This is a genomic window from Francisella sp. 19X1-34 (assembly GCF_041102755.1).
Taxonomy (GTDB): domain Bacteria; phylum Pseudomonadota; class Gammaproteobacteria; order Francisellales; family Francisellaceae; genus Francisella.
The window spans coordinates 1-43740 of the sequence record NZ_JBGCTX010000011.1; the positions used below are offsets into that span (position 1 = coordinate 1).

Genomic DNA, 43740 nt, shown 5'->3' on the forward strand with positions numbered 1-43740 from the left:
AGACATAGATCTGTAAACAATGCTTTTACTCATCTTATGGCTGCTCTAGCTCAGTTTATTATTTCTCCAATTAAAATCAATAATTATAAATATTTAGACATGAAGTAATTATCGAACTGAGGTTATTAATATTGGTTTAAGCATAAAATTCTCTTTGGTATATTTAATCGTTGTTTTTAAAGCTAGTCTTTATTGTTAATATTACGCATGTTTTTTATTTTTGATCTATTTCTCCATAAATATAGTTTTACATGAATAAACCCTTTAGCACATTCAAATAGTATAAAATGAAGGTATATGAGAACTGAGATGGTAAAAATTTTCTCAAAAGGTCCTACCGTATGTAAAAGCATATTTGTGAAGTGAAGATAAATAACAATCATAATTAAGAATAAGGTTATAAGAAGATTTAATATATTTGGTATACCTTTATCTATATATTTATTTTTAGAAATATTGTAAATAATCTGATTCTTTATTCTATCTTTGTATTCAATACCATAAATTAAGAGTATATCTTCTTTTTCTACATTGTTTCTTTTTAGTTTATGCTTGTTTACATCTATAGCATTCTTCTCAAAAATAATTTTGATTGATTCATTGTTTGCTTTAGTTTCTATGACTTTTTTTAGTAGTATTTTGTATCTTCGCCATTTCATTTCTATATTAGCCCCTTTAGTGTCTCTAAAATTTATTTTATCTCTTGTACAAAAAATTAGCATTAAAAAATGCATAATTTGTTATTTTTTTATATATATGGTTATTAATTTTTGATAACATGAGTAGTGAGGGATACTGATTTTATCAACTGATGAGGATGTTTAAAATGTTTGAAAAGCTACTAAATAAAAATTTTAAGCCTTTAGATGAAAGCTCGATTGAGCAAGAAAAGTTTATAGTAAATGATGCACGTACTTATGTTGATGCTACAAATACTATACCAATAGATGACGCTCCTGAGTTAAACTTTTGGCAAGAAAACTTTCAACAGAAGCCTTTAAGAGAATTTAATAAAAATGATTTCAGTGGTAAAAATTCTATTTTATCAAAAATTGCATTTAGAGAACCTAATAGTGATATTCGACAGTTTTCAGAAAAGGTGAAAGCTCCTAACAATTATTCAGAAGCCAATAAGTATTTACCTACTGTAGAAAAAAAAGTGCATGATCTTAGGAATGTTAAAAATGTTAATATGCGAAACTACGGTGTTGAACTAGTAAAGTTAGAAAAGCCTATGGTCTTAAATCTAGGGGGAGATGTTTATGAAAATATTAAGCCTTATTTAAGTAATATTTTTGATGGTGTTAATAGTGTATTCCCTAAAGCAGAAAAAATAATACTAAGATCTGCATTGGTTCGAAATATTGTCAAAGATTCCAATGATAAAGGTATTGGTTCAGCACATTCTGATTTTACTTGCTCATCTGGGGCTCAATGTCGAAATTCTTTAATAGAAAAAGGGCTATTAAAAGAAGGGCAGAAGTATATATTCATAAATGCGTGGATGCATGTTAATCAAAAATCTCAAACTTCAACATTAGCCTTTATGCCTGGTAAATATGCCAAAGCAGCAGATATGGGAGTTATAGAGGTTAAATCACAAGAGTTTAAAAACTCAAGCTATAGGTTGAAAAATAGTTCCAATCATTTTTGGGGGTATTTCCATAATCTTGATATTGATGAGCTAGTTGTCTTTAAGCAGTTTGATAGCGAGAAGGCAGAAGTATATCAAAATCATAATGATGTGACTTATCACTCAGCCGTTAGACTATCAGAAGGAGCTGATATCAGAAGTAGTATGGAGCTTCGCTTTATTATAACTTTTGATTAAGATTAGATTTTATTTATCAAAAACTTTTAATGCCTCTAAAAAAGTATCAACATTAGCACCTTTCTTGGTAGCGTTCTCACTTAGGTATCTACGATAAACTCTGGCATTTGGTAAACCATTAAATAGGTTTAGAGTATGTTTTGTTATATTGTTGAGTTTAATAAAAGAGTCTTTTTGCATTTGCTGAGTGATGTACTCGGCCATTTTATATCCAACTTCAAGAGGAGTTATTCGTGATTGCTCTTTGTTATAGAACTCATGATCAAAATCCTTAAATATCATAGGGTTATGATATGCTTCGCGACCAATCATTACGCTATCAACATGCTCTAAATGTGTGTGAGTATCTTCAACTGTTGTGATGCCACCATTGATGCCAAGCTCTAAGTTCGGAAAATCTTTCTTAATATTATATACAACATCATACTTAAGTTCTGGAATTGTACGGTTTTCTTTTGGTGAAAGACCACTTAGCCAACCTTTGCGCGCATGGATGCATAGGAAGTCAACACCAGCTTGAACTTGTTTATCGGCAAAGTTATACAATTCCTCATAACTATCATTATGGTCATAACCAATACGACATTTAACAGATACTGGGATATTGAGATTATCTTTCATCGCCTTGACACAATCAGCAACTAGATCTGGCTCTGCCATTAAAGATAGACCAAAGTTACCTTTTTTAACTCTCTCGCTGGGGCAACCGACATTTATATTAATTTCATCATAGCCTAGTTTCTCAGCTAATTTACCACATGTTATAAAGTCTTCAGGTACACAACCACCTAACTGAAGGGTGACTGGATTCTCTTCAGGATTATATTTTAGTAGAAAATCTTTATTGCCATGAAGTATAGCATTTAGAGTTACCATTTCTGTATATAGCATAGTTTCTTTGGTTATCAAACGCATCATATAGCGGTAGTGTCTATCTGTCCAATCAAGCATTGGAGCAATACATATTTTTCTACTATTGAGATTCATTTTTAATTTATAGAATTAATTAGTTAATTATAATGGATCGTTATTATAACTTAAACGATGGATGATTTTATCAATTGGTGTACGATATTTTTCAGTATTTTTTGAATATCTAGCATAACGAGGGTCTGATCTGTCATATAGCCAGTTTGCCAAATCCCAACCATAAGTAGTTTGGAAACAAAGTTTACCAAACTCTGTTAGGTCAAATTCTGCTTGAGTCTGTAAGCATCCTGTCATAAAAACATCGGCATAAGTTTGTAGTATTGGGTATTTCTTCGTTGGGAATTCAGCATCTTTAAAATCTTTTACATACATCCAAAAATCTCCTTTAGGTAAGCTTTTTACACCTAAAGGAACAATATCTTTACGAGGAACTTTAACTCTACAATAAGATGCTTCTCTTAAGTCTGTAGCCGAGATATCACTAGCAGAAGCTTTATAATATATAGCGTTCATAGCATAGCCTTGGTTAGGTACAGCAAGTAGGAACGTTGCATGTGATTTTTCCCCACGTGATGCCCAAAGTCTTTCAAATCCGCTAACTAGTATTGGTGCTGCATAAGTTGCATCAGGCACAGTTATTTGTCTTGATGCTTTATTCATAAGACTTCCATAACCAATGACATAATTCTTTTTTTTAGAGCTGACATTTGGACGACAATTTGTGGTATCTTCGGGAGTCTGAGATAGTTTACTTTGCTCTAGTATTTGTAGTTCGCTTTCATGTATTGAAGTAGCTCTATTAAAGCCTGTTCTTTTGCCTATAACAAAACTAACAGCTATCACAACAACAATTATAATAGCTACTAATATATTTTTCTTTTTTAACATTCAAAGAATATAGTTTTTTAAAGCTTATTTACACTATATCATTTCTATAATGAATTGGGAACCTAGCAGTAAACTCTGGTTTTTTAAATATTTTTATAGCAAATACTATGATTCTTTTAGCATAAAAGAGCTAAGAGGGATGTTATAGTCTACTTGATTTATAGAATCAGCTCTTTCTGATTGAAGCATATTTTGGCCGAAGACATATGCAGCTATTGTCAATATTAGAGCTAATATCATTATTGCTATTAATAGTCTTTTATAAGGTGTCTTTTTCAAAATATTAAATAAATAAGTTTTTAAACTTGCATATTATAGCTATGTTTTTATTAAATGGAAGTATTAGTTTTTAAAAAATTATTCTTAATATTTAGATGTTTTGAGTTGATATAAAAATAGATTAAGGCGAGTTTAAATTTATATATTTTTTACTAAGTTTTATATTAAAATATTACTATTTGATTTTGTTAGTATTTTGCTTATTTTAAGATATTTAATTGATAAATAAAATATATAGTTTGGGGGTTAATCTGTAAAGTTAGTCCTATATTTAGATTTGTTTGTCTTAATAAATAATTTATTTTTCTCTAGCATATTTTTTGTTATGTGATAGAATACGACTGTAATTAAATTCAAACTCTAGACTTTAATTACGGAGATCGATAATGTTAAGAATTACTCAAGAAGCAATCACTTTTGATGATGTATTGCTTTCACCTAGATATTCAAATGTTTTGCCACACCAGGTTGATTTGAAAACAAATATTACTAGAGATATTCAGTTAAATATTCCTTTAGTATCAGCAGCGATGGATACAGTTACAGAGTCACGCTTAGCTATTTCGATAGCTCAAGAAGGCGGTATAGGTATTATCCACAAGAATATGTCTATTGAAGCACAAGCTCAGGAAGTTAAAAAGGTAAAAAGATTTGAAAATGGTATGGTAATAGATCCTATTACAGTAAAGCCAGAAAGCTCAATCAAAGAGATAATGCAACTAGCAAGAGAGCATAATTTCTCTGGATTTCCTGTTGTAGATCAAAATAATCATATTGTAGGTATTGTTACAAGGCGTGACTTTAGATTTGCTAAAGATTTAGAAGAGCCAGTTAGCTCTATAATGACTACCAAAGAGAAGCTTGTTACGGTTGCAGAAGATGCGTCTCAAGGATCTATCAAGAAAAGCTTACATGAACATAAAATAGAAAAGCTTTTAGTTGTAGATAGTAAGGGTGAACTTATTGGCTTGATTACAACAAAAGATATTGAAAGATCACAAAATAAGCCTAATGCTTGTAAGGACTCATTAGGTCGTTTAAGGGTTGGAGCTGCTGTAGGAACAGCTGAAAATACAAAAGAGCGTGTTACTGCGTTAGCAGCTGAAGGCGTTGATATTATAGTTGTAGATACTGCTCATGGTCATTCACAAGGTGTGCTTGATATGGTTAAGTGGGTAAAAGATACTTACCCTAAGATTCAAGTTATCGGTGGGAATATTGCTACAGCTGAAGCTGCTTGTGATTTAGCAAAAGCTGGAGCTGATGCTGTTAAAGTTGGTATAGGCCCTGGTTCTATCTGTACTACAAGAATTGTTGCTGGTGTTGGTGTACCACAAATCTCTGCAATATCTAATGTTGCAGAAGCCCTAGAAGATACAGGAGTTCCTGTTATTGCTGATGGTGGAATTAGATTTTCAGGAGATATAGCAAAAGCAATTGTTGCTGGAGCATCTGTAGTTATGATTGGAGGGCTTTTTGCTGGTACAGAAGAATCTCCAGGTGAAGTAGAGCTTTTCCAAGGTCGTTCATATAAATCTTATCGTGGTATGGGGTCTCTTGGTGCTATGGAGCAAGGATCTTCAGATAGATATTTCCAAAGTAATACAGAATCTAAGAAATTTGTCCCAGAAGGTGTTGAGGGAAGAGTACCTTATAAAGGTTTACTTTCTGCAGTTATTCACCAACTAATTGGTGGGTTAAAATCTAGTATGGGTTATACTGGATCAAAAGATATTCAAACAATGCGTACACAGCCGACATTTGTACAGATTACAGGAGCTGGATTTAATGAGTCTCATGTTCATAATGTCACAATTACAAAAGAGCCACCAAATTACCAATCTTAAAGCATATTTTTTAACTCGTATTTCAAAAAAAATTAATATACTTAACCTTCAGTTCATAACTTATCTTTAATTATCATTTCACTATAAGATTATTTGTAGTTTCTTTAGTTAATCTGACAAAAAATACCTATAACTAATTATTCAGATACAGTAAAATAAGTAACAATACACATAATATAAAAATAAATTTCTATGAAAAATGAAAAACCTAATTTTGAAGATGTTGCAGAGGCTCTAAAGGTAATGCAGGCTCTAAGCTCAGCTTCGGAAGCTCATGGCTTACTTTGTGCATTATTTAGTTTCGGTGCAGAAGTTAAGTTCACTGCATGGTCAGATTCTTTGATGACTAAAACTATTGAGGAAGGGGATTTAGTTGCAGCTTCGGCTTTAAAGACTATGAAAAAACTGTATGACTATACTAAGTCTCAGTTTGATGAGAAAGGTTTGAGCTTTGATTTATTTATACCTGACGATAGTGAGCCATTAAGTTATAGGGCAGAAGCACTTACTTATTGGATAAAAGGTTTCTTATCTGGAGTTGGTTTATTTGGTTTAGACTTTGAAAACTCAAAAGATAAAGAGATCAAAGAAGCAATCCATGATTTAATGCAAATATCGTATATGGATTATGATTCTTTAGGACAAGACGAGAGCAATGAAGATGATTTTATGGAATTATTAGAGTATACGAAAGTCGCAGTACTACTTATTGATAGTGAAAAAATTTGAGATTAAAAATGAGTAATAAATATGATGTGGCGATTGTTGGAGGTGGTATAGTTGGCCTATTAACTTCTCTAGCGCTTGCAAAGACTGGCTGTAAAATTATTCATATTGAAAAAGATCAGCTACAAGTCAAAAATGATAATAGGAGTATTGCTGTATCTTACTCATCAATAGCATTCTTAAACACTCTTGGCTTATGGGATAAAGTTGCAAGTACAACTCAAGTTATTAAGAAAGTTCATATTTCTGATAAAGGTAGATATGGAAGAGCAGAAATCTTTGCTAAGGATGAAAATTTACCATTTTTAGGCGCTATAGCACCAATGCGAGAGCTTTTGGTTGTTGCTTTACAAAGTGTTGCTGAAAATACAAACATCATCAAGTCTTTTGAAACTAATGTTATAGCTCTTGAGAAAAAAGCTAATGAGTATTCTTTAGTAGTTGAAAAGCAGGGGCAAAAAAGTACTATACCAGCAGGATTAGTAATTGCTTGTGATGGTGCAAATTCAAGTATGCGTAAAATGCTAGATGTTGATGCGCAAACTACTGATTATAAACAAGATGCTGTGGTCTTTGATATTCACACAGATCTAGATAATCAAAATACTGCATATGAGAGGTTTATGACAGATGGGGTGCTTGCAATGCTTCCTAAGTCAAGAACTACTATGGGATGTGTTTGGACTGTTGATCGACAAGATTCAAAAGCAAAACTAAGTTTAGATAAAAATGCATTTGAAGAGCTGCTTCAAGATCGTTTTGGCTATAGATTAGGTGAAGTTAAGATTGCTACAAAACCAGCAGTTTTTCCTTTATATTTGGTTCAGTCAAATGAAGTATATAAGGATAATGTACTATTTTTTGGTAATGCATTACATTTTTTGCACCCTGTATCTGGCCAAGGTATGAATCTCAGTATTCGTGATATTGGCTTCTTATATGATTTACTAGCTGAAAATGATTTTTCACAGAATTCTATAGCTAGTGTCTTAGCAGAGTTTGAGAAAGTTAGAAAGCCTGACCATGATAGAACAATTAATATAACCCATGGTTTTGTAAAATGGTTTGTCTCAAATGATCGTAAATTGGTTGCAAGTAGAAATGCAGGTTTACACTTATTACAGAGAAGTAGATTAGCTAAGAAAGTTTTATCACGAGTGATGATGGGTAAGCTTACAAAAGGCTCAACCTTAATGAGAAAGGTAGTTGAAGATGAGCACTAGAAATATTCAAAAAGATGTTGTGATTGTTGGTGGTGGTATGGTTGGGCTTAGCTTAGCTTTAGCACTGCATAAAAATGGTTTGCAAGTTGCTATTGTCGAAGCTAGAGATGTCAGGCAAAAAGCTTTAGATTCTAATAGAGTAGAGACTAGAGTTAGTGCAATTAATCATACCTCAAAGAGATTGCTACAAGAGCTAGGCGTTTGGAACAAGATTAAAAGTAAACGTATATCACCATATTATCAAATGCGAGTATGGGATGATATTGTTAGTGAGAGCATTAATATTACAGCTGAAGAAATATCAGAGCATAGCCTGGGATGTATAGTTGAAAATGATGTAATAACTCAAGCATTAGTTGAAAAAATTAATAATACTAGTATTGAAATTTTTGCTAATCAAAAAATACAGAAGATTCAAAGAAATGGAAATACGGAAAAGATTATTTTAGTTGATAAGGTTATTGAAACTAGCTTAATAGTTGGAGCTGATGGAGCTAACTCTTTTATTCGTGATTATTTTAACTTTGAGACTAAAGTTAAATCATATAAGCATACTGCTATAGTAGCTACACTTGAGCTTGAAAAAGAGCATCAATTAACAGCATATCAGCGCTTCTATGATAAGGGTGTATTAGCATTTTTACCCTTAGAAAACTCTAATAAAGCATCAATAGTCTGGTCTGTAAAAACTGATTATGCAGATTTTCTAATGAGCTTAGCTGATGATAAATTTGAATTAGAGTTAGCAAAAATAATTAATAATACTCTTGGTGATGTAAAACTTTTATCAAAAAGATTTAGTTTTGAGCTAATCCAGCGTCATGCAAATTCTTATATTCAAGATAATGTTGTGCTAGTTGGTGATGCTGCTCATACTATTCATCCTTTAGCTGGACAAGGTGTGAATATTGGTTTTAAAGATGTGATTGCTCTTACTAAAGTTTTGAGTCAAGCTTTTGCTAAAGGTAGATTGATTGGTCATATTTCAACTCTTGATAAGTACCAGCGCGAGAGAAGACTTGATAATAAAAAAATGGTGAGCTTAATGAAAGCCTTTAAAGAAGTTTTTGGCAGCGAAAATGATTATATTAAAAAAGCTAGGCGAACTGGATTTGAGTTTGTTGATAAAAATAGTATGCTTAAAAGCCTAGTAGTAAAGCAGGCTTTGTAAACAATTCAAGAATTATTTAAAGAGATAAATAAAAATGAAAACAGATGATTTTGATTATAAATTACCAGAGGAGTTAATTGCTAGTTATCCTTTAGAAAATCGTGATGCTAGTAGATTGTTAAAGTTAAGTAAGCAAACAGGTGAGATAATAGATCATAAATTTACTGATTTTATAGATTTTATAAATCAAGAAGACTTACTTATTTTTAACAATAGTAAAGTAATGTTAGCACGCTTATATGGTGAAAAAACTACGGGAGCGAAGCTTGAGTATCTTATAGAAAGGGTGCATTCGTCAAAAGTTTTTGAAACTCATATAAAGGCAAATCGATCACCTGCTATTGGTAGTGAGATCTTTGTCCAAGATACTTTAGCAAAGGTCCTAGAAAAAGATGGTGGTATGTATTTGCTTGAGTTACAAGGTAATAAAGATATTTACCAAATTATGCAAGAGTTTGGACATGTTCCTTTACCTCCATATATGAAGCGAGATGATGAAGAGTTTGATGCAGATAGATACCAAACAGTTTATGCCAAAGATTTAGGTTCTGTTGCTGCTCCTACAGCAGGATTACACTTTAGTGAAGAGTTGATGCAACAAATTAAAGACAAAGGTGTTGATATAGCTTATATAACTTTGCATGTAGGCTCAGGAACATTTAAACCTGTCCAAGTTGATGATGTAAATAATCATAAAATGCATGCTGAAGTTATTTCTGTACCAGAAGATGTTTGCCAAAAAATTCGTCAGACAAAGGCAAATGGTGGTAGAATAATAGCTATTGGCACGACTTCTGTACGCTCACTTGAGACAGCAGGGCAAAGTGGTCAAATTGAGCCTTATCAAGGTGAAACTGATATCTTCTTGTATCCAGGTAAAAAGTTTAATGTAGTTGATGCAATGATTACTAATTTTCATTTGCCAAAATCCACACTTATTATGTTGGTCAGTGCATTTGCAGATAAAGAAAAAATTATAAAAGCATATGAGCATGCAATAGCTGAAAAATATAGATTTTTTAGCTATGGTGACGCGATGTTTATTTATTAGGTTTTTAAATTTGATGTCATTTTTGTACTTGATATGCAGATACTTTAATTATTGTGATAATTAAAAAAATGTATTTAGTATTAAATGGTTATTATTGAGGAGTATAATGAAAAATAAAGCATTCTTTTTTGATATTGATGGAACTTTAGTTCACGAAAAAAAAGGTAAACTTTTTGTTTCTGATAAAAATATTCAAGCTATAAAGGATTTAAGAAAGCAAGGTTATAAAACTTTTATAGCAACAGGACGTACTCAAGGCTTTATCCCAGAAGCTGTGCTAGATTTACCGATGGATGGTTTTATTACAGCAAATGGTTCAGTTGTTAGAGTTGGTGAGAAGCTAATTTATGAGAAACTTTTTCCTCAAAGTGCTATAGATAATGTTTTAAAGTTTTGTGAAAAGCATAATCATGATTGGCTTTTTGAAGGTGAATATGCATATGTAAGTAATCTAGAGTCTGACGATCTTAATTATTTTTATAATAGTGTGATTGTCAATGAGGATAAGATTATTACAACTCATAATTTATATAATGTCACTATCTATAATGCTTTAGTTTTAGGTAGAAAGGTTGATTGCGTAGCATTGCAAAATACCTTGGGTGATAATTACGTTATTGCACCTCATGATGAAAATGGTTATGTTGATTGCTATCTAGCAGGTCATACAAAAGCAGATGGTATTGATAAAGTCGTTGAGAACCTTAGTTTAGAAGATTATGAGACATATGCATTTGGTGATGGTAATAATGATTTAGAAATGTTTGATAGAGTTGATGTCGCGATAGCTATGGAGAATGCTTCTGATAGGTTGAAAGATAAAGCTAGTTTTATAACTAAAGCAAACTATCATGATGGTGTCTACCATGGTCTCGTAAAACTCGGGCTAATCTAACTATTTAGTCAAATTTGGAATATATTAAATATGATTTCTGTTATTTTTTGTTTTGTTGTTATAGGTATTATAGTAGGGACATTAGCCGCACTATTTGGTTTTGGTGGAGGAGTTATAGTTGTGCCAGCTATTGCAATGTATATATCTATTTATGAGCCAACATTTACGTCTAATTCAATGCATATAGCTGTTGCAACATCTTTGCTTGTTATGTTGTTTACATCTTTAAAAACAACCTATGCTCACCATAAGGCTAACAATATAATTTGGAGTGTTGCGCTAAAATTAAAATTAGGACTAATTATAGGTACTATTGTTGGTGCTGCTGTTGCTAGTTATCTGTCGAGTATATTATTAAAGATTTTATTTATTATATTTTTGATATACACAATTGCTAAATTGATATTAAAAATGATAAGTAATGCAAAATCTACTAAGGTTAATCAAGCTAGTCATAGTATAAATAAGCCATCATCTAAATTACTATATACTTATGGCCTTATAACAGGTTTTGTTTCGGTTGTTTTAGGTATTGGTGGAAGTATAATTATCGTTCCTTTCTTAAGAGGTCGCAACTATAAACTTACATCAGCAGCTGCAATTTCATCATCTATAATACCTTTTTTGGCACTTTTTGGAGCTATTTCATATACAATAATAGGTTTCGGAGATCCAAATTTACCTAATTATTGTTTAGGATATGTTTATTTGCCAGTAGCTGTTAGCATAATAGTAGGCTCTTTTGTCGGTGTATCAATAGGTGTTAAACTATCACGTGTAGTTCCTCATAAAATACAAGATTGGGTTTATCTAGCATGTATTATTATAATTTTGATGCTTATGATTCTTTAGGTTTTGTGAAAGCTAAAATATAGAATAAAGGAGCATTAATAAAAGCTATTATATATTTGATAACTAGTGTTGAAATTATTATCTCAAAAGCACTATCTATAGGTAAAATACCAGCTAAAGCAAATCCATAAGTTATAAGGCTTGTATCAAGTATTTGCGATATTAAAGTAGATCCAGTATTTCTAAACCATAACCATTTTATATCAGAATTAAAACTTCTAAGTTTTGAGTAGATAAGTACATCAAATAGTTGTGATATCAAATAAACACAGTTACCAATTATTACAGCTTTTAGAGCGCCACCATTAATTGAGAAAAATAAGTCAAAAGCTTGATTTGTTTGTTTATAAAAAGAATCATTTATAGAGTTAAATAATGTTGCCATAAACATTAAAAGCACAAATGATAAGCCAAAAAATATTGATTTAAGTACAGCTTTTCTAGCTTCTTGTCGACCATACTTTTCATTAAGTAGGTCATTAGCTGTGAATATACCGCCAAACATAACATTGCCTAAAGTAGCAATTACATGAAATCCAGCTATATCGTAGCTTACACCTTTATTAACTTGGATGTTTGCAGCTATAACACTAATAACAATAAATACATGTAAGCCTTTTTTACCAAAAAGCTTAAAAGCTAGAAATAATATAAAGAAGTCTATAAATGTAAATAGAATTAAAATATCAAAGTTACTCATTTTTTACCTTTAGTTTTGTTTACCCTGGATAGTTACGAACAGGAGATTTAAAATCTGCTATAATATATCAAAAGTCTCTATTAATAACAAATATTATATCTTTAGGAGGTAGCATGCGCTTTGCTCATGTGATGTTAAGAGTTAATAATTTAGATAAATCTATAGATTTTTATACTAATATCTTAGGAATGACGGTTCAGAAGAAAATGGACAATCCTGAATATAAATATACTTTAGTTTTTTTAGGGTATGGAGATATCTCTAATCATACAGTTCTTGAGTTAACATATAACTGGGGTGATCATGAATATAGCCATGGTAATGCGTTTGGACATCTATGCATGCAAGTAGAAGATGTCTATAACGCTTGTGATGCTGTAAAAGCAAAAGGAGGAGTTGTAACTCGAGAAGCAGGTTCTTTGAAAGGAGGTTCGCAAATTATAGCATTTATAAAAGATCCTGACGGTTATCAAATAGAACTTATTGAAAAAGCTTGATGAATAAAAAAGATATTTTAAATATTATAATAATAAGAGGTTACTTTAGTAAGGGAGACTCAGTTGTACATACTGTTATTGATGGCATAAAAGTCAAAATAACTACGGTAGCTTTAGGTCGACCAGTATTTGTAAAAAGGAAGCTCAAACGTATTATAGATAAGTATAAGATTAGTAGAGAAAACTATGATTTAATCTATGCAATCTCTATGTCTGCAGGTATATCGTCATTAATAGATGAAGAGTTATATCAAAAATTACACTTAATCACGCCTTTTTTTATTCATCATAAAACAATGCGAGTACTTAGAAAAGTTAGAATTAGAAAAATGCTTGGAGCATATTTTTTACTACTTATGAATGGCAAACTCGGTAAATTTAATGAGAATATTAAAGTTACTCTTACGGAGAATGATACTATCGTTGATAATAAGTTTTTTGAAAGTACTTGGGGTGAAGTTAATCTAATAAAAGATCTAGATCATACTTTAAATGATGAAGTAATTGATGAAATTATTAAAAGAGATATTCAGTTAATTTCAAATTAGCGATAGTTATTAAGTTTAATAACTTGTAGTTGCATAAATATTCATGAAAGTATAAAATTACAGTTCTTTTGGTATGTTTCGTGAGTTATGGTCAGGGATAATAAAGGTTTTTCTCTTGTTGAACTAATGGTTGTGATAGCTATAATTGCTATATTAGCAGCTGCAGTTGTAGTATCTTATTCAAATCATATAACTAAAGTTAGGCTTCAAGATGAAATCGATAAAATGGATAATTATCGTAAAGCGGTTGCTGTTTATATTCAAGAGCAAGGTATAAGTAGTGATGAACAATTTCAATCAGGAATAGCTGATATCAAAGATAATTATTTTGGAGATGATAACGTTGCTATTATGAGTGAGTTTAGAGAAAATAATGGTAGGCTGATTAGTCATCCTGTAGTCCAAGGTACAGCTTATCAAATAGCAATAACCCCAAGAATAAATAATAATGGAGCTTTAATTAATTGGGAATGCAATATTGGCTATGATAATCGGACTGACTCAACAGGTAGTATCTTTCATGCGACAGAAGCAGACGGTCCTCCAAGTGGTATTTTACCTAATGGGTGTAATTCATCAAGCACAGATTTAAATGATGATATCGAATCTTATGTTAATGCATATAATGATCTTTCATTATCTACATACTCAGAGTATGAGGATGCTTTTGATGCTTGGATGACAAGAAAAGCAGATACTATGGATGCTGATTCAGAGTATCAAGGATATATTACAGCTAGAGATAATGCATTGGATGATTACAATAATTATCAAAATGATATAGCAACAATAAATGATGAAATAGCTACTAGAAATGATTTGATAGATCAAAAGGATACTGCTGCTACTCAATATGAAACAGAAGCAGCGGCTCACAGAGCTAATCAAGCTACTGCTGAAGCAAATGGAGATACTGAACTAGCAGCAACCTATGAAGCAAGTGCTCAGACAGCAGAAGGGAATGCTACAACATTAAGAAACGAAATTTCTAATTTAGAAGATGAAGTAACATTATTAGAGAGTAATCAAACAACAGCTCAAACTAATAGTATTAATTCTTATAATGACTATACGACACAAGCTTCTAATGCACAAGCACGAGAGGATACTATAGAAGCTAATACCAAAAATGTTACGATACCTGATGGCACAGCCCCAGAAGATGTTAAAAACTATAGTTATTCACAGGCAGTAATTGATGCTAACCAAAGACATAATGAGTCATTAGCAGATCTAAATTCTGATCCTGAGTATGGATATATTGATGAAAATTTGGCTAGTGATAGAGATGAAAACTATGTTGCTAGTGCTTTTCCTGATGTATAAAGACAACTATATAGTAGCCTTTCTAAGTCTAAATACATTATCATTGGATTTTATAGGTATTTATTATAAAGAGGCAATCTAGTAAGAAGATTATTAATTTTATCCAGTAAATTAAAGATGCTTATTAATTATTCATAGAACCAAGTAGGCCATATTTATTATTATCTAATGGACCTGCAGGATTATTATTAAAGAATTCATCATTTATAGTTAGATGATAAGAGTTAAATTTCTGTGTAGGAATTGTGAATCTAATATAAAGATGAGTATCTTTAGAGTTTGGTGGAGATACTGCGAAGTATTTAGCTACAGTAAACTGTCTATTAATACTATTGTATGCACCATTATAATGACTAGCAGAAAGTCTAGTTAAATCACCTAGTTGAACTTGTTTAGGCATATTGGCAAGCCATTTTTTTAGAGTATTTGTTCTATCTGTTATATCTGTTATAGATTCTTGGTTTTGCTTATCAATACTTTTCAGATGATAGTAATTAGTATTCCAAACATAGCCATTATCTGTAACTTTGTATCCGTATTTTCCTCTATATCCTTCTTCAAAGCTAGCAACCTGTTTATGGTCACTTATTGTATATAAAGCTGGATCATTTTTGCTAAATATTTTTGATTTATTTTTTTCAATTTCTGCAACTGTTGAATAATTCTTTAGTAGATTTTGAACAGTTATTGTTTCAATTTGGTCTACGTTTTTAGCAGCAGGAGTATGGCTAGCAGGATCATTGACTAAGACTGTCAGTCCTTTTGAGTTTGTTCCTCCAGCGATATATGGATATCCTTCAACTGTACTATCTGTATTATATGTTAAGGCTAAAAAGTCATTGCCTTGTTTAAATTTAAATATTTCTAAGCGTTCTTTACCAGTTATTTCAGCATCTCTATTTTTAAAAATTAAAGTTCCTCCTCCTTTAACAGTATTTCCAGCAAATCCCACCGTTGTGCATGCAAAACTTGATATATATGCTAGGCTCATAACTGATGCGATAATAATTTTATATTTATTTTTCATAGGACTTCCTTTTTGAGATTAGTAATTTTATCTTAGGCATAAATTTAAAGGCTTGTTTAGTTTTTTATAGCAACTCCTCTAAGTCTTACATAGTCAGCATACCAGTTATTGTTTTTGAAAAGGCTTTTATATGCAAGTGATTCAGCATCGTTAAGAAATTCATCAACATTATCAATTTGATCTAGTAAGTTTACACGGAATGTTCTTACCCAATCTTTAAAACCATCCTTTCCTTTAAGTAAGCTTGGTCTTTCAAATAGAATCATATACTTGACAGTAAAGCCATTTTCTTCAAGAAGGGAGCTATACTCTGAAATGCTAGGATAGAAGTTACATATATCAAAGTCTTTTATATTGTATTTCTTGGCAGTTGTATCTAAGCTAAATAGTACTTCTTTAATATTACCTTTACCACCCATTTCAAAGACAAATCTACCATCTTTTTTCAAAATATTATTTATGTTTTTTATAACAGCAACAGGGTTAGTCATCCAATGTAATGCTGCATTTGAAAAAACAGCATCAAAGCTTCCTTTATCAAAATTTAGACTTTGTTGGGCATCCATTTGCTTAAATTCAATATCTGGATAGTTTTGTTTTGCTTTTTCTAACATATTTTCTGAAATATCCACACCTGTAGTTTGGACACCTTTATTTTTTATTTCATTTGTAAGTTCGCCTGTACCACAGCCTAAATCCAGAATATTTTCTCCTTTAGATGGATTTAAAAGCTTAACAACATCGTTACCATACTCTGTAACAAATTTTCCTGTTGAATTATATGATTTTGGTTGCCATAAATTGTTCTTACTCATTAAAAATTCCTTATTTTATCCCTTTGAGATAGTAGAATGATGAAATAACCAGTATATCAATAATCCCCATATACCAAATACTATACCTACCAAAATCCAGATATTTTTGGGTAGTAAAATAGTAGTCAACCTTTTATCTAAAACTTTAGGAATATCTTTTGCAATTCCTAAACCACAAAAAATGTGAATTAAAACATTAAAGGCGACTATTATTGGTAAGGAATTATGTATTAAAGTTGAAGAGATAGTATTAATATCCATATAAAATAAGCCTTAAAATACTATGTGAGCATGCTCTTTTGAGTGATATGAGTTTTGGTAATATTCACGGATAATCTCAACTGTCTCATCTATAGTATCAACAAGATGAAGAATTTTTAGATCATTCTCATCAACGACACCACTTTCTAACATAGTTGTCTTTATCCAATCAACTAAACCTCCCCAAAAATCTTTGCCAAATAAAATGACTGGCATATATGTTTTTTTCTCAGTTTGAATTAATGTAGCTATATCGAATAGCTCATCCATAGTACCAAAACCTCCTGGCATCACGATGTAGGCCATAGAGTGTTTAATAAACATAGCTTTTCGGGTGAAAAAATATCTATAACTAAGACTGATATCTTGATATGGATTGGGCTTTTGTTCATGAGGAAGCGTTATATTTAAACCAACACTTGATGAAGATCCATCTAGTGCTCCCTTATTGCCTGCTTCCATAATGCCAGGCCCGCCACCTGTAATTATTGTAAATCCATGGTTAGATAGTTTTTTTGCTATTTCTGTAGTTTTTAAATAATATTTATTATCCTTATTTAATCTTGCTGAACCAAATATACTAATGGCAGGGGTAAGTTTATCTAAACGTTCAAAACCTTCTACAAGCTCAGATGTTATTTTTAGTATATTCCATGTTTCTTTAGCGCGATCAAATGTGACTTCACCATCATGTGTTGGAACTATTTTTTTATTATTACGATTCATAGAATATCTCTCTTTATAATATTAGGCTAGTGTTTTATTTTTCTATTAATTATAATTATATATATAAGTTTGTAGTATTTGTACATATAATCAATAGGGTTATTATACAAGAAGTTAGCGTTTAAATAAAAAATTCACAAAGGAGAATTTAAATGGGTTTTCTAGCAGGAAAGAAAATTGTAGTTACAGGACTTTTAAGTAATAAGTCAATTGCTTATGGTATTGCAAAGGCTTTACATAGAGAAGGTGCAGAGCTTGCATTTACATATGTTGGTCAATTTAAAGAAAGAGTTGAAAAACTAAGTGCTGAGTTTAATCCAGCAGCAGTTCTTCCTTGTGATGTTACATCAGATCAAGAAATTAAGGATTTATTTGTAGAGCTTGGTAAAGTTTGGGATGGCCTTGATGGTATTATTCATTCAATTGCATTTGCACCACGTGATCAACTAGGTGGTGATTTTGTCGATACTGTGACTCGTGAAGGTTTCTCAATTGCTCATGATATAAGTGCTTACTCTTTTGCTGCTTTAGCTAGAGAAGGGCGTGCTATGATGAAAGGTAGAAATGGCTCAATTGTTGGTCTTACTTATATTGGTGCAGAAAAAGCTATGCCAAGCTATAATACTATGGGTGTTGCAAAAGCGTCTCTTGAGGCTACTATGAGATATACGGCTCTTGCTTTAGGTGAAGATGGAATCAATGTCAATTGTGTATCGGCAGGACCTATTAAGACTCTTGCAGCTTCTGGTATTTCAAACTTCAAGAAGATGTTAGACTATAATGCATCAGTATCTCCACTTAAAAAGAATGTTGATATTATGGAAGTTGGTAATACAGTTGCATTTTTATGTTCAGATATGGCTTCTGGTATTACAGGTGAAAATATTCACGTAGATGCTGGTTATCACAGTGTATTAATGGGTAACGTTCTTTAATAGATTCTTTCTTATCATAATCTTATATAATTTTATCTTTTTATTAAATAATACTTGCAAAGTACTATAGATTAAGTGATTATCAAATTAACTGTGTTTCTAATTTATGACTTTAAAAAGATTAATCTAGGAGAAATAACTATGAAAAAGAAAGTACCTTTAACAATCGTTTTAACAGCTTCAATGTCTTTTGGTGTAGCTTTAGCTGATCAGGCAAAAGCTCCAACTACACAGAGTTCTTCAGCTATAAGTAGTCAAACTGCTTCAAGTGATGCTAGCTATGCAAATAAGTGTGCTAGTGGAAAATGTGGTTCTCATACTAAATCTAATAAAGCGCAGACAGTAAGTCAAAAATCAGTTAAGGTTCAAGATAGTAGTTGTGGTAATAGTAAATGTGCTAGCGGCTCATGTGGTTCCCATACTAAATCTAAGTCTGACACTAGCACTAGTCAAGCACAAGATAATTCAAACCAAACCGAAGTAAAAGCTTAATTATTCTTCTAATTTATTATGCTTGTGACTAAAAAAGCTCAAGGTATTGGGTTAAGATCTGAACACCAAAAAACATTATCGGCTAAAAAAGTTGAAGGAGTTGATTTTTTAGAACTTGCACCCGAAAACTGGATGGGGATAGGAGGGTTTAAAAAAGATTATCTTGATAAGGTTGCTAGTATTTATCCGATAATAGCTCACAGTCTTAATTTATCAATAGCTGGTTTTAGACCCTTAAATGTAGAGTTTCTAAAAAATCTTAAAATTTTTTTGGATCACTATAATATAGATACATATAGCGATCACTTATGTTTCACAGATGATGAAAAGGGTTATTTATATGATCTTTTGCCAGTACCTAGAGAAAAAGAGGCTATTTTATATATTTGTGATAGAATTGCACGGGTTCAGGATATTATTAAAAGACCATTAGTTTTAGAGAATATTTCATATTATTATCAGTATGATAATGATATGGATGAGCTTGAATTTATTAATACTATTTTAGAAAAAAGCGGGGCTAAGCTTCTTCTTGATATTAATAATGTTTATGTTAATGGACAAAATCATGGATATGATCCATATAAATTTATAGATAGTATAAAAAAAGGAAGTATTAGTTACTACCATATTGCAGGGCATTATAAGAGTGATGATTTTATAATAGATACTCATGGAAAAAATGTTATTCAAGAAGTAAAAGATTTAGCAAAATTTACAATTAAGAAGCATGGGTGGCGACCTTTATTACTTGAAAGGGATAATTTTGTTCCAAAGTTAGATGAACTTGTAGCAGAATTAAGTAATATAACTAGTTTTATAGGTGGTTAGATATGAATATCTTTGAAAGTATAAAAAATAAGATGAAAACATTTACTCATGCTATACGTTATGGAAGTTCAAGTGATAAAACTATACAAATGTATAGAGATTTTATAGTACTGAATATCTCAAGTGTTTTGGAGAATACTTTTCCATATTTTAGTTTTTATTCATCACCAGATATAAGAGAACAGATTATAGAAATTTTCCTAGAGCAAAACTCTTCTTTTGATCCTGCTTTTCATCAAATAGCAACTGAGTTATTAATATGTTCAAAGAGTGTAGAAATGTCAGAACAACTATCTAAGTTGATGGAGTTTGAGTGGTTACTTTTTTCTATAGAAATATCTGAACCTAAAGTTATTAAAAGTAGTCAAATAAACGCAGATATTAATTTTTCTGATATAAAAGGAATCAATATGAATCCAACACTTGAATTTATATCGTTACCATTTGATGCAAGTGCTCTTGACTGTAACCTAGAGACTAACGAAGAGCAAATTTATATAGCTTACCGCAATTCAGATCATAATATCTATTATCAAAATTTATCACAGATAGAGTTTGCTATGATAAGTTCAATATCAGAGAAAAATGTTGAAACTTTCGAATTAGCAGATTTTAAAAGCTTAGATGACAATTATAAGAAATATCTTATTAAACAATTAGTCGCATGGAATAATCAGGATATAATTACCTTATCAATGTGAATTATTTAAGTCCTAACTTTATAAGATCATGCATAGTTACAACCCCAAGAATATGATTATCATTATCTGTCACTGCAAGACTTGTAATTTCAAATTCCTCCATTTTCTCTAAGGCTGTCATAGCCATATCATTTTTAGATATAGTTTTAGGATGTTTGCTCATTACATCATAAATTGGGATGTGTGAGTCGAAATTGTCAGATTCAAATATTCTACGTAAATCACCATCTGTAAAGATACCAAGTAGTTTACCATCACTGGAAGTAACAAGGGTGTTGCCTATTCCTTTATTGCTTATTTCAAGTATAGCTTTACGAATTGTATCAGAAGGAGCTATCTGTGGTATTTCTGACCCCTTACGCATAATATTTTCAACTTTTAAGATAAGTTTTCTGCCAAGTGCTCCACTAGGGTGTGAAAAAGCAAAGTCTTCAGCAGAAAAGTTTTTTGCTTTAAGTAAAGCTATGGCTAAAGCATCTCCTAAGACTAACGTAGCGGTTGTGCTGGATGTTGGTGCTAAGTTTAATGGGCAAGCTTCTTTATCTACACCGAGATTTAAATATACATCACTATTTTTTGCCATTAGAGATTCAGGATTGCTAGTTATTGAAATAATTGGAATATTTAAATGTTTAATCATTGGCATTAGCCCCATTATTTCACTAGAGTTCCCAGAATTAGATATAGCAATTAATACATCATTAGATGTAATCATTCCAAAATCTCCATGTCCAGCCTCACCTGGATGTACAAAAAATGCTGGAGTTCCTGTGCTAGCAAGAGTAGCTGCCATTTTTTTTCCGATATGACCAGATTTGCCCATTCCTGTAACAATTACACGTCCTTTATTATTTGTTAGAATAATATCACAGGCTTTTTTAAAACTTTCGCTAATAGAATCTTTTAGATTTTTTAATACATCTATTTCCATTTCAAAGGTTTTTTTTGCATTTGCTATATGACTCATTTTGCTTTTATCCTCTATTTTAAAAAATAAAACTATAAGCTAGGAATATTAAAGTTTATAAAATACTAATTTACTCAAATATTTTATACTGTTATGCTAAAATTATCTTTAATATTTTATACATAAAAAATAAAAAGTATGAGAAAGTTTCAAATCAATCCCTCCATTTTATCTGCAGATTTAGCCAGATTAGGTGATGATGTTAAATCTGTGTTAGATGCAGGAGCTGATAATATTCATTTTGATGTTATGGACAACCATTATGTGCCAAACCTTACTTTTGGACCAATGGTACTAAAAGCGTTGAGAGATTATGGAATTGAAGCAGGTATGGATGTTCATCTTATGGTAAAGCCAGTAGATAGTCTTATCGAGAGTTTTGCTAAAACAGGTGCTAGTAGTATTGTTTTTCATCCTGAGGCTAGTGAGCATATAGATAGAAGCTTACAACTTATTAAATCATTTGGAATTGATGCAGGTCTTGCATTAAACCCTGCTACAGGTATTGATTGTTTAAAATATGTCGAAAGCCATATTGATAGAGTTTTAATAATGTCTGTAAATCCAGGTTTTGGCGGGCAGAAATTTATTCCTGCTATGCTTGATAAATCTAAAGAAGTTTCCAAATGGATCAAATCTACAGGCAGAGATATCTTATTGGAGATAGATGGTGGTGTTAACCCAAATAATATTGCAGAAATTGCAAGTTGTGGAGTAAATGCTTTTGTTGCTGGTTCAGCTATTTTTAACTCTGAAAGTTATAAGGATACAATAGAATCTATGAGGGCCGAGCTTGATAAAGTTTAATAACTCGCTTATTTATTTAAAAATATCTGAAATAATAACCTCTGTAATAATAGTGTTGCTAAGTTATTTTATACCATTACATTTATTAAATTATCAAACTAGTAACTTTAGTAGTTTTGATTTTTTAATTATTTTTATAATAGCTACATCTTTATTTGTGTTCTTAACTGGTGAGTATACAAATGGGGAGAAAATATCAAAATCAAAAAACTTTTTAAAAGTGATTCTATGTTGTTGTGCAATAGCTATTATTGTAACAGCATTAGCCTTTTTCTTGAGGGGATTCTCTTTTCCAAGAAGTTTGATCTTATTTGGTTTTATTATTCAAGTAGTTTTATTATCTATATCTAGAGTCTTTTTTAGATGTTTAATGAGAAAAACAATAGAAAATAATATACTTATTTTAGGTCTCGATGAAGAAAGAGAATGGATGTTTGAAAAAGCAAAAGATTGTAAGTTACCTAAAGAAGTTATATTAGGTTATCTAAGTTTAGATCACAATGAGATTAGCTTGTCTGATATTATTAATAAATATACAAAGGTTTTTATTTCAGATAAAGGCTTGAAGAGGATGTTAGATACTGATCTATCATTATTAAGCAAATATAGTGTAGAAATAGTTCTTATTCCAAGAAAGTATGAGATATCTATATGGGGGGCTGTACTTGTACCTTTGGGAGATAGTATGGCAATGAGTGTTAAAAATTTTGGATTATCTTTTGAAGCACAAGTTACAAAAAGAGTTTTTGATATTATTTTAAGCTGTTTCTTTATTTTAGTAACATCTCCGATAATGCTTATAACAGCATTAGCTATTTTTTTAGAAGATAGGAAATCTCCTTTCTTTGTCCAAGAGCGAGTCACTAAAGATAATGCAAAATTTAAGCTTGTTAAGTTTAGAAGTATGCAAATAAATGCAGAGTCTAGTACAGGAGCTGTTTGGGCATCTGAGTTTGATAGTAGAATCACAAGAGTTGGCAAAATAATTAGACCTATTTGGATTGATGAGTTGCCTCAGTTTTTTAATGTATTAAAAGGAGATATGTCAATAGTTGGTCCTCGTCCAGAGAGGCAGGAATTAATAGAGGAGTTTATGAAAGATACCCCAGAATTTACATATAGAACTAAGGTTAAAGCAGGTATTACAGGATATGCTCAGGTTCTTACAAATTATGAAACACTGCCTGAAAATAAATTAAAGCTAGATCTAATTTATATTCGTAGATGGAGTTTTATTTTTGATTTGCTTATTATTATTGAAACAGTAAGAGTAATTTGTAGAAAAATTATAAATCTCTTTTTGCCTAAAAGAAAAGTTGAAAGTATAAAAGTAAAAGAAATAAAAAATGAAAATTATATAGAGTATATTTATGAGTAAAAAAATATTAGTAACAGGTGGTGTAGGATATATAGGTAGTCATACTGTAGTGGAACTTCTAAATAGAGACTATGAAGTAATAGTGGTAGATAACCTTTCAAATAGTAAAATATCCGTAGTAGATAGAATTAAGACTATAGCAAGTAGGAAATTTGATTTTTATCAAGTAGATCTTTTAGATAAGTATAATTTAGAGAGTATTTTTCAAAAGCATAAAATTGATGCTGTAATACATTTTGCAGGGTTTAAAGCCGTTGGTGAGAGTGTAGAGAAACCTTTAGAGTATTATCATAATAATATTCAAGGAACTATAAATTTGCTTGAGCTGATGCAGGACTATAAAGTATATGATTTTGTTTTTAGTTCATCAGCAACAGTTTATGGGATGAATAATGAACCTCCATTTATAGAAGATATGCCTCTTAGCACTACAAACCCTTATGGTGCTACAAAGTTGATGTTAGAGGAAATCTTGAAAGATCTTCAGAATGCTAATAATAAATTTAATATTACTTGCTTAAGATATTTTAATCCTGTAGGTGCCCATAAAAGTGGAATGATAGGAGAAGATCCTCAAGGAATTCCAAATAACCTTATGCCATATGTAGGTCTGGTTGGATCTGGCAAATTAGCGAAGCTTAGTATTTTTGGTGGAGATTATGCCACAATAGATGGTACTGGGGTAAGAGATTATATTCATGTGGTAGATTTAGCGATTGGTCATATTTTGGCATTAGAAAAATTAGCACAAGCTAAGCCTGCGTGGAGAGTTTATAATTTAGGTTCAGGTAATGGTTACTCTGTATTAGAGCTTGTTAAAGCTTATGAAAAGGCCCTAGGTAAAGAAATACCATATCAAATAGTAAATAGGCGAGCAGGTGATATTGCTGCAAGTTTTGCGGATGTTTCGAGAGCTAAGAAGGAGCTAGGTTTTGAAACAAAAAAAAGTATAGACGATATCTGTCAAGATATAGTTAGATGGCAAGAGTTTGCAAGAGTTTTTAGTGATTAATTAACTATGTTTTTTTACCAAGTCTTTTTCTAAATCCATCAGCTAATCCACTAAAGCAGGCAGAAGAATTTTTAGCTCTAGGATAATGTAAACTGTATACAGTAATATAAATAAATGATTTACAGAAAATGATAAATCTTTCTCGTACAGATAAGGTTTTTTCTTTGTTATATATTGCTAAATAAATACCGTTTCTTATTAAATAATAATATCTAATATGACTCCTAACTTGATACTCTTTTTTTAAAATTTTTGCAGAGCCATCTCCCAAAAAGTGTTTTATAGAAATATTTGCATTGAATAATACCTTTAAATCGTTTTTTTCGGCTCTCCAGCACCATTCTAAATCAACATAATCTATAAAAAGTTCCTCATCCATTAAGCCAACTTTACTTATAGATGAAACATTGATTATTTTTCCTGAAGCAATAATATGTCTTACTTGATGAATTTCATTTTTAGGCTGTTTAAAACTTTTCATTCTAATACTTTTTATATAACCAGATTTCTCACCTGAATTGATATTTATAAAAGCTGGTCCAATAGCTGCAACATCGTTGTTAAAATATTTAATCATTTTAGAAAAATAGTTTTGAGGAAATAGACTATCTTGGTCTGATAGCAATATATAGTTATATTTTTCTTTTATTGCGCATTTTATACCAATATTTTGGGCATAAGCGATCCCCATATTATGTTTTAACTTATTTAAGCGAATGTTTTTCTTCAAACAAATGTTCTTAATGTCGACAATATTTAAACTATTGTTATCAACTACTAATATTTCATGTTCTATTTTAGTTGTATTTATATTTAATAAGCTCTCTAATAGGTTATTTAAACCTTTAATATTTGGATTATATGAGATAACGATAGATAATATTTTTAACATATAAAAGATGTTTTGATTTTATTAAGAGCTATTATACAATTATTATAAGTAAACTTCTCATAAAGAAAAGAGTAATGCTATTTTCAATGACAATTGTTATTCATAATTACAATGAAGAGCATGCGATAAATTTATTTAAAAGTTATAAGCATTCATGTAGCTTTTGTATAAATAAAATAGCAAACATAAATTTTGATCTATATATAGTTGATAACTCAAAAGATAATCTTTGTGAAGAAAGAGTGAGTCAGCTATGTTCAATATTAGGAATTAAGTATCAATATATAAAAGCTGAGAATAAAGGCTATGGACATGGCCATAATATAGTAATCAGTAAAATATCGAGTGATTATCATGTGATTTGTAATCCAGATATTATCTTATGTGAGGATTCATTATATCAGGCTATTTCTTTTATGGAGAAGAATCTAGAAGTTGGACAGTTAATCCCAGATATTTACAACTCCTTAGGAGAAAGGGAGTATCTTTGTAAAAGGAATCCAACATTTATGAATCAATTCTTAAGAAGATTTGCGCCAGAGTTTTTAAAAGTCAAAATGAGCAATAGTATGAATCATTATGTTTATTTAGATAAGGATTATAATAAGCCTATTGAAAATGTTGAATATGCTACAGGATGTTTTATGTTCTTTAGAACAGAGGTTTTGAATAATATAAATGGCTTTGATGAAAGGTATTTTCTTTATATGGAGGATGCTGATATAACTAGGGAGCTTCTTAGAATATCTAGTAATATTTATCTGCCCCAGTTTAAAGTAATTCATAATTGGGAAAGAGCTAGTTATAAATCAAAAAGAATGATGCTAATTGCTATAGTGTCTTACTTGAGATATTGGTTGAAATGGCGGGTGAAAAAATAATTTTAATTATATACGGTACTTATAGATGATAAATGTAACTAAAACATATTTGCCAAATAAAGAAAAATACAAAAGCTATGTTGATAGGATATATGAACAAGGATGGATAACAAATAATGGACCTTTAGTAAAAGAGCTTGAGCAACGTTTGGCTACCTATTTAGGAGTCAAAAATGTAGTTTTAGTAGCTAATGGAACTGTAGCGCTTGAAATAGCATATAGAACTTTAGGTTTAAAAGGGTTTGCAATTACTACACCATTTTCATTTGTTGCTACTACTAGTTCACTTATAACAAATAATATTCTTCCAATATTTGCAGATATAAATCCAAATACATTTAACATTGATACTGGTGAAATCTCAGGAGCTATTACTCAAAATACAAGTGCTATTGTGGCAACTCATGTATTTGGAACTCCTTGTGATGTTGAGGCTATAAAAAAAATAGCAGATCAAAATGACCTAAAGGTCGTATATGACGCAGCTCATGCTTTTGGTGTTAAATTTAAAGAGAAAAGTATCCTTAGTTATGGAGATATTAGTGCATTAAGCTTTCATGCTACTAAGATATTTCATTGTATCGAAGGTGGGGCGCTAATAATAAATGATGATGCTTTGGTACAGAAAGCTAGATACTTAATAAACTTCGGTTTTGAAAATGCCGAGTCTATTCCACATTTAGGTACTAATGCTAAGATGAATGAGTTTGAAGCTGCAATGGGGCTTTGTGTATTAGATGATATAGAAATAATACATAGTTCTAGAAAAGCTGTAACTCAAAAGTATAGAGTCGAGCTAGAGGGATTAGTAGAATTTCAAGAACCTAATCCTAATGCAACAATAAACTATAGTTATTTTCCGATACTGATGAAATCAGAAGAAGAGGTGAAAAAGGTTCAAAAAGCTTTGAATGAACAAGATATTTTTCCCAGAAGATATTTTTACCCATCATTAGATACTCTTAATTATATTGAACCAAAACAGCATATGCCTATATCTAGAGATATATCAAGAAGAATAATGTGCTTACCTCTTTATTCAGAACTAGATTGCTATACCCAGGATAGAATAATTGATATTATAAAAAAATCATTATGAAGAAAGTCATAGTTATATTTTCAGGATTTAATTTTAGAGCAGTTATAGCATTTATTAGGACTCTTGAAAAGAACAGTTTAGATTATGCTATTATAGCGAAATCAGAGAATGATGATATATTTAAGACTAAATATTATACAAAAGTGGAGTATGTCAGAAAAACAAAAGAGCTTAATTTAGATGATATTCTTAATGGTTTGAATATTATTAAAGAAAATAAAAAAGTAGTAGAATGTTTGATAGCTCCTTCTACTGAGGCATTAAATAGATTTTACCTTAATAATAGTGCTTTGTTTCATGGTGAAAATTACATTATGCCGCTTGTCAAAAAAAGAGAATATGAAAGGCTTTCAGATAAACTTGCTTTTAGCAAGCTCTGTCAAAAATATGGTATAAAGACTCCCTCTGAATATCTTCAACCAAGTGAAAAATATTTACCATTAGTTGCAAAACCTAAAAAGTATTTATCTTCAGGAGGGGTTATACATTCTCCCTATATAATTGATACAAAAGAGGAGTATCAGCAGTTTATAGAAAAAAATAATTTGGAGGATTTCTATTATCAGGAATATGTTAATGGAAGATGTATATATTTACTTTACTATTATGATAAGCAAGGGAATGTATTTAAACTATCTCAAGAAAACTATATCCAACAGGAACATGGAAAATCTATGATTTATGCAAAAACTTCAGATTTTCATGATAAAGAGATTTCAAGTAAGTTTGAGAGTCTATTTATAGATGAGAAGTTTCGTGGGTTAGTAATGGTAGAATTAAAAGTGGTTAATGATAGTTGTTATATGATTGAAGCAAATCCTAGGTTTTGGGGACCGTCTCAATTATTCGTTGACGCTAATTATAATTTTTTTGAGCTTTTATTATATGACTATGGTTATTTATGCTTTAATAAGGTTGATGCTAGTGATTTTAAAAATACAAAATACTTTTGGGATGATGGTATTAGCAATAATATAAGTTTAAGAAAAAAAATATCTTTTTATAACTACTCGGATAAGCTTTTTTTAGAGGAAAAAGATACTTTAAAGAGTATAGAGATTTTTAATAGAGAAGATACTAACAAGCTTTATGGGGGATGAAATGGATAAGCTAAAAGAATTAAAGAAAATGTATGAGTCTCAAAGTAAGCATTCTCAGTATCAGTTACTCTCAAATGATTTAAGTAAAATATTAAATATTAGTGATATTAGTATAAATTCAAGATATGAAAAGGAAAGATTAAACTTTATTTTAGAGAAAGTCGATTTAAAAAATAGGAAACTTTTAGATATAGGAGGTAATACCGGATATTTTAGTTTTGAAGCGTTAAGTTTTGGTGCTAAAAGTGTGACATATTATGAAGGGAATGAAAAACATGCTAATTTTGTTGAGTCAGCCGCAGATCTTTTAGCGGTCCAAGAAAAAATAACAATTCATAAAAAATATTATGATTTTGTAAACTCTGAAAAATATGATGCCACCTTATTGCTTAATGTTTTACACCATATTGGAGATGATTTTGGTGATGATAAGCTTTCTATTGAGAGAGCTAAGAAAGAGATGATTTCTCTATTATATAGGGCTTTAGAATCTAGCAAAATATTAATTTTTCAGTTGGGTTTTAACTGGAAAGGAGATCCTAAACTACCTTTATTCAAAGAGGGTACAAAAGAAGAATTGATAGAATTTATAACGAAAGGATTAAATCATAATTATAAGATAGAGATTGGTATTGCTGAGAAAATAGATAATCAGATTATCTATAAGAATTTGAATAAAAAAAATATTAGGAGAAATGATAGCTTAGGAGAGTTTTTAAATAGACCTATTTTTATAATTAGGGGGATTTAATTTTTTTATGAAAATGCTAGAAGAAGAAATAATTTCGAAATGGAAAGATATAGAGAATCCATTAGTAAGTATATGCTGTATTACTTATAATCATGAAAATTATATAGATTTAGCATTGAAAAGTTTTCTAATGCAAGAAACAGACTTTGCTTTTGAAATCTTAATTCACGACGATGCTTCAACTGATAATACAGTGAGTATTATTAAAAAATATGAAGAAAAATATCCTAATATAATAAAACCTATTTATCAAAATACCAATCAGTATTCTAAAGGAATCAGGATAAATCCAGTTTTTAACTTTAAAAGATCAGTAGGTAAGTATATTGCAATATGTGAAGGAGATGATTATTGGATTGACCCAAGAAAGTTAAGTATACAAGTAGAACTTATGAACAGATATGGCCAAGTACAAATTTCATTTCATAAGGCCCTTGAGGAATCTAAGAAAGGTAAAAAATATATATGTGATAATAAAAAAACAAAAATATTTTCTTTGGAAGATGTTATGCTTGGAGATGGAAGTTTTATGCCAACTGCTTCAATAATTTTTTTAAGGGAATGCATAGACAACTTTCCAAAATGGTTTTATACGAAGGCTCCAGTTGCCGATTATTTTATTCAAGTTTTTTGCTCGAAGAATAAAGGTGCATTATACATTAATCGTTGTATGAGTGTTTATAGAGTAGGACATAATGTTTCATGGACAGAATCAAATAAGGACTTTTATAAACAGTTAAAGCTAAAGTTAAATATTAATAAATGTTTAAAGTTTTTAATTAAAGAATGGAGTAAGGAGTATAAAAAAAATATTATATTAGCTATAAGAAAACATAAGAGAGATATGTTTAAATTAATAATTGTTGCATCATTAAGAAAGCTTAAACTATATGATTTTCTAAAAATATTTAAGATAAATAAAATTTAGTTAAAGAAAAAATATCGTTTATACTAAAGGTTTAGTATAAACGTTAAATAAAAATATACCTGGATTTTTATAGAGTTTTTTTTGGAGACTATAGGTTATGCAAGATATTATAACTATCATAATTCCTATTTATAATGTGGAAAAGTATTTAAGAAGATGCATTAATTCTGTTATAACTCAAACTTATGAAAATTTAGAAATAATCCTGGTAAACGATGGTTCTACAGACAATAGTCTTGTAATATGTCAACAGTATGAAAAAGAAGATAGTCGTATAAAAGTAATTAACAAAAAAAATGGTGGCTTATCGAGTTCAAGAAATGCAGCTTTGGATATTTGTACAGGTAAATATATTTCTTTTATAGATGGAGATGATTTTATTGATAGTAACTTTATTGAAAAACTATATACTGAAATAATTGCTAGCGAAGCAGACGTTACTATTTCAAGCATTGATAGAACAAGTAGTGATAAAGTAAAAGAAAATAACCATAGAATAAGAAAAGAGTTTATGGGGTATCAAGTTTTAGAACAGTTTTTTTTACAAGAAATATCATCAAGTGTCTGTGATAAGTTATATAAGCGAGAATTAATTGTTGAACATAGATTTAAAGAAAATCTTTTTTTAGAGGATATAGAGTTTAATAGTAAAGTTCTTTTAAATGCTCATAAAGCAGTTTTTACAAATGAGGTGAACTATTATCACTATGTGAGGAAGGGAAGTATTTTATATAATAGTCGAAAAAGAATTAATGATAAGCAATCTGAAGATGTTTTATACATATTTGGTTCATTAGAAAAATATTATATAAAAAAGAGCATTAAAATGGATATTTTTTATAAGTACTCTTTTAATGTTGTTGGGACATATCTGGTTTTGGGATTATTTTCTTTTTCGAGGAGACAGTTTAAGAAAATGTTATGTTACTATGATGCAATATTTTTACGCTTGCCTAAAGATAACAGTATCAAAATTAAATTAAAATATTTAATCTTTAGATATATGCCGTTTTTAGTGTGGTTAAGATATAGCTTTAAATTCTGGTTTGATCAAGTAAGATGAAAAAAACAGCATTTATTCTTGTTTTATTATCTTTATTATCTAAGCCATTAGGATTTATTCGACAGTTATTAATTTCGTATTTTTTTGGAGCTACGAATATCACAGATGCATATTTTATTGCATCATCAGCATTAGGAATAGCTTTGATATATTTCTCAGCAGTTTCTACTAGTTTTATTCCTACATATAATAAGATTCAGAAAGAGTCTGGAATAGTAAAAGCAAATGATTTTACAAATAAGTTGATTTCGATACAATTGTTGCTTTCTTTATTTATGGTTTTTTTAATATTTATATTTGCAGATTATTTTATAGTGTTGTTAGCATCTGGGTTTGATCAAAAAACTATAGAAATTGCTAAAAAATTCTTAATAATACTCTCACTATCTGCTCCACTTATTGTGATTTCAAATGAATTATCAAGTTTTCTAAATATAAAAGAAAGGTATATTCAAAAAGCTTTAGCGCAATATACAGGTCATATATTTATACTTTTTGTTATATTAGCAGGTTTGTTTTCATATTACTTGTTAGCAGTTGGACAGGTTTTTAGTTATTTTTTATTTTTACTTATATTATTAGTACTAAGCTATCGTCAAGGTTTATTTTTTAAAATAAAACTATCTTATGATGAGAATGTTCGTTATGCATTTATATTTGCATTCCCAGTAGTTTTAAATAATTCTATTGTTTTAATTAATCAAGTCGTGGATCAGAATATAGGCAGTAGGCTTGGAGAAGGAGTCATTTCTGCGATAAACTATTCAGCGAGTTTACAAGGAGTTTTAGTATTTGGAATTATCGATTTAATCTTGACTAATATTGCTTTTCCTAAGTTATCAAAGTTAGCCCAAAATGATAAGAGTGAGGCTGTGTTAGTTTATAATAAGATTCTAATAGCACTTGAATGTATTGTGATTCCTATTTCATTTTTATTTATTTTTTTTGCTAAAGATATTATTTCTTTTGTATATCTAAGAGGTGCCTTTGGAAGTATTGCTTTAGATAATACATCTACCGTATTATCAATTATATCAATAAGTTTTCCTTTTATGGCCTATAGTATGTTATGTACTAGAATGCTTTTTGCTTTTCATATAAGTAAGTTACTTATTATTCTATCTTTAGTAATAGTTATTTCAAATATTATCTTTAGTATAGTACTTTCATATTTTTTCGGTTTAGTTGGACTTATTTGTGGGACTGTTATCTCATCAATATTAGGGTCTTGTACTTCAGCAATAATTTTTAAATATAAAATTGCTAAAATAGAATTGAAAAAATTATTTTTAAAAATTTTTAAAATAGTTTTAGTATGTTTAATAATCGTTTATTTTGCTTATATTTTGAGAGAGCAAATGTTGCACTATTTCTCTAATGAGATAACGACTATGATTTACATTAGTGTTTCTGGATTGCTATATTTATTCTTGATTCAGGTAGTATCAATTGAGGAAGTTGTTATACTAAGAAAATCAGTTATTAATTATTTGCGGAGAAAAACTATAAATAAATGAAAACCTACATATTCGACTTAGATAATACACTTTATCCTTATAATAATGGTTTGTTTGATCAGCAAATGAAGAGAATGAGTGATTATATTAAACTTAAATTAAATATTTTAGATACTGAAAAAGCTAATGCAATCCGTGATGAGCTATACTATGAATTTGGTTCTACTATGCTTGGTATGATGCGTTATCATAATGTTGAGCCAAAAGAGTTTTTAGATTTTATAGATAATATTGAAATTGACCAGTTTAAGCCAAATGAACAATTAAACAATTATATAAATGATTTGAGAAAGAATTATAAAACATATATTTTTACTAATGCTTCTAACTTTCATACAGATAGAGTCTTAAAACAATTAGGCTTAGATGATAGTTTTGATGGGATATTAACTATTGAAGATACAGGTCTAGTTTCTAAGCCAAAAACAAAATATTTTAAAATTGGTGGAGATAAGTTCAATATTGATTTTACTAATGCTATTTTCTTTGAGGACTCATCACATAATTTAGTTCCAGCGAAGCATTTAGGGATGGAAACCGTATTAGTTCATGCAGATGATCAGAAGTCTGAAGCTAATTTCTATGACAATCAAGAGATAGATTATTATGTCCAAGATGTAGAATCTTTTTTTGAAGATAGATATATTGCTACCAGGAAGTAACAGTAATTTTTTTATTTAAACCGCAATTCATTTTGGATTTTATTTTTTCTAAGTTTTCAGAAGTTTGTAATCCAGATTTTGCATCAGAATACTGAATTACATGACTAGCATTAATTAGAGCAAATTTCATAGAGTCTTCAATGCTATTTCCTTTATAAATGTTTGCACAAAATGTTGAGCTAAATGCATCACCTGCTCCTAGTGTATTTAGAACATTTTTAATGCGTAATGATTCACTATGGTATATTTTGTCTTTAGTAGCAGCATAGACGCCATTTGCCCCATCTGTCACCATGATTAGCCTAACGCCAAGATCTAAACATATTTTGAAAAAGTCCTTTAATCTAAAAGTAGCATTTAAAAAGTCTCTACTATCTTGGGCATGAGTTGTTTCTAGCCTATCTTTTGATTCTGCAATATCTTGATCATCAGTAGAAAGTAACGAAAGCATAAGCTTTTGAGCTTCTTGGTAATTTAATACTAGTATGTCGATACCGAACATTGAGTCTTTTATAAAGCTTTCACCAACACTTAGTTGACTTGAGCCAGGGTTAATAGCTACTTTGGTATTATTCTCTGATGCAAGTTTAACTATCTCAGGTAGTCTAGCTGCTGAAGATTTACTTAAAGATGTTATATATATAAAGTCACTATCTATAATAGCTTGGGATGGTAGGTCATCTTTTAATATGTCTTTATTAGCCCCTCGATATGCAAATATGGTTCTATCGCCACTTAATGTTGGAATTACGTAAGATGTAGCTGTGCCATAATTGTTAGAGTATCTTATATTTGATATATCAATACCAAAGTCTTTTAGTTCTTGAGCTATTTTTTCACCAGTAATATCTTTACCTATTTTGCCAAAAAAACTAACATCAATTCCTTGCTTTTTGAAAGAAACAGCAGCATTAGTAGCACCACCACCAGAAAAAGAGTTATGTTCTTTTACCTCTATTTTTGCTCCTTCTTCTAATAGCATAAAAGATTGGGTTGTATCTTTTTTTTGCATGTTCATTGTAAACATTTCTTCATACTCAATAATGGTATCTAGTGTTGCACCACCAATAGCTAGGGCTTTAAGAGTTTTCATTTTAGATTTTGTGACTAAATAAATTATTTGCTAGATAGCATATCATCAAATAATAAATGCGTAAATATATTAAATACCTTAAAGATTTGAAAAAATAAACCTTTTTTATAGAAAAATTATTCATTAATTAGTATTATTCTAGCAAAATGTTATTTTACAACATAGTTTTTTATATATTATAAGGAGATTTTAAAAATGCCTTCTAAACCAGTTAAAAAGGATCATAGAGGATTTATTATGCCTATTGGTGGCGGGGAAGATAAATTTGCTAGTCCTACAGTGTTAGAGAAGTTTATAGAGTTATCAGGTGGTGAGAATGCTAAAATAGCTGTTATACCTACTGCATCTAAATTGCCAGATACGGGTGATATATATGTTGATATTTTTACAAAAATGGGTGTCAAAGATGTATATAACCTAAAAATTGAAACTCGTCTTGAGGCAACTACAAATAAAGAATATCAAGACTTACTTTCTCAGTGTACAGGTATATTTATGACCGGAGGTAACCAATTACTACTTTCTACAACATTAGGTGGTACACCAATAGCTCAACTTATCCGTAGATTAAATGCTAAGGGCGTTAATGTTGCAGGCACATCTGCAGGCGCTGCATTTATTTCTGGTTTTATGATTGCAGGTGGTCAAGCAGGGCTGATGCCTAGATGTAATATGGTTAATTTAGCTCCAGGTCTTGGTTTGACAAATAAGCTTTTAGTTGACCAACATTTTTCGCAAAGAGACAGATTAGGTAGACTTCTTGCTGCATTGTCATATAACCCATATATGGTAGGAGTTGGTATTGATGAGGATACAGCAGCATTACTAAACTCAGATAATGTTATTGAAGTTGTAGGCTCAGGCATGGTTACAATTATTGACTTCTCACATTTGAAGCATTCATCGTTACACAATGCGCGTAATAATGCACCAATTAGTTTGGTAGATATTCGTATGCATATGCTGTTAGAGGGGCAAAAATTTGATTTAAATACCTGCTTAGTTGAATACTAATCGTAAAAATTCTTTTATAATTCCTATAAGTCAATCAGACTATATTTTATTAATATAATTAATTACCAATCAAATAGGATGAAATATGCAAAAAATTATAATTCATGGTGGTTGTGGCGCTAGGGAAGATAAAAATACCTCTTTTGTTGATTATCATCAACACTTATTACCTATCATTGAAAAATCTTATGAGTTTCTTAAGCAAGTTGATGATGCTAACCAAGTAGCAGTATTTGCAGCTAAGCTTTTAGAAGATGATGAGATTTTTAATGCAGGTACCGGCTCTAGAGTGCAGCAAGATGGACAAATAAGGATGTCTGCTTCTATAATTGATAGTCAAAATAAGAAGTTTGCTGGAGTAATTAATATTCAGAATATTAAAAATCCGATTGAAGTTGCAAATAGGTTAATGCAACAGCATCATAGTGTATTAGCAGCTGAGCAAGCTACTGTATTTGCTCATGATGTTATGCAACTTCCTAAATACGACCCTATGACAGAAAAAAGATATCAAGAGTATCTTGAGCTTAAGAGAGGTTATACTGGAACGATTGGTGTTGTAGTTTTAGACTCTAAAGGAAAGATATGTGCTGTAACTTCAACAGGTGGTGCAGGGTTTGAATATCCTGGTCGTGTAGGAGATAGTCCAACAGTCGCTGGTAACTTTGCAAATGATAGTATGGGTATATCATGTACTGGTATCGGAGAGCATATCTTAAATCAAGCAGTGGGTGCTAAGATTGCAATAAGGGTAAAAGATGGTATGACTTTATCTGATGCTATAGATAAATCAATAGTCGAAAGTGATGAATTAGGTGATTATGTTGGCCTTATAGCCATTGATAAAAAAGGTAATATTTGCTCTGGTTCTACATCCATTGCACAGGCCTTGTATGCCTATGCAGATGGTGAAAAGATAAAAACTTTTTATGATGAAAAAATCTTGTAAAAATATGTTGACTTAACAGCAAGAGTAAGTAATAATATACGTCATTGGCCTGATAGCTCAGTCGGTAGAGCAGAGGATTGAAAATCCTCGTGTCGGTGGTTCGATTCCGCCTCAGGCCACCATTAAAATATAAAATTGTCGGAGCATAGCGCAGCTTGGTAGCGCATCTGGTTTGGGACCAGAGGGTCGGGGGTTCAAATCCCTCTGCTCCGACCATTTTTTGTGCGTCCGTAGCTCATCTGGATAGAGCATCGGCCTTCTAAGCCGAGGGTAGCAGGTTCGAATCCTGCCGGACGTGCCATTATAAATTAGAATTTGTAATGGTGGTTGTAGCTCAGTTGGTAGAGCCCCGGATTGTGATTCCGGTTGTCGTGGGTTCAAGTCCCATCAATCACCCCAGATATTGCGGACGTGGCGAAATTGGTAGACGCACTGGATTTAGGTTCCAGCGGGCAACCGTGGGAGTTCGAGTCTCCCCGTCCGCACCACACTTTATTTTACTATAATATAAATTTATCTTGCAAAGATTCGTGCTAAAGTATAAAGTACAGTTTTGATATAATTCCTTATTTTTTATTTGATGAATAAACTTTCAAAAAAACATATTATATTTGCTTCAGCTAGTACTATAGTAGAGTGGTATGATTTTATGCTCTTTGCGTATTTGACACCTGTTATTGCACATATATTTTTCCCTGCTATTAATAAGTATGCCGCAATATTGATGACTTTTGGGGTTTTTGCTGCTGGCTTTTTTATGGGACCTGTTGGAAGTGTTGTAATGGGAAGTTTTGGTGATAGGCTTGGAAGGAAAAAAGCTTTGATTGCATCAATCGTTATGATGATAGTGCCAATGTTTATTATTACTTGTTTACCAACATATAGTAGCATAGGAGTTTTAGCACCTATTATATTGGTCCTTATGAGACTTCTACAAGGTTTTTCGATTGGAGGATCTTATGGGGGGGTTATGGTTTTTATGATTGAGTCTGCTAAACCTAATCGAAGAGCTTTTGTAGCAAGCTTTGCTACTATGTCATCAGGTTCAGGAGTATTCTTGGCATCTTTGGTTGCTATGTTAATATTTGGAATATTTAGTCAAGAAAGTTTAAATCTATGGGGATGGAGAGTCGGTTATGCTATAGGACTTATTTTAGCGCTAATTTCATTGTTTATGAGGCTATCGATTCCAGAAAGTTATTCTTTTGAAGAGCTGGAAAAAAAAGGTGAGATATGTAGTAAACCTGTTAGAGAGATGTTTAAAAAGCAAGCAAAACCATTGTTTTTAGCTATCTCATTGTCAGCGTATGCAAATATTATTTATTATTTAGTTCTTTCATATTTACAATCACATTTTACAGAGTTACATTATTCTGAATTTGACTCTTTAGCTACGGTTACTATCTTTAGTCTACTATTCTCATTTTCAGCACCATTATGGGGATTTATAAGTGATTGTATCGGCAGAAAACCTTTAATAAAATTTTCTATACTTACTTATCTTTTTCTATCATACCCTAGTTTTATAATAATGGAGCAAGGATTGTATGGTCCAGTTATTTCAATGATAATTTTAAGTGTTCCTTTAATGGCTGTTTGGGGATCTTATGGAGCTTTTGCACCTGAATTATTTAAAACAAAATATCGTTATAGTGGTAATGCGCTAAGCTATAATATTGGCAATTCATTTTTTGGTGGTACGATACCTTTTATTGCAACATCTCTAGTAGTTTCAACTGGAAGTTTACAAGCGCCAGCATGGCTTTTAATCGTAGCATCAGTCGTTATGATTCCTATAGTACATTGTATGCCAGAAACTAAATAAGAGTTACTATATTAAAGTGCGGAGTTAATTTGGAGGCTTTGTATAAAAAAAATTAAATGCTATACTTCATGGTAGATGTCTTAGCTAAATAGGTGACTAATTTGGATTTCTGGTTGATTATAGGCGTTTTTGTAATTTTATGTTTATATCTAATAATCGAGAATATAGTTCATAATATTAGTATTAAAAGCATTCCAGTTAGGATTCATGTTAATGGAACTAGGGGTAAATCTAGCGTTGCTAGGCTTATTGCTGCTGGGGTTAGAGCTGGTGGATATACGACTGTGGCAAAAACTACGGGGACATTGGCCAGGTATATCGATGTTGATGGTTCAGAGACTCCTGTTTTTAGAATAGGCTTTAGTAATATTGCAGAGCAAGTCAAAATTATGTTTAAGGCAAGAAGGGCAAAAGCTGATGCTATTATTATTGAATGTATGGCATTACAACCTTTATTACAATCCTTATGTGAACTTAAGTTGATAAAGGCAACACACGGTGTATTAACAAATGCGCGTCCTGATCATTTAGATGTTATGGGCCCAACAGAAAGAGATGTTGCTAAAGCATTAGCAGGAACAGTTCCTGTTAACTCTAAATATTTTACAGCTGAAGATATTCATTTGGATTTCTTTGATTATGCTTGTAAAGATAGAAATACTCAGTTAATAGCAGCAACAGCAGATGATGCTGAAAAGATATCAGATGATGAAATTAATAAGTTTGTATATTCAGAATTTAAGATAAATGTTGCCTTAGCTTTAAAGATTACAGATGATCTTGGTATTCCTCGAGAAACTGCTCTTAAGGGTATGTGGGAAGCAACTCCAGATCCTGGAGCAATGACCGAATATAATTTTGATATTAAAGATTCACAAATGAATTTTGCTAATGCGTTTGCCGCAAATGATCCTGTATCTACAAAAATGCTTTGGGATAAGCTATATGAAAAGTATAGAGATTGTGAAAAGAAAGTTCTTGTTGTAAATTGTAGAGCAGATAGAGAAGATAGATCTAAACAAATAGCCGAGGCTATATTAGGTTGGGAGAAACCTGACTTAGTTACTCTTATAGGTACAGGGACTGATGTTTTTGTATCTTTTTATAAAAAATATGCTAAATCTTTGGGTACAGAAACTACTGTAGTAATTGTGTGTGAGGGCATGAAACCTTTAGAGATTCTTGAAAAGGTTTACTCTACACAGAATGCTAAATCGTATATGCTTGTAGGAGTAGGTAATATTAAAGATATAGGTATGGATTTAGTAGATTATTGTGATCAAAGTCATAAAAGTAAGCATGATTTATAATTTTTAGAATATACATAGGAGAAAATATGGATCCATTAACGCTCTCGATAGGAATTGGTCTAATAGTTGGGCTGGTTTTTGTATCACTTTTAGGTTTATCTACAGGCGGTATGGTAGTACCGGGATATTTTGCTTTAGAAATGGGAGCTCCTGATAGGGTAATAGTTACTATTTTAATATCAATAATAATATTCGGTATAGTTAGATTGATGTCGAAGTTTATGATTATATATGGTAGAAGAAGAATTGCTATTACAGTGCTATTATCTTTCATCTTGGGGACTATATGTAACGTTTTGTTTTCACAATATCTAACTACTAGTTTTTACTCTAATAACCTTCAGGTAATAGGATATATTATTCCAGGACTTATAACTTTATCTATAGATAGACAAGGACTTATTGAAACAATAGGTTCTTTATTGATAGCTTCTATTGTTATACGTTTATTATTAATAGTTTTAATTGGACCTCAAATAGTAGGGATATAGTATGAAAACGATGTATTGGCACCGTAAATTTTTATCGCGTTATATAATTCTATTTTTAACAGTATTTATGATTATTTCATTATATATAGTTGAAGGTAATTTAGTAGTTGAAACAAAAGGATATACGCAGAAGCTACAAGCAGCAAAAATGGCAGATGATGCATTTGAATTAACAGAAAGAGACTTTATGTCAAAAGGTTATTTGTGTCCAAGAATGGGAGATATTTCTTGTACTGGACTAATAGGTTTATCAATGACAGAAATTACTACAGATTCTGGCGACTTATATGCTAAAAGATCTTCAGTGAACCCTAATATGGCAGCACTTTTTGTTGACTGGTTAAGTAAACTTAACTTAAAAGAAGGTGATACTGTTGCTTTACAAGAGACTGGCTCTTATCCAGCTTTAGATATAGCAATGCTGTCTGCTATAAAGACATTAAAGTTAAAACCTTTGATTATCTTCTCAGCCGGAGCATCTCAGTTTGGCGCAAATAGACCAGATTTTACTTGGCCAGATATTTATCATAATTTAGTTGAGAAGGGGCTTTTTGATTATAAGATATTAGGTGTAACTTTAGGTGGGTCGCATGATAATGGTTATGGTATGACTCCTAGAGCTATTTTAAAACTTAATGATGCAATTAAGAGAAACGGTTATGAGGTGATTAATATACCTTATAAAGATGCTACTAATACTTCCGTTAAAAAACGCATGGAGATTTATAAGAAAGCAGCGGGTAATAATAAAATTAAAGCCTATATAAATGTAGGTGGTAATATGGCATCAATAGGTCTTAAACAAATTAAGCCTAAAGTAGCTGATGAAAAAGATAAAAAAGATAGTAAAGTATCAAAGACTGATAGCTCTGATAAAAAGATGATTAAATTACATAGTTTTCCTGCTGGGGTTACAAAAAGCTTACCTCCTGAGTATAAATATGTGAATTCTGTTGCAGTTAATTATTTAAAGGATAGTGTGCCAGTTGTAAATGTTAGAGATATAAATAGTTCAATAATTAAAGACTACGGCTTAGCATATAATCCTACTACAGTTGTACCTCCTGGACAAGGTGCAGTTTTCTCTCAGAAAAAATATAATACAGCTTTAGCTGCTATATTGTTAATTATTGATATTGCTTTAATAATTTTTATGGCATTTATTTCAAGAAAATATCTAATTTCTTTTAAAACAAAGTAGTTATAAATTGCTTTGATTTTTAATTCAATTTATCATTTAGCTAATATATATCAATTTTTTAGTTAATATGTTTTGTTACTATAATCTTAATAAGCTTATTTCAAATTATCTACCAGATGAAGAAAGGCAAAAGATCTCAAAAGCCTTTATATTTGGTGCGGATGCTCATGAAACGCAAGTACGAAGCTCAGGTGAGCCATATTTTACTCATCCAGTAGCTGTAGCATGTATATTAGCTGAGCTTAAGATGGATGTTGATACGGTTATTGCTGCACTATTACATGATGTTGTTGAAGATACAGAATACACAGCAGAGGATATATCTGAGCGCTTTGGTGAGAAAGTTGCTCAGCTTGTAGAAGGTGTAACTAAACTTACTCAGATTCGTCATAAAAATAAAGTAGAACAGCAAGCAGAGAATTTTCGTAAATTACTTTTATCAGTAACAAAAGATGTTCGAGTTATTTTTATAAAACTAGCTGATAGATTGCATAATATGCGAACTTTAGCGCCTTTGAAACCTGAGAAGAAAAGAAGAGTATCTAAAGAAACATTAGATGTGTTTGCACCTCTAGCTCATAGATTAGGTATTAATACTTTAAAAGAGCAACTAGAGACACTTGCATTTGAAGGAATGCATCCTTATCGATATCATATATTAGAAGAAAAAGTTAAAAAAGTAGAAAAAAATAAAGAGAAGGTTTTTTATCAGGTAAAAGAAGCTTTAATTGAAAAGTTGGGCGACTTAGTTACCTCTGATGATATAAAATCTAGAAAAAAAACTTTATATAGTATTTATAATAAAATGCGTAAAAAAGGTATTTCTTTTGATGAGATTATGGATATGTACGCATATAAAGTTATAGTTCCTAGTAGGATTGATTGTTATGTTGCATTAGGCAAGGTTCATGAATTGTATAAGCCAATTCCTCAAAGGTTTAAAGATTATATAGCCACACCAAAAGCAAATGGTTATAGATCGATACATACTGTTGTTTCAGGACCATATAATATCCCCTTAGAGATACAAATTAAAACTGAACAAATGGATCGTCAAGCCGAGTATGGTATTGCGGCTCATTGGAGTTATAAGATAGGAGAGAAAACGGATAAAGCTTTACAAAGGTGGCTCAAAAAAATATCTGATATTAATGTTTATACTGCTAGCTCAGTTGAGTTTTTAGAAAATGTTAAAGCAGATGTCTTTAATAATGATGTTTTTGTATTTACTCCTCAAGGGGAAATTGTTGAACTTCCTATAAACTCAACATGTGTTGATTTTGCTTACTTTATACATACAGATATAGGAAATAAGTGTATTTCTGCTAAAGTAAATAGAAAAGCAGTTCCTCTTAACTATAGGCTTAAACAAGGTGATCATGTTGAGATAATTACTTCAGCAGTAGCTGATCCTAATCCTAGTTGGCTGAATTTTGTTGAAACAGGTAGGGCAAAATCTGCAATTAAAGAATTTTTAAAACAGCAGTATAAAAATACAGATTATATAAAAGGTAAAGAACTGGTTGAGAGTCGACTTAAGTCTCTAGAAGTGGAATTAAAGGAAGTACCGAATGAGATTATAGATGGTGCATTATTTAATTATGAAGGTATTGATACTGTAAATCGTTTTTATTTGGATACAGGTTTAGGGTTAATAGACCCAAGTAACTTTATAGAGTTTGTCTCTAAGTATTTTGATGATATGCGTAACTCATATAACAAATCTTTTGTGTCAAAAATTCAAATTCGATATGGAGATGACCCTCGTATAGCAGATTGTTGTTTACCGCTACCAAATGATGAAATTTTAGGAGTTGTTAATGATGATGGTAATATTGAAGTGCATAGAAAAAGTTGTAATGAGCTATATGCAAAACTTAAGCAAGAAGATATTAAAAAGATAGAAGCGGATTGGTTTGTAAATAGTGATGATGATCCAAGCTTTAAAACTCGTATAGCAATTACTTTGAAAAACATACCAGGGTCAATTGCAAAAATTACAGCAACATTAGCTAGAGAAGGTGTCGATATTAGAACCTTTGAAATGATGTCTGTGGATAATAAGCATGCAAAATTAGCCTCTATTGTTGTTGTTAGAAATAGGCGAGAACTTTATCTATTAATTCGTTTGATAAGAAAGTTAGATACTTGCGAAAATGTAGAAAGAATCCGGGTCTTTACAGATAATTGTGTAAATTTTAATTAGGTTATATATTTTAAATATAACAATAAGGGATTTACAGAATGT

The 43740-nt window shown here is 30.8% G+C and carries 45 protein-coding genes, 5 tRNA genes and 1 pseudogene; 39 read left to right on the top strand and 12 right to left on the bottom strand.

Annotated features, from left to right (window positions below):
- Window positions 1–108: pseudogene (locus AB8E56_RS02825) on the top strand (IS982 family transposase); the annotation flags it as partial.
- A gap of 74 nt (window positions 109–182) precedes the next feature.
- On the opposite strand, the gene AB8E56_RS02830 reads toward AB8E56_RS02825, so the two are convergent.
- A complete protein-coding gene (locus AB8E56_RS02830; protein ID WP_329477758.1) occupies window positions 183–659 on the bottom strand; it encodes a hypothetical protein in 477 nt (158 codons plus the stop codon).
- Between the two features lie 167 nt (window positions 660–826).
- On the opposite strand from AB8E56_RS02830, the gene AB8E56_RS02835 reads away from it, so the two are divergent.
- Window positions 827–1831: a CmcJ/NvfI family oxidoreductase gene (locus AB8E56_RS02835; protein WP_329477760.1), complete on the top strand. Its 1005-nt coding sequence runs from the start codon at window positions 827–829 to the stop codon at window positions 1829–1831.
- Window positions 1832–1840: 9 nt separating this feature from the next.
- Here AB8E56_RS02835 and dusA read toward each other — a convergent pair whose 3' ends face one another.
- The 3 genes from dusA to AB8E56_RS02850 form a co-directional block, all read right to left on the bottom strand.
- The gene (dusA, locus tag AB8E56_RS02840) at window positions 1841–2818 is read right to left on the bottom strand and encodes a tRNA dihydrouridine(20/20a) synthase DusA (protein ID WP_329477762.1); all 978 of its coding nucleotides are present in this window, start codon (window positions 2816–2818) and stop codon (window positions 1841–1843) included.
- Window positions 2819–2845: 27 nt separating this feature from the next.
- Window positions 2846–3649, bottom strand: coding sequence for a gamma-glutamylcyclotransferase family protein (locus AB8E56_RS02845; RefSeq protein ID WP_329477764.1), 804 nt, complete (start codon window positions 3647–3649; stop codon window positions 2846–2848).
- A 105-nt stretch (window positions 3650–3754) separates the two neighbouring features.
- Window positions 3755–3928, bottom strand: a complete 174-nt coding sequence (locus AB8E56_RS02850) for a hypothetical protein (RefSeq protein ID WP_329477765.1) — start codon at window positions 3926–3928, stop codon at window positions 3755–3757.
- A gap of 386 nt (window positions 3929–4314) precedes the next feature.
- Between AB8E56_RS02850 and guaB the strand changes: the two genes are divergently transcribed.
- The 7 genes from guaB (at window position 4315) to AB8E56_RS02885 (ending at window position 11693) form a co-directional block, all read left to right on the top strand.
- Complete coding sequence (gene guaB, locus AB8E56_RS02855; RefSeq protein WP_329477767.1) at window positions 4315–5775, top strand: IMP dehydrogenase; 1461 nt, start codon at window positions 4315–4317, stop codon at window positions 5773–5775.
- A gap of 192 nt (window positions 5776–5967) precedes the next feature.
- Entirely contained in the window at window positions 5968–6504 is a 537-nt protein-coding gene (locus tag AB8E56_RS02860) for a YecA family protein (protein WP_329477769.1), read from the top strand.
- 8 nt (window positions 6505–6512) lie between these two features.
- The gene (locus AB8E56_RS02865) at window positions 6513–7724 is read left to right on the top strand and encodes an FAD-dependent monooxygenase (RefSeq protein WP_329477771.1); all 1212 of its coding nucleotides are present in this window, start codon (window positions 6513–6515) and stop codon (window positions 7722–7724) included.
- Window positions 7714–8895 carry an FAD-dependent oxidoreductase gene (locus AB8E56_RS02870; RefSeq protein ID WP_329477773.1) on the top strand — a complete coding sequence of 394 codons (1182 nt, stop codon included), beginning with the start codon at window positions 7714–7716 and terminating at the stop codon, window positions 8893–8895. The genes AB8E56_RS02865 and AB8E56_RS02870 overlap by 11 nt, the downstream gene beginning before the upstream one ends.
- Before the next feature lie 34 nt (window positions 8896–8929).
- Window positions 8930–9946, top strand: a complete 1017-nt coding sequence (queA, locus tag AB8E56_RS02875; protein ID WP_329477775.1) for a tRNA preQ1(34) S-adenosylmethionine ribosyltransferase-isomerase QueA — start codon at window positions 8930–8932, stop codon at window positions 9944–9946.
- Between the two features lie 106 nt (window positions 9947–10052).
- A complete protein-coding gene (locus AB8E56_RS02880) occupies window positions 10053–10841 on the top strand; it encodes a Cof-type HAD-IIB family hydrolase (RefSeq protein ID WP_329477777.1) in 789 nt (262 codons plus the stop codon).
- A gap of 30 nt (window positions 10842–10871) precedes the next feature.
- Window positions 10872–11693: a sulfite exporter TauE/SafE family protein gene (locus tag AB8E56_RS02885; RefSeq protein WP_329477779.1), complete on the top strand. Its 822-nt coding sequence runs from the start codon at window positions 10872–10874 to the stop codon at window positions 11691–11693.
- Here the strand turns inward: AB8E56_RS02885 and AB8E56_RS02890 are convergent.
- Window positions 11680–12393 (bottom strand): queuosine precursor transporter, encoded by a 714-nt coding sequence (locus AB8E56_RS02890; RefSeq protein ID WP_329477781.1) that lies wholly within the window; start codon window positions 12391–12393, stop codon window positions 11680–11682. The genes AB8E56_RS02885 and AB8E56_RS02890 overlap by 14 nt on opposite strands.
- A 113-nt stretch (window positions 12394–12506) precedes the next feature.
- On the opposite strand from AB8E56_RS02890, the gene gloA reads away from it, so the two are divergent.
- The 3 genes from gloA to AB8E56_RS02905 all read left to right on the top strand — a co-directional run bounded on the left by gloA (window position 12507) and on the right by AB8E56_RS02905 (window position 14764).
- Window positions 12507–12890 (top strand): lactoylglutathione lyase, encoded by a 384-nt coding sequence (gloA, locus tag AB8E56_RS02895; RefSeq protein ID WP_329477783.1) that lies wholly within the window; start codon window positions 12507–12509, stop codon window positions 12888–12890.
- The gene (locus tag AB8E56_RS02900) at window positions 12890–13438 is read left to right on the top strand and encodes a hypothetical protein (RefSeq protein WP_329477785.1); all 549 of its coding nucleotides are present in this window, start codon (window positions 12890–12892) and stop codon (window positions 13436–13438) included. The genes gloA and AB8E56_RS02900 overlap by 1 nt, the downstream gene beginning before the upstream one ends.
- An 87-nt stretch (window positions 13439–13525) precedes the next feature.
- Window positions 13526–14764, top strand: a complete 1239-nt coding sequence (locus tag AB8E56_RS02905; protein ID WP_329477788.1) for a prepilin-type N-terminal cleavage/methylation domain-containing protein — start codon at window positions 13526–13528, stop codon at window positions 14762–14764.
- A gap of 124 nt (window positions 14765–14888) precedes the next feature.
- On the opposite strand, the gene AB8E56_RS02910 is transcribed toward AB8E56_RS02905, so the two are convergent.
- Genes AB8E56_RS02910 through AB8E56_RS02925 form a run of 4 tightly spaced genes read right to left on the bottom strand, consistent with a single transcriptional unit; the run spans window position 14889 to window position 17593 of the window.
- Complete coding sequence (locus AB8E56_RS02910) at window positions 14889–15791, bottom strand: carcinine hydrolase/isopenicillin-N N-acyltransferase family protein (RefSeq protein WP_329477791.1); 903 nt, start codon at window positions 15789–15791, stop codon at window positions 14889–14891.
- Window positions 15792–15847: 56 nt separating this feature from the next.
- The gene (locus AB8E56_RS02915) at window positions 15848–16606 is read right to left on the bottom strand and encodes a class I SAM-dependent methyltransferase (RefSeq protein WP_329477793.1); all 759 of its coding nucleotides are present in this window, start codon (window positions 16604–16606) and stop codon (window positions 15848–15850) included.
- A gap of 15 nt (window positions 16607–16621) precedes the next feature.
- A complete protein-coding gene (locus AB8E56_RS02920; RefSeq protein ID WP_329477795.1) occupies window positions 16622–16867 on the bottom strand; it encodes a hypothetical protein in 246 nt (81 codons plus the stop codon).
- Window positions 16868–16879: 12 nt separating this feature from the next.
- Window positions 16880–17593: a TIGR00730 family Rossman fold protein gene (locus AB8E56_RS02925; RefSeq protein ID WP_329477797.1), complete on the bottom strand. Its 714-nt coding sequence runs from the start codon at window positions 17591–17593 to the stop codon at window positions 16880–16882.
- Window positions 17594–17745: 152 nt separating this feature from the next.
- Here AB8E56_RS02925 and AB8E56_RS02930 point away from each other — a divergent pair, with 152 nt between their 5' ends.
- From AB8E56_RS02930 to AB8E56_RS02945, 4 genes are all read left to right on the top strand, one after another.
- Window positions 17746–18528: an enoyl-ACP reductase gene (locus tag AB8E56_RS02930; protein ID WP_329477799.1), complete on the top strand. Its 783-nt coding sequence runs from the start codon at window positions 17746–17748 to the stop codon at window positions 18526–18528.
- Between the two features lie 141 nt (window positions 18529–18669).
- Window positions 18670–19020: a hypothetical protein gene (locus AB8E56_RS02935; protein ID WP_329477801.1), complete on the top strand. Its 351-nt coding sequence runs from the start codon at window positions 18670–18672 to the stop codon at window positions 19018–19020.
- A gap of 24 nt (window positions 19021–19044) precedes the next feature.
- The gene (locus AB8E56_RS02940; protein ID WP_329477803.1) at window positions 19045–19851 is read left to right on the top strand and encodes a DUF692 domain-containing protein; all 807 of its coding nucleotides are present in this window, start codon (window positions 19045–19047) and stop codon (window positions 19849–19851) included.
- A gap of 2 nt (window positions 19852–19853) precedes the next feature.
- Complete coding sequence (locus AB8E56_RS02945; RefSeq protein ID WP_329477805.1) at window positions 19854–20552, top strand: DUF2063 domain-containing protein; 699 nt, start codon at window positions 19854–19856, stop codon at window positions 20550–20552.
- Window position 20553: 1 nt separating this feature from the next.
- Here the strand turns inward: AB8E56_RS02945 and AB8E56_RS02950 are convergent, their stop codons facing one another.
- Entirely contained in the window at window positions 20554–21519 is a 966-nt protein-coding gene (locus AB8E56_RS02950; protein WP_329477807.1) for a KpsF/GutQ family sugar-phosphate isomerase, read from the bottom strand.
- A 138-nt stretch (window positions 21520–21657) separates the two neighbouring features.
- On the opposite strand from AB8E56_RS02950, the gene rpe reads away from it, so the two are divergent.
- From rpe to galE, 3 genes are read left to right on the top strand one after another with little or no spacing between them, the layout of a single operon-like run.
- Window positions 21658–22326, top strand: a complete 669-nt coding sequence (gene rpe, locus AB8E56_RS02955; protein ID WP_329477809.1) for a ribulose-phosphate 3-epimerase — start codon at window positions 21658–21660, stop codon at window positions 22324–22326.
- The gene (locus AB8E56_RS02960) at window positions 22313–23704 is read left to right on the top strand and encodes a sugar transferase (RefSeq protein WP_329477811.1); all 1392 of its coding nucleotides are present in this window, start codon (window positions 22313–22315) and stop codon (window positions 23702–23704) included. The genes rpe and AB8E56_RS02960 overlap by 14 nt, the downstream gene beginning before the upstream one ends.
- Window positions 23697–24716 carry a UDP-glucose 4-epimerase GalE gene (gene galE / locus AB8E56_RS02965; RefSeq protein ID WP_329477812.1) on the top strand — a complete coding sequence of 340 codons (1020 nt, stop codon included), beginning with the start codon at window positions 23697–23699 and terminating at the stop codon, window positions 24714–24716. The genes AB8E56_RS02960 and galE overlap by 8 nt, the downstream gene beginning before the upstream one ends.
- A gap of 4 nt (window positions 24717–24720) precedes the next feature.
- Here the strand turns inward: galE and AB8E56_RS02970 are convergent, their stop codons facing one another.
- A complete protein-coding gene (locus AB8E56_RS02970) occupies window positions 24721–25608 on the bottom strand; it encodes a glycosyltransferase family 2 protein (protein WP_329477815.1) in 888 nt (295 codons plus the stop codon).
- An 86-nt stretch (window positions 25609–25694) separates the two neighbouring features.
- Here AB8E56_RS02970 and AB8E56_RS02975 point away from each other — a divergent pair, with 86 nt between their 5' ends.
- The 8 genes from AB8E56_RS02975 (at window position 25695) to AB8E56_RS03010 (ending at window position 33609) form a co-directional block, all read left to right on the top strand.
- Window positions 25695–26489: a glycosyltransferase gene (locus AB8E56_RS02975; protein ID WP_329477817.1), complete on the top strand. Its 795-nt coding sequence runs from the start codon at window positions 25695–25697 to the stop codon at window positions 26487–26489.
- Between the two features lie 25 nt (window positions 26490–26514).
- Complete coding sequence (locus AB8E56_RS02980) at window positions 26515–27588, top strand: DegT/DnrJ/EryC1/StrS family aminotransferase (protein WP_329477819.1); 1074 nt, start codon at window positions 26515–26517, stop codon at window positions 27586–27588.
- Window positions 27585–28688, top strand: coding sequence for an ATP-grasp domain-containing protein (locus AB8E56_RS02985; protein ID WP_329477821.1), 1104 nt, complete (start codon window positions 27585–27587; stop codon window positions 28686–28688). Before AB8E56_RS02980 ends, AB8E56_RS02985 begins: the two co-directional genes overlap by 4 nt.
- Window position 28689: 1 nt before the next feature.
- Window positions 28690–29439, top strand: a complete 750-nt coding sequence (locus tag AB8E56_RS02990) for a class I SAM-dependent methyltransferase (RefSeq protein WP_329477823.1) — start codon at window positions 28690–28692, stop codon at window positions 29437–29439.
- 7 nt (window positions 29440–29446) lie between these two features.
- Window positions 29447–30367 carry a glycosyltransferase gene (locus AB8E56_RS02995; RefSeq protein ID WP_329477825.1) on the top strand — a complete coding sequence of 307 codons (921 nt, stop codon included), beginning with the start codon at window positions 29447–29449 and terminating at the stop codon, window positions 30365–30367.
- Window positions 30368–30464: 97 nt separating this feature from the next.
- Window positions 30465–31430: a glycosyltransferase family 2 protein gene (locus tag AB8E56_RS03000; RefSeq protein ID WP_329477827.1), complete on the top strand. Its 966-nt coding sequence runs from the start codon at window positions 30465–30467 to the stop codon at window positions 31428–31430.
- Window positions 31427–32947, top strand: coding sequence for a lipid II flippase MurJ (gene murJ / locus AB8E56_RS03005; RefSeq protein ID WP_329477830.1), 1521 nt, complete (start codon window positions 31427–31429; stop codon window positions 32945–32947). The genes AB8E56_RS03000 and murJ overlap by 4 nt, the downstream gene beginning before the upstream one ends.
- Entirely contained in the window at window positions 32944–33609 is a 666-nt protein-coding gene (locus tag AB8E56_RS03010; protein WP_329477832.1) for a pyrimidine 5'-nucleotidase, read from the top strand. Before murJ ends, AB8E56_RS03010 begins: the two co-directional genes overlap by 4 nt.
- Here the strand turns inward: AB8E56_RS03010 and AB8E56_RS03015 are convergent.
- Window positions 33596–34702 carry a carbohydrate kinase family protein gene (locus AB8E56_RS03015; RefSeq protein WP_329477834.1) on the bottom strand — a complete coding sequence of 369 codons (1107 nt, stop codon included), beginning with the start codon at window positions 34700–34702 and terminating at the stop codon, window positions 33596–33598. The genes AB8E56_RS03010 and AB8E56_RS03015 overlap by 14 nt on opposite strands.
- Window positions 34703–34897: 195 nt before the next feature.
- Between AB8E56_RS03015 and AB8E56_RS03020 the strand changes: the two genes are divergently transcribed.
- From AB8E56_RS03020 to AB8E56_RS03075, 12 genes are all read left to right on the top strand, one after another.
- Window positions 34898–35716: a cyanophycinase gene (locus AB8E56_RS03020; RefSeq protein WP_329477836.1), complete on the top strand. Its 819-nt coding sequence runs from the start codon at window positions 34898–34900 to the stop codon at window positions 35714–35716.
- Between the two features lie 85 nt (window positions 35717–35801).
- On the top strand, window positions 35802–36665 hold the full coding sequence (locus tag AB8E56_RS03025; RefSeq protein WP_329477838.1) for an isoaspartyl peptidase/L-asparaginase: 864 nt from the start codon (window positions 35802–35804) through the stop codon (window positions 36663–36665).
- A gap of 46 nt (window positions 36666–36711) precedes the next feature.
- Window positions 36712–36787 (top strand) — tRNA-Phe (locus tag AB8E56_RS03030).
- Window positions 36788–36804: 17 nt separating this feature from the next.
- Window positions 36805–36881: transfer RNA gene (locus AB8E56_RS03035), tRNA-Pro, on the top strand.
- 8 nt (window positions 36882–36889) lie between these two features.
- Window positions 36890–36966, top strand: a tRNA-Arg gene (locus AB8E56_RS03040).
- A 22-nt stretch (window positions 36967–36988) separates the two neighbouring features.
- Window positions 36989–37064: transfer RNA gene (locus AB8E56_RS03045), tRNA-His, on the top strand.
- 6 nt (window positions 37065–37070) lie between these two features.
- Window positions 37071–37153 (top strand) — tRNA-Leu (locus AB8E56_RS03050).
- 92 nt (window positions 37154–37245) lie between these two features.
- Window positions 37246–38490, top strand: coding sequence for an MFS transporter (locus AB8E56_RS03055; protein WP_329477840.1), 1245 nt, complete (start codon window positions 37246–37248; stop codon window positions 38488–38490).
- A 92-nt stretch (window positions 38491–38582) separates the two neighbouring features.
- Window positions 38583–39800: a poly-gamma-glutamate synthase PgsB gene (gene pgsB, locus AB8E56_RS03060; RefSeq protein WP_329477842.1), complete on the top strand. Its 1218-nt coding sequence runs from the start codon at window positions 38583–38585 to the stop codon at window positions 39798–39800.
- A gap of 26 nt (window positions 39801–39826) precedes the next feature.
- A complete protein-coding gene (gene pgsC, locus AB8E56_RS03065) occupies window positions 39827–40291 on the top strand; it encodes a poly-gamma-glutamate biosynthesis protein PgsC (RefSeq protein ID WP_329477844.1) in 465 nt (154 codons plus the stop codon).
- A 1-nt stretch (window position 40292) separates the two neighbouring features.
- Window positions 40293–41492: a poly-gamma-glutamate system protein gene (gene pgsW / locus AB8E56_RS03070; RefSeq protein ID WP_329477846.1), complete on the top strand. Its 1200-nt coding sequence runs from the start codon at window positions 40293–40295 to the stop codon at window positions 41490–41492.
- 67 nt (window positions 41493–41559) lie between these two features.
- Window positions 41560–43698, top strand: a complete 2139-nt coding sequence (locus AB8E56_RS03075) for a bifunctional (p)ppGpp synthetase/guanosine-3',5'-bis(diphosphate) 3'-pyrophosphohydrolase (RefSeq protein ID WP_329477848.1) — start codon at window positions 41560–41562, stop codon at window positions 43696–43698.
- The last annotated feature ends 42 nt before the right edge of the window (window positions 43699–43740 follow it).

Excerpts from the sequence above, each read along its gene's own strand:
- AB8E56_RS02830 (WP_329477758.1), bottom strand. The coding sequence starts at position 659 with ATGAAATGGCGAAGATACAAAATACTACTAAAAAAAGTCATAGAAACT.
- AB8E56_RS02835 (WP_329477760.1), top strand. The coding sequence starts at position 827 with ATGTTTGAAAAGCTACTAAATAAAAATTTTAAGCCTTTAGATGAAAGC.
- dusA (WP_329477762.1), bottom strand. The coding sequence starts at position 2,818 with ATGAATCTCAATAGTAGAAAAATATGTATTGCTCCAATGCTTGATTGG.
- AB8E56_RS02845 (WP_329477764.1), bottom strand. The coding sequence starts at position 3,649 with ATGTTAAAAAAGAAAAATATATTAGTAGCTATTATAATTGTTGTTGTG.
- guaB (WP_329477767.1), top strand. The coding sequence starts at position 4,315 with ATGTTAAGAATTACTCAAGAAGCAATCACTTTTGATGATGTATTGCTT.
- AB8E56_RS02860 (WP_329477769.1), top strand. The coding sequence starts at position 5,968 with ATGAAAAATGAAAAACCTAATTTTGAAGATGTTGCAGAGGCTCTAAAG.
- AB8E56_RS02865 (WP_329477771.1), top strand. The coding sequence starts at position 6,513 with ATGAGTAATAAATATGATGTGGCGATTGTTGGAGGTGGTATAGTTGGC.
- AB8E56_RS02870 (WP_329477773.1), top strand. The coding sequence starts at position 7,714 with ATGAGCACTAGAAATATTCAAAAAGATGTTGTGATTGTTGGTGGTGGT.
- queA (WP_329477775.1), top strand. The coding sequence starts at position 8,930 with ATGAAAACAGATGATTTTGATTATAAATTACCAGAGGAGTTAATTGCT.
- AB8E56_RS02880 (WP_329477777.1), top strand. The coding sequence starts at position 10,053 with ATGAAAAATAAAGCATTCTTTTTTGATATTGATGGAACTTTAGTTCAC.
- AB8E56_RS02885 (WP_329477779.1), top strand. The coding sequence starts at position 10,872 with ATGATTTCTGTTATTTTTTGTTTTGTTGTTATAGGTATTATAGTAGGG.
- AB8E56_RS02890 (WP_329477781.1), bottom strand. The coding sequence starts at position 12,393 with ATGAGTAACTTTGATATTTTAATTCTATTTACATTTATAGACTTCTTT.
- gloA (WP_329477783.1), top strand. The coding sequence starts at position 12,507 with ATGCGCTTTGCTCATGTGATGTTAAGAGTTAATAATTTAGATAAATCT.
- AB8E56_RS02900 (WP_329477785.1), top strand. The coding sequence starts at position 12,890 with ATGAATAAAAAAGATATTTTAAATATTATAATAATAAGAGGTTACTTT.
- AB8E56_RS02905 (WP_329477788.1), top strand. The coding sequence starts at position 13,526 with ATGGTCAGGGATAATAAAGGTTTTTCTCTTGTTGAACTAATGGTTGTG.
- AB8E56_RS02910 (WP_329477791.1), bottom strand. The coding sequence starts at position 15,791 with ATGAAAAATAAATATAAAATTATTATCGCATCAGTTATGAGCCTAGCA.
- AB8E56_RS02915 (WP_329477793.1), bottom strand. The coding sequence starts at position 16,606 with ATGAGTAAGAACAATTTATGGCAACCAAAATCATATAATTCAACAGGA.
- AB8E56_RS02920 (WP_329477795.1), bottom strand. The coding sequence starts at position 16,867 with ATGGATATTAATACTATCTCTTCAACTTTAATACATAATTCCTTACCA.
- AB8E56_RS02925 (WP_329477797.1), bottom strand. The coding sequence starts at position 17,593 with ATGAATCGTAATAATAAAAAAATAGTTCCAACACATGATGGTGAAGTC.
- AB8E56_RS02930 (WP_329477799.1), top strand. The coding sequence starts at position 17,746 with ATGGGTTTTCTAGCAGGAAAGAAAATTGTAGTTACAGGACTTTTAAGT.
- AB8E56_RS02935 (WP_329477801.1), top strand. The coding sequence starts at position 18,670 with ATGAAAAAGAAAGTACCTTTAACAATCGTTTTAACAGCTTCAATGTCT.
- AB8E56_RS02945 (WP_329477805.1), top strand. The coding sequence starts at position 19,854 with ATGAATATCTTTGAAAGTATAAAAAATAAGATGAAAACATTTACTCAT.
- AB8E56_RS02950 (WP_329477807.1), bottom strand. The coding sequence starts at position 21,519 with ATGAGTCATATAGCAAATGCAAAAAAAACCTTTGAAATGGAAATAGAT.
- rpe (WP_329477809.1), top strand. The coding sequence starts at position 21,658 with ATGAGAAAGTTTCAAATCAATCCCTCCATTTTATCTGCAGATTTAGCC.
- galE (WP_329477812.1), top strand. The coding sequence starts at position 23,697 with ATGAGTAAAAAAATATTAGTAACAGGTGGTGTAGGATATATAGGTAGT.
- AB8E56_RS02970 (WP_329477815.1), bottom strand. The coding sequence starts at position 25,608 with ATGTTAAAAATATTATCTATCGTTATCTCATATAATCCAAATATTAAA.
- AB8E56_RS02975 (WP_329477817.1), top strand. The coding sequence starts at position 25,695 with ATGACAATTGTTATTCATAATTACAATGAAGAGCATGCGATAAATTTA.
- AB8E56_RS02980 (WP_329477819.1), top strand. The coding sequence starts at position 26,515 with ATGATAAATGTAACTAAAACATATTTGCCAAATAAAGAAAAATACAAA.
- AB8E56_RS02985 (WP_329477821.1), top strand. The coding sequence starts at position 27,585 with ATGAAGAAAGTCATAGTTATATTTTCAGGATTTAATTTTAGAGCAGTT.
- AB8E56_RS02990 (WP_329477823.1), top strand. The coding sequence starts at position 28,690 with ATGGATAAGCTAAAAGAATTAAAGAAAATGTATGAGTCTCAAAGTAAG.
- AB8E56_RS02995 (WP_329477825.1), top strand. The coding sequence starts at position 29,447 with ATGAAAATGCTAGAAGAAGAAATAATTTCGAAATGGAAAGATATAGAG.
- AB8E56_RS03000 (WP_329477827.1), top strand. The coding sequence starts at position 30,465 with ATGCAAGATATTATAACTATCATAATTCCTATTTATAATGTGGAAAAG.
- murJ (WP_329477830.1), top strand. The coding sequence starts at position 31,427 with ATGAAAAAAACAGCATTTATTCTTGTTTTATTATCTTTATTATCTAAG.
- AB8E56_RS03010 (WP_329477832.1), top strand. The coding sequence starts at position 32,944 with ATGAAAACCTACATATTCGACTTAGATAATACACTTTATCCTTATAAT.
- AB8E56_RS03015 (WP_329477834.1), bottom strand. The coding sequence starts at position 34,702 with ATGAAAACTCTTAAAGCCCTAGCTATTGGTGGTGCAACACTAGATACC.
- AB8E56_RS03020 (WP_329477836.1), top strand. The coding sequence starts at position 34,898 with ATGCCTTCTAAACCAGTTAAAAAGGATCATAGAGGATTTATTATGCCT.
- AB8E56_RS03025 (WP_329477838.1), top strand. The coding sequence starts at position 35,802 with ATGCAAAAAATTATAATTCATGGTGGTTGTGGCGCTAGGGAAGATAAA.
- AB8E56_RS03055 (WP_329477840.1), top strand. The coding sequence starts at position 37,246 with ATGAATAAACTTTCAAAAAAACATATTATATTTGCTTCAGCTAGTACT.
- pgsC (WP_329477844.1), top strand. The coding sequence starts at position 39,827 with ATGGATCCATTAACGCTCTCGATAGGAATTGGTCTAATAGTTGGGCTG.
- pgsW (WP_329477846.1), top strand. The coding sequence starts at position 40,293 with ATGAAAACGATGTATTGGCACCGTAAATTTTTATCGCGTTATATAATT.
- AB8E56_RS03075 (WP_329477848.1), top strand. The coding sequence starts at position 41,560 with ATGTTTTGTTACTATAATCTTAATAAGCTTATTTCAAATTATCTACCA.